Annotated in this window: 43 protein-coding genes; 17 read left to right on the forward strand and 26 right to left on the reverse strand. The window is 35.8% G+C overall.

All coding sequences use genetic code 11. The features are described from left to right. Positions 1-750, reverse strand: a 750-nt coding sequence (locus tag ABYK33_RS02345) for a protein adenylyltransferase SelO family protein (protein ID WP_373031308.1), incomplete at its 3' end; no start/stop codon positions are given. A gap of 86 nt (positions 751-836) precedes the next feature. On the opposite strand from ABYK33_RS02345, the gene ABYK33_RS02350 reads away from it, so the two are divergent. Then, positions 837-1,574: a YebC/PmpR family DNA-binding transcriptional regulator gene (locus tag ABYK33_RS02350; RefSeq protein WP_373031310.1), complete on the forward strand. Its 738-nt coding sequence runs from the start codon at positions 837-839 to the stop codon at positions 1,572-1,574. Positions 1,575-1,577: 3 nt separating this feature from the next. On the opposite strand, the gene ABYK33_RS02355 is transcribed toward ABYK33_RS02350, so the two are convergent. The 6 genes from ABYK33_RS02355 to lolA all read right to left on the reverse strand — a co-directional run bounded on the left by ABYK33_RS02355 (position 1,578) and on the right by lolA (position 7,145). After that, the gene (locus ABYK33_RS02355) at positions 1,578-2,168 is read right to left on the reverse strand and encodes a flavin reductase family protein (RefSeq protein WP_373031311.1); all 591 of its coding nucleotides are present in this window, start codon (positions 2,166-2,168) and stop codon (positions 1,578-1,580) included. Between the two features lie 21 nt (positions 2,169-2,189). Then, positions 2,190-3,788 (reverse strand): ABC-F family ATP-binding cassette domain-containing protein, encoded by a 1,599-nt coding sequence (locus ABYK33_RS02360; RefSeq protein WP_373031312.1) that lies wholly within the window; start codon positions 3,786-3,788, stop codon positions 2,190-2,192. 116 nt (positions 3,789-3,904) lie between these two features. Beyond that, positions 3,905-4,255 carry an arsenate reductase (glutaredoxin) gene (arsC, locus tag ABYK33_RS02365; RefSeq protein ID WP_373031313.1) on the reverse strand — a complete coding sequence of 117 codons (351 nt, stop codon included), beginning with the start codon at positions 4,253-4,255 and terminating at the stop codon, positions 3,905-3,907. Then, positions 4,230-5,078, reverse strand: coding sequence for a polyphosphate kinase 2 (gene ppk2 / locus ABYK33_RS02370; RefSeq protein WP_373031314.1), 849 nt, complete (start codon positions 5,076-5,078; stop codon positions 4,230-4,232). The genes arsC and ppk2 overlap by 26 nt, the downstream gene beginning before the upstream one ends. Then, on the reverse strand, positions 5,071-6,621 hold the full coding sequence (rmuC, locus tag ABYK33_RS02375; protein WP_373031315.1) for a DNA recombination protein RmuC: 1,551 nt from the start codon (positions 6,619-6,621) through the stop codon (positions 5,071-5,073). Before rmuC ends, ppk2 begins: the two co-directional genes overlap by 8 nt. Before the next feature lie 2 nt (positions 6,622-6,623). Then, positions 6,624-7,145 (reverse strand): LolA-like outer membrane lipoprotein chaperone, encoded by a 522-nt coding sequence (gene lolA, locus ABYK33_RS02380; RefSeq protein WP_373031316.1) that lies wholly within the window; start codon positions 7,143-7,145, stop codon positions 6,624-6,626. A 174-nt stretch (positions 7,146-7,319) separates the two neighbouring features. On the opposite strand from lolA, the gene secA reads away from it, so the two are divergent. Beyond that, a complete protein-coding gene (gene secA / locus ABYK33_RS02385) occupies positions 7,320-9,941 on the forward strand; it encodes a preprotein translocase subunit SecA (protein ID WP_373031318.1) in 2,622 nt (873 codons plus the stop codon). After that, the gene (locus tag ABYK33_RS02390; RefSeq protein WP_373031319.1) at positions 9,941-11,167 is read left to right on the forward strand and encodes an ABC transporter permease; all 1,227 of its coding nucleotides are present in this window, start codon (positions 9,941-9,943) and stop codon (positions 11,165-11,167) included. Before secA ends, ABYK33_RS02390 begins: the two co-directional genes overlap by 1 nt. Before the next feature lie 13 nt (positions 11,168-11,180). On the opposite strand, the gene ABYK33_RS02395 is transcribed toward ABYK33_RS02390, so the two are convergent. Beyond that, the gene (locus tag ABYK33_RS02395; RefSeq protein WP_373031321.1) at positions 11,181-12,158 is read right to left on the reverse strand and encodes a hypothetical protein; all 978 of its coding nucleotides are present in this window, start codon (positions 12,156-12,158) and stop codon (positions 11,181-11,183) included. A gap of 44 nt (positions 12,159-12,202) precedes the next feature. Next, positions 12,203-14,770 carry an AsmA-like C-terminal domain-containing protein gene (locus ABYK33_RS02400; RefSeq protein WP_373031322.1) on the reverse strand — a complete coding sequence of 856 codons (2,568 nt, stop codon included), beginning with the start codon at positions 14,768-14,770 and terminating at the stop codon, positions 12,203-12,205. Here ABYK33_RS02400 and mltG point away from each other — a divergent pair. Continuing rightward, complete coding sequence (gene mltG, locus ABYK33_RS02405; protein WP_373031323.1) at positions 14,706-15,650, forward strand: endolytic transglycosylase MltG; 945 nt, start codon at positions 14,706-14,708, stop codon at positions 15,648-15,650. The two genes, ABYK33_RS02400 and mltG, sit on opposite strands and share 65 nt — an antisense overlap. A gap of 10 nt (positions 15,651-15,660) precedes the next feature. Here mltG and ABYK33_RS02410 read toward each other — a convergent pair whose 3' ends face one another. Then, the gene (locus tag ABYK33_RS02410; protein ID WP_373031324.1) at positions 15,661-16,512 is read right to left on the reverse strand and encodes a DUF234 domain-containing protein; all 852 of its coding nucleotides are present in this window, start codon (positions 16,510-16,512) and stop codon (positions 15,661-15,663) included. Positions 16,513-16,644: 132 nt separating this feature from the next. Between ABYK33_RS02410 and ABYK33_RS02415 the strand changes: the two genes are divergently transcribed. The 6 genes from ABYK33_RS02415 to ABYK33_RS02440 all read left to right on the forward strand — a co-directional run bounded on the left by ABYK33_RS02415 (position 16,645) and on the right by ABYK33_RS02440 (position 21,545). After that, entirely contained in the window at positions 16,645-17,379 is a 735-nt protein-coding gene (locus ABYK33_RS02415; RefSeq protein ID WP_373031325.1) for a helix-turn-helix domain-containing protein, read from the forward strand. Then, a complete protein-coding gene (locus ABYK33_RS02420) occupies positions 17,360-18,061 on the forward strand; it encodes a hypothetical protein (RefSeq protein WP_373031326.1) in 702 nt (233 codons plus the stop codon). Before ABYK33_RS02415 ends, ABYK33_RS02420 begins: the two co-directional genes overlap by 20 nt. A 98-nt stretch (positions 18,062-18,159) precedes the next feature. Beyond that, entirely contained in the window at positions 18,160-19,467 is a 1,308-nt protein-coding gene (locus ABYK33_RS02425; protein ID WP_373031327.1) for an ammonium transporter, read from the forward strand. Between the two features lie 35 nt (positions 19,468-19,502). Further along, positions 19,503-19,844 carry a P-II family nitrogen regulator gene (locus ABYK33_RS02430; protein ID WP_373031328.1) on the forward strand — a complete coding sequence of 114 codons (342 nt, stop codon included), beginning with the start codon at positions 19,503-19,505 and terminating at the stop codon, positions 19,842-19,844. A 175-nt stretch (positions 19,845-20,019) separates the two neighbouring features. Next, positions 20,020-21,192, forward strand: coding sequence for an ammonium transporter (locus ABYK33_RS02435; protein WP_373031329.1), 1,173 nt, complete (start codon positions 20,020-20,022; stop codon positions 21,190-21,192). An 11-nt stretch (positions 21,193-21,203) separates the two neighbouring features. Beyond that, the gene (locus ABYK33_RS02440; protein ID WP_373031331.1) at positions 21,204-21,545 is read left to right on the forward strand and encodes a P-II family nitrogen regulator; all 342 of its coding nucleotides are present in this window, start codon (positions 21,204-21,206) and stop codon (positions 21,543-21,545) included. A gap of 76 nt (positions 21,546-21,621) precedes the next feature. Here the strand turns inward: ABYK33_RS02440 and ABYK33_RS02445 are convergent, their stop codons facing one another. Continuing rightward, complete coding sequence (locus tag ABYK33_RS02445) at positions 21,622-22,182, reverse strand: YigZ family protein (RefSeq protein WP_373031357.1); 561 nt, start codon at positions 22,180-22,182, stop codon at positions 21,622-21,624. Between the two features lie 14 nt (positions 22,183-22,196). Then, positions 22,197-23,234, reverse strand: coding sequence for a ferrochelatase (hemH, locus tag ABYK33_RS02450; RefSeq protein WP_373031332.1), 1,038 nt, complete (start codon positions 23,232-23,234; stop codon positions 22,197-22,199). A gap of 78 nt (positions 23,235-23,312) precedes the next feature. On the opposite strand from hemH, the gene kdsB reads away from it, so the two are divergent. Continuing rightward, entirely contained in the window at positions 23,313-24,032 is a 720-nt protein-coding gene (gene kdsB / locus ABYK33_RS02455) for a 3-deoxy-manno-octulosonate cytidylyltransferase (RefSeq protein ID WP_373031333.1), read from the forward strand. Positions 24,033-24,079: 47 nt separating this feature from the next. On the opposite strand, the gene ABYK33_RS02460 is transcribed toward kdsB, so the two are convergent. The 12 genes from ABYK33_RS02460 to rplI form a co-directional block, all read right to left on the reverse strand. Beyond that, positions 24,080-25,327, reverse strand: a complete 1,248-nt coding sequence (locus tag ABYK33_RS02460; RefSeq protein ID WP_373031334.1) for a type II secretion system F family protein — start codon at positions 25,325-25,327, stop codon at positions 24,080-24,082. A 1-nt stretch (position 25,328) separates the two neighbouring features. Then, complete coding sequence (locus ABYK33_RS02465; RefSeq protein WP_373031335.1) at positions 25,329-27,068, reverse strand: GspE/PulE family protein; 1,740 nt, start codon at positions 27,066-27,068, stop codon at positions 25,329-25,331. A gap of 53 nt (positions 27,069-27,121) precedes the next feature. Further along, complete coding sequence (locus ABYK33_RS02470; RefSeq protein ID WP_373031336.1) at positions 27,122-27,835, reverse strand: tol-pal system YbgF family protein; 714 nt, start codon at positions 27,833-27,835, stop codon at positions 27,122-27,124. Then, positions 27,828-28,640: an AAA family ATPase gene (locus ABYK33_RS02475; protein ID WP_373031337.1), complete on the reverse strand. Its 813-nt coding sequence runs from the start codon at positions 28,638-28,640 to the stop codon at positions 27,828-27,830. The genes ABYK33_RS02470 and ABYK33_RS02475 overlap by 8 nt, the downstream gene beginning before the upstream one ends. Continuing rightward, entirely contained in the window at positions 28,630-30,228 is a 1,599-nt protein-coding gene (mshL, locus tag ABYK33_RS02480) for a pilus (MSHA type) biogenesis protein MshL (protein WP_373031338.1), read from the reverse strand. The genes ABYK33_RS02475 and mshL overlap by 11 nt, the downstream gene beginning before the upstream one ends. A 1-nt stretch (position 30,229) precedes the next feature. After that, on the reverse strand, positions 30,230-30,637 hold the full coding sequence (locus ABYK33_RS02485; protein ID WP_373031339.1) for a hypothetical protein: 408 nt from the start codon (positions 30,635-30,637) through the stop codon (positions 30,230-30,232). Continuing rightward, the gene (locus tag ABYK33_RS02490; RefSeq protein WP_373031340.1) at positions 30,637-31,290 is read right to left on the reverse strand and encodes a hypothetical protein; all 654 of its coding nucleotides are present in this window, start codon (positions 31,288-31,290) and stop codon (positions 30,637-30,639) included. Before ABYK33_RS02490 ends, ABYK33_RS02485 begins: the two co-directional genes overlap by 1 nt. Next, the gene (locus ABYK33_RS02495) at positions 31,287-32,819 is read right to left on the reverse strand and encodes a hypothetical protein (RefSeq protein ID WP_373031341.1); all 1,533 of its coding nucleotides are present in this window, start codon (positions 32,817-32,819) and stop codon (positions 31,287-31,289) included. The genes ABYK33_RS02490 and ABYK33_RS02495 overlap by 4 nt, the downstream gene beginning before the upstream one ends. A gap of 185 nt (positions 32,820-33,004) precedes the next feature. After that, a complete protein-coding gene (gene era / locus ABYK33_RS02500; RefSeq protein WP_373031342.1) occupies positions 33,005-33,913 on the reverse strand; it encodes a GTPase Era in 909 nt (302 codons plus the stop codon). Between the two features lie 69 nt (positions 33,914-33,982). Next, positions 33,983-35,311, reverse strand: a complete 1,329-nt coding sequence (gene hslU, locus ABYK33_RS02505; RefSeq protein ID WP_373031344.1) for an HslU--HslV peptidase ATPase subunit — start codon at positions 35,309-35,311, stop codon at positions 33,983-33,985. Between the two features lie 9 nt (positions 35,312-35,320). Then, complete coding sequence (hslV, locus tag ABYK33_RS02510) at positions 35,321-35,851, reverse strand: ATP-dependent protease subunit HslV (RefSeq protein ID WP_373031345.1); 531 nt, start codon at positions 35,849-35,851, stop codon at positions 35,321-35,323. Between the two features lie 2 nt (positions 35,852-35,853). Further along, positions 35,854-36,297 (reverse strand): 50S ribosomal protein L9, encoded by a 444-nt coding sequence (rplI, locus tag ABYK33_RS02515; protein WP_373031346.1) that lies wholly within the window; start codon positions 36,295-36,297, stop codon positions 35,854-35,856. A 156-nt stretch (positions 36,298-36,453) separates the two neighbouring features. Here rplI and ABYK33_RS02520 point away from each other — a divergent pair, with 156 nt between their 5' ends. From ABYK33_RS02520 to ABYK33_RS02540, 5 genes are all read left to right on the forward strand, one after another. Next, on the forward strand, positions 36,454-37,296 hold the full coding sequence (locus ABYK33_RS02520; protein ID WP_373031348.1) for a VacJ family lipoprotein: 843 nt from the start codon (positions 36,454-36,456) through the stop codon (positions 37,294-37,296). Positions 37,297-37,304: 8 nt separating this feature from the next. Next, complete coding sequence (locus ABYK33_RS02525) at positions 37,305-37,868, forward strand: ABC transporter substrate-binding protein (protein WP_373031349.1); 564 nt, start codon at positions 37,305-37,307, stop codon at positions 37,866-37,868. Positions 37,869-37,917: 49 nt separating this feature from the next. Then, positions 37,918-40,413, forward strand: a complete 2,496-nt coding sequence (locus ABYK33_RS02530) for an RND family transporter (RefSeq protein ID WP_373031350.1) — start codon at positions 37,918-37,920, stop codon at positions 40,411-40,413. A gap of 66 nt (positions 40,414-40,479) precedes the next feature. Further along, positions 40,480-42,429 (forward strand): M3 family metallopeptidase, encoded by a 1,950-nt coding sequence (locus ABYK33_RS02535; RefSeq protein ID WP_373031351.1) that lies wholly within the window; start codon positions 40,480-40,482, stop codon positions 42,427-42,429. 59 nt (positions 42,430-42,488) lie between these two features. Beyond that, positions 42,489-43,004 carry a hypothetical protein gene (locus tag ABYK33_RS02540; protein WP_373031353.1) on the forward strand — a complete coding sequence of 172 codons (516 nt, stop codon included), beginning with the start codon at positions 42,489-42,491 and terminating at the stop codon, positions 43,002-43,004. A 2-nt stretch (positions 43,005-43,006) separates the two neighbouring features. Here ABYK33_RS02540 and ABYK33_RS02545 read toward each other — a convergent pair whose 3' ends face one another. Together ABYK33_RS02545 and ABYK33_RS02550 are read right to left on the reverse strand one after the other, a co-directional pair. Further along, positions 43,007-44,380, reverse strand: a complete 1,374-nt coding sequence (locus ABYK33_RS02545; protein ID WP_373031354.1) for an argininosuccinate synthase — start codon at positions 44,378-44,380, stop codon at positions 43,007-43,009. A 77-nt stretch (positions 44,381-44,457) separates the two neighbouring features. Continuing rightward, a complete protein-coding gene (locus tag ABYK33_RS02550; protein ID WP_373031355.1) occupies positions 44,458-44,796 on the reverse strand; it encodes a thioredoxin family protein in 339 nt (112 codons plus the stop codon). A gap of 96 nt (positions 44,797-44,892) precedes the next feature. Here ABYK33_RS02550 and ABYK33_RS02555 point away from each other — a divergent pair. Beyond that, positions 44,893-45,339, forward strand: a 447-nt coding sequence (locus tag ABYK33_RS02555) for a pyridoxine 5'-phosphate synthase (RefSeq protein ID WP_373031356.1), incomplete at its 3' end; no start/stop codon positions are given.

Raw genomic sequence — 45,339 nt, forward strand, 5'->3', positions numbered from 1 at the left:
AATAGACATATTGTCAGTGTTCATCACACCATGGTTAAAACCTACAGACATCCACTGTGCCATAAGCCTTGCAGTGATGATCATCACATCATTAAATAGTAGGGTATAGCGATTTTCTTTACCCTTGATATGAGGGAAATTTTCATCAATAACATAATCTGCTAATGCTTCCAGTTCTTTAAACAACCCTTGATGAGCATAGTACTCAAACGTACCAAAACGTACCCAGGAGGTGCTGACACGACACACAATGGCACCTTTTTCTATCTTTTCACGTCGTATATTCTGGTCTGAACCTATGAGCCCTAAACATAGTGTACTTGGTATACTTAGTCCTTGCATCGCTTCACTCATAAGATACTCTCTAATACTTGAGCGAAGAACGGCACGTCCATCTCCACTGCGTGAGTACTCCGTAGGACCTGCACCTTTGAGTTGTAGATGATAATTATCTATAGTGCCTATGTTAATTGCTCTTCCATCACCTAGACGTGGTACATAGTGCCCAAACTGATGCCCAGCATAACACATCGCAAAAGTATCAGCTCCATCTAGATGATACTCTCCATTCAGTAGTTTTACAAAGTTGTCACTCTGAAGTTCACTCTCATCGATCTTAAGTGCCTTGGCCACATCCGGATTTACATGAATAGGGTGAGGGTTATGTAACGGTGTAGGTGTTACTTTGTCATAACACTCATCTGACAATTGTAAATATGGATTCGTTAATTTTATTTCATTTAATTTCATGCTTGCATTCTACACAGCAAGGCTTTGAGGCTACTTAAGGCAAATAGGAGTATAATCACACAATAAAATTTGTAAGGAATATCACTATGGGTAGAGCGTTTGAGTACCGTAAAGCATCAAAAATGAAAAGATGGGGAACCATGTCAAGAGTTTTCCCAAAATTAGGGAAGATCATTACTATGGCAGCTAAAGAAGGTGGTCAAGATCCTGATATGAACCCTAAACTTCGTACGGCTATCCTCAATGCAAAAGCGCAGAATATGCCTAAAGACAATATCGATGCAGCCATCAAGCGAGCTTCGGCAAAAGATAGTGCTGATATCAAAGAACTTACTTATGATGTCAAAGCAGGTCATGGGGTACAAATGATAATTGAATGTGCCACAGACAACAACACCAGAACCGTTGCAAATGTAAAAGCTATCTTAGTACGTAACGGTGCGGAAATGCTTACTTCAGGCTCTTTAAATTTCATGTTTACCCGTAAATGTGTCTTTGTATTTAACAAAACTGATGAGATGGACTTAGAAGAGTTAGAACTGGAACTTATTGATTTTGGTTTAGAAGAGATAGAAGAAGATGTAGAGCCTCAAGAAGATGGTGATGACATCAAGATCGTAAGAGTATATGGTGATTTTACTGCTTTTGGAGAATTAAGTAAGGCATTAGAAGATATGAATGTTGAAGTTAAAAAAGCAACATTAGAGTACATCGCCAATACACATGTAGATCTTAGTGATGAACATATGGAAGAACTAGATACTCTCATTGATAAACTTGAAGATGATGAAGATGTACAAACAGTCTTTACAAATATAAATTAATTCCTAAGGTATAGGAGGTGCCTGCATCTCCTCACCAATTTTAGCATATGACCTACCTACTCTGGCTATGGCATCAAGTTCCATAGTCATCTTTTCTTTATCAGATATGATCATCTCATCTACATAAAGATGTTTGATCTCTATGATGACAGGAATCGTTTTACTTCCTTTTAACTCCACTTCTTGAAGATACTCACAAAAGAATGCCACTTTGATCCCTTCAACTATAGGTGGAAAATCATCAAATATCTTTTGCGTTGGAATATCAAATACTTCAGATTCACTCTCTGTAGGCTCTAGTCCCTTAGAACTGAGATGCATCATATCAAGTTTACTCTCATCTGTGATACAAAGTACGCATTTTTGAGACGCTCGAAGATTTCGAAGGGTATCTTTTGGTGTTCCATCAGCCCTGTGTCCTATAGATACTATCATAGCAGCAGGGTCAGATGAGAGAGGTGTAAAGTAAGAAAAAGGAGCGATGTTCACCACTTCACCCTCTGTAACTATCCATGCGACAGGTCGAGGGATAACAAGTTGTGACATCAGTTTGTAGCGGTCTGTTGAAGCCTGATCTTTAAAATCTATTAACATCTTAACTCCTCAAAAGATATATTAGTGCGCTCCGTGCTGTTCTACGAATTCCTCATAACCACCTTCAAAGTCAATCACTGTACCATCTTCATTGATCTTGATAATACGGTTTGCAAAGGCATCGATAAGTTCTCTATCGTGAGAAACACAGATCACACCACCATTATAGTTATGGAGTGCTTCACCTAAAGCAACGATAGCCTCAAGGTCAAGGTGGTTGTTTGGCTCATCCATCACCAAGAAGTTTGAAGAGTCCATCATGATCTTAGAAAGCATGACACGGTGTTTTTCACCACCCGAACACGCATCGATCTTCTTTTTCTGTTCTTCTCCGGAGAAAAGCATACGCCCAAGTGTTTTTCTTATATCATCGATATGCCATTTAGGATCAAAACCCTGTATCCATTGTGGTAACTCTTCATCACCTACAACCAGGTCTGTTGTATTTTGTGGGAAGTAACTATGTGTGATGGTTTGTCCCCATTTAAAGGTTCCACTATCTGCCTCTGTCTCTCCCATAAGAATTTGAAGCAGTGTTGTTTTACCTACACCATTCGTACCTATAAGGGCTATTTTATCGCCTTTGTTTATCTTAAATGTAAGATTTTCAAAGACTTTTTCTCCATCATAGCTTTTGGAAAGACCTTCAACCTCAAGTACTTCATTACCAATATCTCTATGTGCCTTAAACATAATAGACGGATCACGACGTGATGAAAGTTGTATGGCTTGAACATCTAGTTTATCTAATTGTTTTTGTCTTGATGTTGCTTGTTTTGCTTTAGAAGCATTTGCAGAAAATCTTGTAATGAATTTTTCAAGTTCTTCTTTTTCCTTAAGCCCTTTGGCTCTGTCTGTTTCTGCTTGTTTAGCTATAAGGTTTGCAGCGATGTACCATTCATCATAATTCCCCGTGAACTCACGTATATTTTGAAAGTCAAGATCAAGTATATGTGTCACAACACCGTTTAGAAAGTGTCTATCGTGAGAGATCACAAGCAGTGTACCTTCATGACGTTTAAGTTCATTTTCCAACCAAGAGATAGTCTCCATGTCAAGGTTGTTCGTAGGTTCATCGAGTAGCAGTACATCTGGTTTCAAGAAAAGTACTTGTGCCAATAATATCTTGAACTTATCGCCACCCGTAAGTGAAGACATTAGATCATCATGTTGTGACACAGGAAAACCTAAAACTGCAAGAAGTTTTTCTATCTTTACATCAGATTCATAGGTAGGATCTTCGTCTGCACAGATCATTTCAAGTTCACCTAGACGGTTGTTGACAGCATCATCTTCAAAGTCACCCTCCATGTAGAGTTTCTCTTTCTCTTTTTGTGCATCATAAAGTTTTTTGTTTCCATAAAGTACGGCATCTTTAAGGGTAAAATCTTCAAAAGCATATTGGTTTTGGCTAAGCATACCCAGTTTTAGTCCTGGCTGAAGCTGTACTTCACCATCACTTTGTTCTATCTCTCCTGCAAGTATCTTCATAAATGTAGACTTTCCTGCACCATTTGCTCCTATGAGCCCGTAGCGTTTACCTGCATCTAAAGTGATATTGATCTTGTCGAAAAGAACTCTCTTTCCGTATCTTTGTGTTAAATTTACTGTACTAAGCAAGTGTGATCCTTGTATATATATTATTGCGATTTTATCATAATGTTCTGAAAGTGGAAGAAAGTGGTGAGGAAAGAGTTTTCATAACATATATGAAAACTCTTTACATGAGTTAAAATTTAATTCAGTAGCTCAATAATATTTTCAATAGGACGTCCAATAGCAGCTTTACCATTTTTTATCACAATAGGTCTCTCAATCAGTTTAGGATTATTTACCATAGCTTCTATAAGTTGGTCTTCATCAGTAACTTCTTTGAGATTTAATTCTTTATAGACAGCCTCTTTGGTTCTCATTAGTTCTCTGGCTGTGATCCCTAGCATCTTAAGTAGTGCTACAAGTTCCTCTTTAGTTGGAGGAGTTTCTAAGTATTTGACGACTTCTGCATCAATGCCTTTCTCTTCTAAAAGTTTTACTCCGTCTCTTGATTTTCCGCATCTTGGGTTATGCCAGATGGTTACATTTGCCATTGTATTCTCCTTTATTATGTAATTTAACTATTTTTTTATCTACGCCGGTAATGACACTTTTATCTTTACCTTCATAGTCTATATTTGAGAGTAGATACCGTACGGCGTTGATACGTGCTCTTTTTTTATCATTTGCATCCAGCTCACACCAAGGTGCATGATCGGTACCAGAGACTTCAAACATCTTATCACGCAAGATTTCGTAGGTACCATAAGCATTCATCGACTTATAGTCCAACTCAGAGAGTTTCCAGCTTTTAAGCGGATCTCTTTCTCTGTCTTTGATACGGTTTTTTTGTGTTTCGTGTGAAATATTCAGGTAAAACTTGAAAAAGAGTACACCATCATCTCCCAGCATCTCCTCTACACCATTGACCTGTCGGTAAAAATGATCATGCTGTTCCTGTGTACAAAATCCAAATACTTGTTCTATCCCTGCCCTGTTGTACCAGCTTCTATCAAAAAAAACTATCTCACCTGCATTGGGTATCTGCTTTAAATGACGTTGGAAATACCATTGTCCCAACTCTTTTGAATTGGGTTTTGGTAAAGCTACAGAACGGGCTTCTCTTGGATTTAAATAATTGTTAAACTCTTTAATACTTGAGCTTTTCCCTGCCGTATCCATACCTTCAAAGATCACTAACAGTCTTTTATTATTATCGATCACCCATTTTTGAAGTTTGACCAGTTCATGCTGAAGTTTCATCGACTCTTTTTCATAAAACTTTTTTTCAATTTTTCCAGATTTCTTGAAGACTTTAGAAGACTTCTCTTTATACTCTGCCAATTTTTCAGTATAGATTATCTCTTGTTTAGTCATCTTTGTCTGCTCTTAATTCTTTAGGTATCTTTTTATTGGTTTGGGCTCCTAGTTCTTTAAGTTGCTGTACTTGTCTTACAAGGTTTCCTTTACCGTCACTCAATTTACTTCGTGCAGCAGAAAAGCTTCCCTGAATACCGTCTATCTGTTTAGAGATCTTCATCAAGTCTTCAGAGAAGCCGACGAACTTGTCATACATTGCCCCTGCTCTTCTGGCTATCTCTTGGGCATTTTGATTTTGACGTTCATACTTCCATACATTTTCTACGGCTCTCATAGCAACAAGTAATGTGGTTGGTCCTACAAGTAGTATCTTGTTTTTAAAAGCGTTGTCATAAATACCGCTGTCATGTTCCAGTGCCACAGCCAATGCACCTTCTATAGGCATGAACATAAAGATAAAGTCTAAGGTATTCACCTCTTTGAGACGCTCATAGTTCTTATTAGAAAGTCCCTCTACATGTGTCCTTATAGAAGTTAAGTGAGAAGTGAGATGTATTGCTTTACTCTCCTCATCTCCTGCATTAACAAAACGTTCATACGCCACAAGTGATGTCTTCGCATCGATGATCAGATCTCTGTTGTCAGGTAAATGCACAACTACATCCGGACGTAAGATCACATTTTCATCTGTGCGCAGACTGACTTCACGTTCAAATTCGAAGCCTTTACGCAGTCCTGAAGCTTTCAGTACATTTTCAAGTACCATCTCACCCCAAACCCCTTGTTGCTTACTGTCACCTTTCAGTGCATTGGTAAGGTTAATGGCATCTTTACTTATCTTTTCATTCAGTTCTTTGAGTGAATTGATCTCATTTTTCAACACCGCCCTGTCTTGACTCTCAGAGTTATACGTATCCGCTACCTGTTTTTTAAATTCTGAGATCTGTGTTTGAAGTGGTTTAATCATATTATCCAGGTTTTCTTGTGAAAAATCTGCAAATTTCTGAGAATTTCCTTCAAAAACTTTTCTAGCCAACGATTCCAGTTCATCTTTTATCTCTTTTTTATGGGAGTTCATCATCTCTTTTTGAGACATTGCATGTCTCTCTTCACTTTCGAGTTTCATCAATAAACGAGCATTATTTGTACGATATCTGCTGTTGTCCTCGAGTATACTGTCTTGACGCTCCTTCAACGTATTATGTTCCGCTAAAAGTGTTGCATGTATCTCATGTGCATTCTCAAGATTCGCTTTTAACTGACTAAGCTCTTTTTCTAATTCATTATAGTTTCCCTGCAAAGTCAACAAGGTTTCGTTGGTCGCTTTAAGTGTTTCTTTGGTCTCACTGAACTGTTGTAACTCCTGCTCATTACTTGCTTTTGTGATCTGGGAGGCTTGAAGCTCATGCTCCAGAGCAGAAATATATTCTGTTTTCTCTTCGTTATCAACTTTTGTATTCCAATACCTGTCTTTATAAGTTTTGACTTTCATTGCTGAGACTACGATCACAAGTACAATGACCAAAAGTACTGCTAATGCCATCCCTGCCATCAGCATTAAAGTAGAATCATTCTGTATTTTTAACAACAGTTCCTGCATAGTTATCCTTGTATCATGTCATAATTTTTAGGATAGTTACATTTCATACTTTGAGTAGGTAAATTTCCTTTTCCGTACTTCATATGCTTAAATACGATCTGCACCTTGTTATCCAGATCATCATAATACGCGATACTGTGAAGGTGTTGCTTTTTATCTACTTGTATCGTATATTGTTTGTTTTCATATTCTGCGACATAGATATTTGCACTATGGAGTGTTGCTTTTTCTAAGATCTTAGCGATATCAATACCTTGTGTTATAAGATAAGCAGAAACCTGCTCCAGGTCATGGTCTACCACAAGTAGTTCTAGACCATTGGTACATACTTCTTTTTTTGTTGGTTCTTCATAACTCCATTTAAAAAGTGTCTCATTTGAAAAACGTACTTTTCCACTGTAAGTAATTATTTTTTCTTTTGTATTTGTTATTTTCTGTGTAAAATCTGCCTGAAAATTTTCCGGTAATTCTATGTTGGCAAAGAGCACAGATGATGCCAATAATAGTAACGATAATAGTCTCATTCTTTTTCCTTTTATAACTTGAAATATACCAAAATAGCACTTGTATCGTGGTAATGTATGTCATATTGTCATAAAATTGTGAGGCAAGCGTGTGAAGTGTTCACCCTTTCATAACGGAATATTAATCACTATTTAGATAAAATAATCCCAATTTATGCAAAGGCAACACCTACAATGATAAAAAGCGTACTCAAACTCTTTGGCACACAAAATGACAAGATCGTAAAAAACTATCTCAAAAAAGCAAAAAATATAAATCAACTTGAAGCTCAATATGAAGCAATGGATGATGAAGCTCTCAAAGCTGCATTTGAAGCACTCAAAAGTGACGTGCAAAATGGTACTAAAACTTTAGATGCTGTACTTTATGACTCTTTTGCGATTACAAGAGAGGCATCAAAACGTACATTGGGTCTGAGACATTATGATGTACAGATGGTTGGAGGTATGGTACTTAATGACGGTAACATCGCAGAGATGAAGACAGGAGAAGGTAAAACACTTGTAGCAACCCTTGCTGTTGTACTCAACGCTATGACAGGTAAAGGTGTACATGTTGTCACTGTCAATGACTACCTTGCGAAAAGAGATTCCGAAGAGATGGGTAAACTGTATGAGTTCTTGGGTTACAGCGTAGGATGTCTTACCGCTGAGATACATGATGAGATGAGTAGAAAAGCTCAATATAACGCAGATATCACTTATGGTACAAATAACGAATACGGTTTTGATTACCTTCGTGACAACATGAAAGTAAGAGCCGAAGAGAAAGTACAACGTGAACATAACTATGCTATCGTGGATGAAGTAGACTCCATCCTCATCGATGAAGCCAGAACGCCACTTATTATCTCCGGACCTACACAACGTGACCACAACCATTATGCCAGAGCTGATACTATAGCTAAGCAGATGGAACGTGGAGAAAAGATAGAGACTAAAGCCGGTGAGCCTGAACAGACTACAGGTGACTTCATCGTTGATGAAAAGAACAGAACTATCGTGATGACAGAAGATGGACTCCAAAAGGCACAAGACCTATTTGAAGTAGAAAACCTGTACAACCTTGAAAATGCCGTACTCTCTCATCACCTTGACCAGGCACTTAAAGCACACTATATCTTTGAAAAAGATGTTGACTATGTAGTACAAAATAATGAGATCATTATCGTTGATGAATTTACAGGAAGACTCTCTGAAGGTCGTAGATACTCAGAAGGATTGCACCAGGCACTTGAAGCCAAAGAAGCGGTAGAAATACAGGAAGAGTCACAAACACTTGCAGAGATCACTTACCAGAACTACTTTAGACTTTATGAAAAACTTGCTGGTATGACAGGTACGGCGCAAACTGAAGCTACAGAATTTTCTCAGATCTATAGCTTGGATGTTATCTCTATTCCTACCAATGTACCAATTGCCAGAATAGACAAAAATGACCTTATTTACAATACCGAACGTGAAAAACTTGACGCTGTTGTAAAACGTGTCAAAGAACTTCATGCCAAAGGTCAGCCGGTACTCATTGGTACTGCTTCTATCGAAAAGTCTGAAATGATAGATGCCAGACTCAAAAAAGAGAAGATACCACATAATATGCTCAATGCCAAAAACCACGCTCAAGAAGCAGAGATCATTATGAATGCTGGACACAAAGCTGCTGTCACTGTTGCAACGAATATGGCAGGACGTGGGGTCGACATTAAGATAGATGATGAAGTAAGAAGTCTGGGTGGGTTGATGATCCTTGGTACAGAACGTCATGAGAGTAGACGTATAGACAATCAGCTCAGAGGACGTTCAGGACGTCAAGGTGACCCGGGAGAGACTCAATTTTTCCTTAGTCTTGATGACAACCTTCTTCGTATCTTTGGGGGAGAGAAGATCAGAAACATCATGAACAGACTTGGAGTTGAAGATGGTGAATATATCGACTCTAAGATCGTTACACGTTCTGTAGAGAAAGCACAGAAAAAAGTAGAGAATCAACACTACGAATCAAGAAAACACATCTTAGAGTATGATGATGTAGCCAATCACCAAAGAAAAGCGATCTATGCATTTAGAAATCAACTCCTCGATACTGAGTTTGATATAGACAGCAAGATCAAAGAGAACCGTGCTGAGTATATAGAGTTCCTTTTGACAGAATCTGAAATATTTGCAGGTATGCCAACAGAAGATTTTAATATCGAGAAACTTGCTGCACTAATCAAAGAAGAACTTCGTATCGACATACAAAGTGAGCAGTTTAAAGACAAAGAAGTAGACGAGATCACTGAAATGATCACAAGAATGATGGAAGAACTATACGAAAATAAAATGTCTCAGATCGAACCAGAACAGAGACAAGAGATAGAACGTATCTTGTATCTTCAAGTGCTTGATCCTCAATGGAGAGATCATCTGTATGAAATGGATGTACTTAAAACAGGTATCGGGCTTAGAGGATATAACCAAAAAGACCCTCTTACTGAATATAAACAAGACAGTTACAAACTCTTTACAGACCTGGTTAGCCGCATCAAACTTGAAGCAGTAAAAGTGCTTCAGCTTGTACAGTTTGACTTTACTTCTCCAGAAGAGGAAGAGGCTGCGATTGAGAACATTAGAGAAGAATTAGAGAGTGATGTTGCAAATGCTAAACTCAGTACAGATGAAGAAGAAGCACCTAAGAACAAACCTGTAACAGGTACGAAAAAGCCTAAAAGAAATGATCCTTGTCCATGTGGTTCAGGTAAAAAATACAAAAGCTGTTGTGGACAAAGTGGGCCTAAAAAAGGATTGTTGGCATAATGTCCACTCCTGCCAGAATCTCCTCGCCTAATAAAAAATTTGTTAGGCACATCATCAAACACTACCTCAAATACGATAAAGAAAATCCCTTTATCTTTATCTCTGCAGTTTTAGCCTTTTTAGGTATTGCTGCGGGCGTGATGGTGCTGATGATCGCTATGGGGATCATGAATGGTACACAAAAAGAGTTTACTAAAAAACTTTTTGTCATGAACTACCCACTTACCGTACTTCCATTGGAGGAAGATGCAGTCAATGATGACCTCATCACTTCACTAGGTGAAAAGTTCCCCCATCTTCAATTTAGTCCTTATTACACTACGCAGGTCATCACGAAAAATGACGGTGCAGTACAGGGATCATTGGTCTATGGAGTTAATTTTGATAAAGAGAGTAAGATAAACAGTATTTTTAAAGAGGCTAGAGGCAACGAAACAAGTAAGTTCAGAGTTGTCCTGGGAGAAGGTCTCTCTTTTGAGATGAATGCCATTAAAGGTGATAAGGTCACACTTTACTTTTCAGAACAACAGGCTGTCGGTTTTGGAACCATGCCGCTTCAAAAACGTTTTATCATAGATGGTATTTTCAAGTCTGGTCTAAAAGCCTATGATAAAGCCATTATGTATACCTCTTTGGAAGCATTTGAAAAATTGCTTGACCGTAAACACGGAAGCTATGATGGCCTACATATCTATACAGAAAATCCTCTTGATGAAATAGCCGAGATCAAAAGTGCTTTACCAGATATGGTACTTATAGAAGGTTGGTGGCAACAAAATGGGAACTTCTTTGCCGCTATGGAAATGGAGAAAAAAGCACTTTTTCTGGTCTTACTGCTTATTATCCTTGTAGCATCACTCAACATTATCTCCTCTTTACTTATGACGGTGATGAGCCGAAGATCAGAGATAGCACTTATGCGTACCTTAGGTGCCACAAAAAAAGAGATAAGTTCTATCTTCTTTAAGTTAGGGCTCATTATAGGAAGTGCAGGTATTGTGGCCGGCACACTCCTTGGTGGACTTGGTATTTGGATACTCTCTACTTTTGATATTATCTCTATGCCAGCTGATGTTTACGGTACTTCAAAACTACCTGTTGACCTTACCTTAAATGATTTTGGATTGATCATTTTAGGTACGAGTATCATTATACTACTTTCAGCCCTCTATCCAGCGAAGAAAGCATCTCAAACAGATCCTTTAACTGTACTTAGAAATGAGTAGAGTACGATCCTCTCTAATTAAACATATCCATCACTGAGTTTCCGTGTTCAAACACATCGAAAAGAGAAGCTTCCTCCTCCTCTTCAAAAATGTTAAAAGGTGAGTCATCAAATACACCGAACATTGTATTATACATTTTAGAAGAGTTATACATCATACCTGACATCATTTCTGCAGATTGTCCAGAATACTTGGCCCCCTGATAAAATTGAGTACCTGTATCCATAATACCCCCAAGTGGTGTTGATGCAAAGAAGCCATCATCTTCTTCTTTCTTAGTAGCTCCAAAGAGACTAGGCAGTTCCAAATCCATACCTATGGTATCTCCAAAAGTACTTAAACTGTTCGAGAAAGAAAAACCTTCATCTTTTTTTGGTTTCTCTTCCAAACGTAATGTTTGCTTGATACTTGACAATGTGCTATCCATATCTAAACCATCTTCTAAACCAAGTTTTTCCTTTACATCATTCACTCTCTTATCAAATGAACTTTCATATTTGGGAACCCGATAATCGATATTTAAATCATTTCTTATTTTGTCTAATTTTTTAACTTCCGCACTTGGTTCTTTGATATTTAACTCTTCCTTCACTTTTTTTAATTTCATCTCTCTTGGACTAAGTTTAGGTGCATGTATATTTAATTCTCTTCGTATTCTTTCTATTTCAGTCTCTTTATTAATCGCTTGATTTTGTTTAGGGGGCTGTTTCTTCTTTTTTACAGGTTTTAGCTCTAAACTCTTAGCTTCATGCAGCGGTTTATCTTCTATACGGTATTGATTCTTTATTTCTTGAAAAGCGTCTTCTTCAGGAGGGATCAATGCCTGTTCCATGGGTAAGAGTTCACTATCTATACCGGAAGAGATTTCTGAACTTTCATCTTGTATCGTGTAGGGGGTCTTTATATCATGCAAAGACCTCTCTTCATTATTATTTAAATCAGCCCAAATAAAAACACTCAGTCCCAGCGTGATTAAAAGAATTTTATTCATTGTTTTATTCTGCCTTATTACATAACTTATATATTTATTATACACTATTCTGATGTATTTATAATTTGTGCTGGTGATTCGAGCGCTCTTTTGAGTATTTGTAGAGGCAGTGTAAGTATTTCCTTTCCTGCAGATGTGTTTACCTGTGGATCATCCAATGTTCCTGTAATTTGTAGTCCAATGGTCATACTCTTATCTTTACCCATTAAGATATATCCTACCAGAGGTAAATTGCTCACAACCTTACCTAGCTCTCTTGCCGTTTGTATAGCAAGATTTAGATTAATCGTTTTTTTATTCAAGTCAATTTCTCCGGTTCCTGCGATCGTTGCTGAAGTACCTTTTATATAGATTGAGTCAAATATGATCTTATCTTGTTTGATCATTCTGTATTCGACAACCCCCTCTTCAATAGTAAAACCTTTTACAGAATACCCTGGATTTCGTAAAGATGCCAAAGCGGGTATCGTATTGATGAGGGCCAAAGTGTTATTGTATGCTTTAAAATCTTTCATCACTCCACCTTCTACAATAACCTCACCTTTCATTGTTGCCTCAAGATTTCCTGATAGTTTAAGCGTGTAACGTCCCTCATGTAAACCCTCAAAATTAATTAAAGGATGTAGTACTTTATCTTTAATGCGAAATGCCTGTACAGAGAAAATATCTTTATCCTTAGAATACTTTATAATATCTCCACCCGAACTACCTATAGCTTTTATATTTCCATTTGATTTTATATCCATATCATAACTGTCCATAAGTAGACTGTAGTCTTTATATCTTAGATTACTCTTTTTACCTAAAATCAGCAAATCTTTATCTTGACCCGTTTGCGTTTTATCTTTTATTTTTAAAAGTTTATCAAAGTCAATATTTAGATTATGCAGTTTAATAAGTGACTTTGCATTGCTGTAATACAAGCGTTTATTAAACGCATAAAAATCCATACCTTTTACACTTGCTTTACCATAGAAAGGAACTCTGGTTTTACATTGGTCCTCTTTTTCATAAAAAACACATGATGTTCTTTTTAGCATGCCTTTAAACGTATATGTTTCAAAATCTTTAGTTTTTATATCTACATGACCCCCTTGCTCAATGGGTCCAGGATCAGGAAGATATGGTTTAATTTTATTGAGATCCGTTAATAAAATAACTGTCTCATTTGTATCATGCGTAAGCCTTGCATAGAGTTTAGGTATAACAACTTCTATATGTTCTCCATACGCTAAATCAAAAGGCAAGGTTTGATTTTCCAAAATAAAAAATTTCTTTTTTTCATCTCCAAGTTTTATCGTTTTCGCATCAAAGATCAAATTAGCTTTTTCTTCTTTCAAATCTATCTTACCATGAAGTACACCTTCATATAGTATATCTTTGAGATAAACATTTTTTAAAGTAATCAATCCCATTTTATACTGCAGATTACCTTTTTCAATAGAAAGTTTGATTTTTTCCAACCATATATCACCTTTATCAAAGTCAACATTTACAAAGAAATCTTGATACTGATTTTTTAAACTTAGATCTGCCATAAAGAGAGCAGTTACTGTGCCACTAGTTTGATTCAATGGCAGTATGAGGTCATAGGCTTTTAATAAATTCTGTATTTTACTATCAAAACGGGTATTAGTTCTAATTTTAAGTTTTAGATTAGTATCAGGGTTGAGTAAATTGAGTATAGAAACTTCACTTCCTTTTAAACTTATCTTTTCATATGTCGGTGCTTTTAAATCAAAATAAAGTCCACCATTTTTATAAGTCAATATAAAACTTGGTGCCAACACTGGTTCAAGATTTTCTTTAAAATGTATTTTAGTCTCACTAAAAAGAGCCTCTCCCTTTAATGCATCAAGATCCATTTGGAATTGCTCATTTTTAAGAGACCCTTTACCGCTTAAAGAAAGTAATTTATAGCTCTTAGCTTCTACTTTATCCAATACCCAACTTCTAACAGCCTCTTCTAACTCGAAGTTAGAGATGATGGGTCTCAAATCTGTAAATGTATTACTGTTCAATGCAAAGTTAATTTCATCTTTCTCTTTCTGTACGTTAAAAATTCCTGTGATGTCGTTAAAAAGGAATTGACCTTCCGTTGTGAGTATATCTTCATCTAGATCATAGGTGATTTTTCCACTCATTGTGAGGTTGTGTTCTTTAATAGTAAATATAGGAACAGTTGATTTCAGTATCGTGCCATCACGACTGATATTCCCCGAAATCCTATAATCCTGGCTATCTATCCATAGAATATCATGACTAAATATGATACTAAGTGTGTTATTGTCAAATTCGAGTTTTTTAAGTTCTATATAGTCAAAAAAAGTAAGTACATATTTGATACGCTCAAATGTATCATGAACACTATTTAAAGAAGGTTCTGCTTTACTTTTAGGGATAATGACATTATCTACTTTCAAAGTAAGCTTTTTATCGAGTTTAATGTATAATCCACCTACATTAAAATCAGCTACTTTAAACGTATCTAATTTGATACCTGCCAAAAGCCATAGGAAAAGAGCAAGAAAAAGGACAACGAAAAAAATGAGTGTATTACGTAAAAGCACATGGATAGCATGGGCAGAAAACATTACACTGGTTTTGATCATCTCTTTTGCCTTTTATACTACACTACCCATTAAAACAACCCGAACACTTCTGGTTCCGCAGGGTTCTATTACACATATTATATCACAGCTGACACAAAAAGGCTATGCGTTAAGCCCCATAGACAAATATATTTTAGTCTTTCTTGGTCAACCTCAAAGTGGGTGGGTAGATATAGGAGAGACAGACTTAAATCGTATCGATTTTTTATATAAACTTACCACTGCAAAAGCTAGAATGGAAGAGATAACGCTCATCCCTGGTGAAACTACAGAACTCTTTTTAACTTCAGTAGCCACCGATCTGGAACTTGATCAAACAAAATTAGAAACCTATTATAAAAAGTTTTCTAATTATCCTGAGGCGGGTATCTATGCCGATACCTATTATGTACCTTATGGGATCACTGAACAACACCTCATGCATTTTCTTCTTACTGAATCTGAAAAAAAATATAAAGAGATCTCTGAAAAGATCTATGGGAACTATAGCAAAAAACAGTGGCTTAATATACTCATCATCGCTTCTATCATACAAAAAGAAGCAGCCAATACAAAAGAGATGCCTATCGTCTCATCGGTTATTTACAACCGTCTTAAAAAAGGTATGCGTTTACAAATGGATGGAACGTTGAATTATGGTAAATACTCACACATCAAAGTCACCCCGGAACGTATCAAAAATGACACAAGCAGATTTAACACATACAAATATAAAGGCTTACCTCATTCACCTATAGGTGCCGTCTCATTTGATGCCATTATCGCTGCTATCAAGCCATCCAAAACAAACTATCTCTACTTTATGAAAAATGCACAAGGCGTGCATGACTTTACCGACAGTTATAAAAAACATCGCAAAAATATTCAAAAAGCACGTTGATTTTAAAGCACTAAACAGTAAGTGCTTTAAAATCATTCAGATCAAACAAAAGCAGATCCTTATCTTGTATCTGTAAAAGCTCATTTGAAAATCCACTCTTGGAAAAAAGTGCATAGACATCTACATCTATACCTGACTCCAATGCTTTTGCTTTGAGTTTTGTAAGTTCATTTTTACATACTTTACGGTCTTTATATTTGCATTCTCCCAAGATGACCTTTTTATCTTTAGTCACCGCTAAAATATCAAATTCACTGTGAATATTCCAGAAGCTCCCGCTATATTCGATGCCATTTTTCCCCGCATAATGCTGTACTAAAAGTGCATCACTGAGTTGTTCGTAGACTAAAGAACGCAAACGATCATAGTGTTTTTCGAAGTTATCTAAAAAGGCATCACCCTTCCCTAATGCCAGATCTTTTCTATAATAGGTTACAAATCCAAACCAAAAACGCATAAAAGGCTGTACAAAACGAAGTTTGTCCTGCACACGGTAAGAGCGCTGCTCTTTTTTCAGTTTATGTTTGGGATGGGTACGTAATGGAGATTCCCTTGAAAATTCTATTTTTAAGACATCCAAAGAAACCAACTCTTGAACTATCTGTTCTCCCAGCGTTTCACTTACTTTTGCTTTTCTAAGTACAGAGTATAGTTTTCCATCTCCTCTGGCTACTGCTATGAGTATCTCCCGGTAAGGACTCTCTAAAAGATATGAAGGAGACACAAGTGTCTGAAATTTTGAGAAATTTTGTACGAAATTAGACTCTACCATAGAAAAAACATCATCAAAGTAGTCTAACTCTATATTTTTACCGATCCCACCCAAAATAGAGAAATACTCAACAGCCTGTTCTAGTTCCAAATAAGAGAAATGCTCGTAAAATCTTTGAAATGATGCTTTGATGAAGTCCCTTTATCCATAAATTGAATTATTTTAACATACTTTTATTTGAATTTTTGTATGATTAATTATTAATCAACACTAAAGAGCATTATGGAAACATTTTTCACCACATCGGATAAAATACAAAATATCATCAAAAGTTTTAATCTTACTAAAACACTCTTTGTCTCATCTATCATTATAGGTGAAGCACATACAGGTAAAAAATCACTTGCACGCTACCTTTTTCCCAATGCTACGTTGGTATCTGGTGAAGATCAAGAAGAAGTCAAAGCTGCACTTTCAGATCATGATGAACTTATCATCACTGATTTTGAAAAACTGAGTAATCAAAGTGTTCTAGATTTTTCCAATAAACGCATCATTGCTACAGCAAATTATATGGGTAATCCGGCACTGATCGATGACCTGTTTGCTTTTATCTATACGATGCCTTCACTTCAGGAACGTCCTGAAGACATCAACTATATCAAAGACCTTTTCATCAAAGAAGCGCTTTCAACTTTAATGATAGAACCTGATACATTTAATGCGGATGAGATACCTCTGAACTTAACAATGAACACTAAAAGCCTTAAAAAGTCTATCTTTACATACCTTATTCAGCACTCAATGGATGACAAAGATATCAAAGAGGTACTCTATCACTATTTACTCAAACATCTCGATGGGAATGACGAATACAGAGAACATCTCGGATTATATGAAATACCTCTTATAGAGGCCGGTCTTAAAAAATTTGGTTCACAACTGCAGCTCTCACAAATTTTAGGCATCAATAGAAATACACTTAGGAAAAAGATACATGAACACAACATCGATTGATTTTCAAGCTTTTGTAGAGTGGGACAACAACCCTTTCATACTTTTTAATGATCAAGCTAAAATACTCTACCTTAATAATGCTGCTGAGATTTTATTTGGATATGTATCGAAAAAAGAGCTCTATGATATCGCTTTGTCTTATGCACCTAAAAGCTTCGGTTACAAAACGACATCTCTGACACTTAATTATGATACATTCATGTTTCATGCTGTCACGGTAGGATATGAAAATGAAGAACAGATTTCTCTACGTTTATACAATACACCTCGCATTAAACCAGTACGTAAATTAGAGACAGACAAACTTATTGTCACAGATATCAATATCTTACTCGAGGCAAACATCGCCCTTTTCAGAACAAAAAACAGCAATCCACTTAAACTCTTAACCGATCAAGATCTACCACCATTTAAAATAGACCAAAATAATTTTTCAAAACTTCTAAGAAAAGTACTTGATGCATTTAGATCTTCAGATTCTATTGATATTTCTCTGAAACTTCTTTTTGCTCAACATGTTATCATAGAAGATAAAAGAATCTCTCTCGTCCAACTCTCTATATCTGCTAATGGACGCTATGCGGATACAGATGATGAGATACAATCCCTTGCCGTGGAAAGCCAAATCAAATCTATTCTCAAAGAACACTCCATTAAACTTGAAATACCTCTTATCCAATAAATCCATTTTATTGATTAAAAATTAATCAATCATTGCTAATAAAAATTAATCAATCATGTTACTATTGTCTTGTAAAATTTAATTTAAAAGGAAATAGTATGAAATTAAAACTTTCAGCTCTAATGGCAATGTTCTTGCCTATCTTTGCTTTTGCAGAAGATAAACTGGATTCGGGAGACACAGCGTGGATGATGGTCTCAACAGCATTTGTACTACTTATGACACCTGCAGGTTTAGCACTTTTTTATGGTGGTATGACAAGAAGTAAAAACGTACTTAACACGTATGCCATGGTTATGGGTGCATTCGTAGTTGCCTTTGTAGTATGGATCATCGCAGGTTACTCTATTGCATTTGGTACAAACGAAAGTGCAATGCTTCAAAATGTATTTGGTGGATTTAATCATGTAATGCTTGATGGTATTAAATGGACTGACCTTTCTGGTACATACCCTACATTTGTATTTATCGCATTCCAAGGTACATTTGCTGCTATTACAGTAGCAATCGCTGCTGGTTCTGTGATCGGACGTATGAAGTTTTCAACTTGGATGGTGATCGTAGTACTTTGGGGTCTTCTTGTTTATGCTCCTATTACTCACATGGTATGGGGTGGTGACGGTGCACTTCTTTTTGATGCTGGTGCTCTTGACTTTGCCGGTGGTACAGTTGTACATATGAATGGTGGTTTAGCTGGTCTTGTACTTGCTATCTTGATTGGTAAAAGAACTGGTTACCCTAAAATAGCTATGAAACCATATAGTATCCTTCTTACTGCTGTTGGTGCAGCTTTATTATGGTTCGGTTGGTATGGATTTAATGGTGGTTCTGCATTTGGTGCAAATGCTATCGCTGGTCTTGCTGTAATGACTACAACTGTTGCTACTGCTGCGGCTGCTATCACTTGGATGTTACTTGAGTGGTTTGTCTTTAAAAAGCCTACACTTCTTGGAATCGCTTCAGGTATCATTGCTGGTCTGGTTGCTATTACTCCTGCTGCTGGTTTCGTAAGTGTTGGTGGAGCATTTATCCTTGGAATTGGTGGTTCAGTTATCGCATTCTTCGGTGTTGTTGCACTTAAGAAAAAGCTTGGTTATGATGATTCTCTTGATGCATTTGGTATTCACTTCCTAGCAGGTCTATGGGGTGCACTTATGACTGGTGTACTTGCACTTAATGACAAAGATCTACTCTGGGATGGCCCACTTAAAGAGAGTGGTGACAGAATGGGACAATTCATGGTACAAGTTGAGTCAGTAGTTGTTGTTGGACTCTTTACACTTATCGGTACAGTCATTGTTTACTATATTGCTTCTGCTATCACAGGTGGTGCAAGAGTAGATGAAGAAACAGAATCAGCTGGTCTTGATGAAACAATTCACGGTGAAGTTGTAGTAAATTCGTAAGAATTTGCTACTATTAATTTATAAAGGATTAAATAATGAAAAAAATTGAAGCAATTATCAAACCATTTAAACTAGAAGATGTAAAAGATGCACTTGTAGAAGCTGGTATAGAAGGGATGACTGTATCTGAAGTAAAAGGTTACGGAAGACAACAAGGACACTCAGAACTCTACAGAGGGGCTGAGTATGTAGTTGAGTTTATCCCTAAAATTAAAATTGAGATCGTTGTAAGTACAGATGCCTATGCAGAAACTGCAATCAAAATTATCAATGAAGCTGCTAAAACAGGTAAGATCGGTGACGGTAAAATATTTGTTAGCACGATTGATCATGTTGTTCGTATCAGGACAGATGAAACTGACTCTGACGCACTCTAATCTTTCATAGAGACAAGGTATTACCTTGTCTCTAGCCATATGATTAATTTTTAATCACCTTTATCATAACTTCCCCTCTACAATTTCACAAACTGCCTTATTTTCGATCAAAAACTTCTTTAATTCCTTTCAAATAACAGATACAATAATAGCACTAAAATTTTAGGGATTACATATGGAAATAAATTACGTAATAGATACTTTCTTTGCTATCTTTACCATGACTCTCATCATTTTTATGGTGCCAGGGTTTGCCATGCTGGAAGCAGGTTTGGTTCGGACTAAAAATGTTACTTCTGTACTCACTGTTAATGTGATGATCTATGCAGTAGCCTCCATGGCATTTTTACTTATAGGGTATGAGTATGCATTTGGAAACTGGGATCATCAAGATGGAATGAGTAAATGGGCATTTTTCATGTTCCAAATGGCATTTGTTGGTAAAGTAGTCAACATCATGAGTGGTGGGGTCAGTGAACGTTCTCGTATCTTACCTTTAGCTGTATTTACTGTTCTCGTTGGAGCATTAATCTATCCGACTATTGTGAATCTCACATGGGGTGCAAACTTTTTATCTGGAACCGCTTTAGATATTTCTGGTCTTTCTGATCTTGCCGGTTCAACAGTTATCCACTCTACTGGTGGCTGGGCACTTCTCGCAGCTATCCTGATCATGGGACCTAGACGTGGTAGATATAAAGATGGCAAAGTCCGTGTTATCCCTGCATCCAATATTCCGTTAGTCACATTAGGGGCTTTATTGCTCTGGATAGGTTGGTTTGGATTTAATGGAGGATCTGTCGGAGCTATCTCATCAAAAGAGAATGCGGATGCCGTTGCACTCACCATCATGAATACGAATACGGCAGGGCTTTCAGGAGCAATTGTAGGTTGGTTACTTACCTACTTTAGATATAAAAAATTCGATATCACCATGATACTCAATGGTGCTTTGGGTGGACTCGTTGCTGTTACTGCAGGACCTGACCAGTATGATATTCACACACCTATTCTAATTGGTGCTATTGGTGGGTCTTTAGTTGTCTTATTTGTACCTATTTTTGATAAACTGAGAATGGATGACCCGGTGGGTGCTCTTTCTGTTCACTTAGTAAATGGTATCTGGGGAACGCTTGCAGTAGGTATTTTTGTAGCAGATGTAAGCATCTGGACTCAATTAAAAGGTATACTTATTGTAGGTATGATTGTTTTTCCACTTTCATGGATTACAATATACAGTATTAACAAAATCTTTGTACTTCGTGCAGAGGATGAAGAACAATTAGAGGGTATTGATGCTACAGAATGTGGTATAGAATCATACCCTGAATTTAAACGTAGTATCTAAGGAGAATAAGTATGAAAAAAATTGAAGCGATAATCAAACCATTTAAACTGGAAGAGGTAAAAGATGCCCTTGTAGAAGTAGGCATAGAAGGTATGACCGTATCTGAAGTAAAAGGATATGGAAGACAACAGGGACACTCTGAATTATACAGAGGGGCTGAGTATATTGTCGAGTTCATTCCTAAGGTAAAAATTGAGATCGTTGTAAGTAATGATGACTATGCAAATAAAGCAATAGAAGCCATTAGAGAATCAGCTAAAACTGGAAAAATAGGTGATGGTAAGATCTTTGTATCAGACATCTCTAAAACTATTCGTATCAGAACAGACGAAGAGGATGAGGAAGCTTTATAAATACTAAATGTATTTATAAAGCTGACTAAAAAGCATTCTAAGTACTAGATGTACTTAAAATAACGACGAAAAGGCGCTATAAGCCCTCTTCTCTTTTCAAAACCTCAATCTTCTCTTCACTACCCATTACCTTCCAAAGCACTTTTTCAACACCAAAATCACGTTCATAGTTTGTAAGATCTAATTTTTTGAGTTTATAAAGTATTTTATCTATCTCATTATAATTGGTCGAAAACATCATAATAACCTCTTTCTCATAGGGTACAAGTGTTGTCTCATTCAATACATTTTTCACAGCTAATGCATATGCTCTTGCCATACCACCTGTTCCTAACTTAATCCCTCCAAAATAACGCACAATAAGCACTGCACAATTAATAAGTGCTCCACCACGTAGCACATTAAGAGCCGGTGTGCCTGCGCATCCTTTCGGTTCACCATCATCTGAAGCATTTTCGACTATTTGGTCAAATTCATTGAGATATCTTAGCGCATACACAACATGGTTGGCTTTAGGGTGTTCTGATTTAAGTTTGGCTTGCAGTCCTTCATACTCTGATATTGGTACAAGGTGTGTGATGAACTTGGAACGATTTACTTCTGTTGTATAAACAGTTTTTGCACACACTGTTAGCATCATTGGATCAAAATTTAGGATTTTACTATTTCAGAGTCATAGGTACTTGCCGCTCCACAGCAAAGACAAACACTGCAATCAGCACAAGGAAATGTACTATTTTTCTTTTGAGAACTATTCATATTCACATATTTAACAATTAAATTAACAAAAGCCTCACTGTTATTCATACATTCAGCCACAATATAATCATCATATTTAATTTTTTCAGCAATTTCACGATGCTCTATATCTAGTTCAAAGAGTGTTTCAGAATTATCAATAGTAAATGCTAATGGATAAATAAGAACTTTTCTATTGGTTGGATTACGCAAAACATCCACAAGATTTGGTTCTAGCCATGTGGCATTACCCACTTTGGATTGATACACTAATTTTACATCTTTAAAATTTATATCTTTTATTTTGAGTAATGTTCGTATTGCACTCACATTAGATTCAACTTGTCGTTGATAAGGATCCCCTGCTTTGATGATACTCACAGGTAACCCATGTGCTGATAAAAGTAAATCATACTCCGATATATCTTGTCCATTTATTGCTTTTTCTATTTGTGCCACATTAGCATTGATATAATCTATATCATCATAGTATTGACATGCCAACATGGTGATCTTAGGATGATAATCCAAAGCTTTACACCTTGATACTATATCTTCATAAGAGGAAAGCGTTGTTGTGGTTGAATACTGTGGATAAAGCGGAAAAAGCAAGAGTTCTTCGACACCTTCATCTTTACATTTTTTCAGTGATTCTTGCGCAAAAGGAGGGACATAGCGCATTGCAGGATAAATAGGTATATCCAAGATATTTTTGAGTTTTTCTATTAGCTCTTGTGTCAAATCTGATAAAGGAGATTTACCCCCTAAATGTGCATAACTCTCTTTGGCTTCTTCTAAACGTTTTGCAATGATAATTGTACGGACAAGTGCACGTGTAACAGGATTAGTTGGCAAAATATTTTTATCTGAAAACATATTATATAAGAATAGTTCTACTTCATCAAGACTGTTAGGACCACCCATATTCAATAAAAATAATGCTTGCTTCATCCTATACCTTTTTCTTTAATTGTTGTATCTTAGCATAGAAAGTGTAAAATTAGTTTAATATAAAATAAAGGTTATACCATGATTATTATTCCTGCACGTATAGGGTCAAGTCGCTTTCCAAATAAAGTCTTAGCAGACATTGGAGGGATGCCAATGGTTGTAAGAACTGCCAAAGCTGTTGAAAATATAGATGATGTCGTTATTGCTACAGACTCACAGGAAGTTATAGATATAGCAAGTACACATGGCATACAGGCGGTACTTACATCATCAACACATCAAAGTGGTACAGACCGTATCTATGAAGCAGCACAAAAATTAAATTTAGATGAAAATGAGATCATTATCAATGTACAGGGAGATGAGCCTTTTATCGAAACAGAGGTCGTACAGGCTATCTATGATCTCACAAAAAAGAATCAAGATGATGAACGTGTCATGATGAATTCATGTTACAAAACAATCTCTAATCCTGAGGCTGATGATCCAAATATCGTAAAAGTAGTTACAGATACCGATGACATTGCCCTATACTTTTCAAGAGCAAAAGTACCTTACCCAAGAGACCATCATTTTGATGCATACAAAGGACATTTAGGTATCTATGGCTTTACGGTAAGATCATTACGTAAATTTTGTATGCTTGAACCTGCACCACTAGAAGACATAGAAAAATTGGAACAACTCAGAGCACTCTACCATGGATATGAAGTTGCTATGACAGAAGTAAATACAGAAAGTTTTGGTATAGACACCATGGAAGATTTAGAAAAAGCGATTAAACACCATAGACTTTAATCCAATAAAAAATAAAATAGAGAGAATTATTTCTCTCTATTGAGTTACTAACTTTTTACCGCTTTTCCAAGATCCCACATCGGCATAAAGATACCTAAAGCCATCAATAATACCAGCCCTGCAATAAAGAACATCATAATAGGTTCAATATAGGCTGAAAGGTTATCTATCAAATCCTGGAACTGCATATCATAATACCCAGTTACTTTATCTAACATAGCATCCAGTTGCCCACCAGCTTCACCGGCTTTGATCATTTGAAGTAACATATTTTCATAAAGACCTGTGAGTTGGAACGCTTCTGCCAAGTTCATACCACGTCCAATATTTGCATTGACTGTTAACAACTGCTCTTTAATCGCAGCATTATCAACCATTCCAACCGCTGTATCTAAGGCCTCTGAGACAGGAATTCCTGACTTAACCAACTCGCCAAATACTAAATTGTACTTATGCATAGTAGAGAGGAAGATCGCTTTATTGATCAAATAGAACTTTGGATGGATCAACATTTTGTCCGTTCTATATTTAAACTCTTTATTATTTTTATACAAGAACTTAACACCAAAGATAAAAGCAAACAACAGTGCAAGAATAAGTAAACCATAATTGCTGAATGCCCATTCGAGTTTAAGTAATATTTGTGTTGGCATAGGAAGCTCTGTTTTAAACTTCGAAAAGATATCTTTAAACTTAGGAACAACCACCATGATCAAGATAGTAAATGCAATCCCCATTGCCGCCAATGTAATTAAAGGCGTACGTATCGCTTTTTTAAATTTAGCTGTATTATCTCTAATATTCTCAAGTATATCTGCAAGCTTATGATAAGACTCCGAAATATTACCTGTCCGCTCCCCCAAATTTGTCATAGCTAAAGCAACATGCCCAAACTCTTCAATATAAGGTTCCATAGCATCTGAAATACTATTACCAGCATTAATATCAGTGTTTATCTTCGTATAGATCTCTTTAAGTTGTGTATTTTCAGTATTCTCTGCAACCTCTAACAAGGTATCATTTATTGGAATACCAGCATCTGTCATGACTGCTATCTGGCGTATCGTTGATATTTTATCATTCAATGGTATCTTAGATTTCATTGATTTTTTCAATCCAGAAAAAAGATCAGATATACTATCTTCAAGAGGAGCAGATGTTTCTACAGCTTTCATCACCATCGTTCTAGGAAATTTTTGCTTAGCAAGGTTAACGGCAGCCATTCTATTGGCAGCCTTCACTGTCTCTTGACGCTTTTTACCTTTTTCCATTACTGTTACATTAAAATATTTCATATTATAACCTCGCTACTCTATAAATTTCTGCAATAGTCGTTTTACCTTCTAATGCTTTATGCACACCATCTTCAAACATTGTGATAAACCCTTCTTCTTCTGCTTGCTTTGTCATTTCCTCTTTCGATGCTCCACTTGCGATCATACGGGAAAAAGTCTCACTGATCGTTAAAACTTCCGATATCATCTCTCTTCCTGAATATCCACTGAGCCCACACTCTTTACATCCTGCCCCTACATAAAAAGTGGGATTTTCAGGAAGGTATTGTTCTACTGATTTTCGTAGTGATGTATCAAGCACTGTCTCTTTTTTACAATGTGGACATATCTTTCGTACCAGTCTTTGTGCCTGAATAGCGACTAAAGCACCACTGACTAAATACTCTTCAATACCCATATCCAAAATTCTGGTGACTGCAGATATAGCATCATTTGTGTGCAACGTAGAAAGAACTAAGTGACCTGTAAGTGCTGCTTGAATAGCGATACGCAATGTTTCCTTATCTCTAATTTCACCGATCATTATTTTATCTGGATCCTGTCTTAATATGGACCTCAGTGCATCAGAAAAACTTAATCCGATACTTGCCTTTACCTGTACCTGTTGTAACCCACCCATCTGGTATTCCACCGGGTCTTCAACGGTAATAATTTTATCTTTTACATCTTTTATCGCATTAAGCGCACCATATAGTGTGGTTGTTTTACCAGAACCTGTTGGACCTGTAACCAAAACAATGCCGTAAGGCACTTTAATAGACTCAGAAAACCTATCATAACAAAATTTACTCATTCCGGCATCTTCAAGCCTTATCATCGCTTTAGATTTATCCAAAATACGAAGAACAATTGACTCACCAAATATTGTAGGTAGTGTTGAAACCCTGAAATCAAAATCTTTTTTTGATACAGTTGCAGAAAATCTACCATCCTGCGGTTTTCTTTTTTCTGCTATGTCCAAATTTGAAAGTAGTTTCATTCTTGAAGCCAATGGATTAAAAATATCTCTATCAAAAGTAAAACTTTGGCGCAATATGCCATCCACCCTTACTCTTACGATACAACTTTTTTCCATTGCTTCTATGTGTATATCACTTGCACCTGCAAATATGGCTGATTTTAAAACCACATCAATTAATTTTAAAACTGCTGGAGACTCATCAGGATTTTCACTAACACTACTTTCTTGTGCTAAATCTTTACGTATCTCAGCAACCAATCCTTTAATACTCTCATTGATTTCCAAACGTTGCAAGTGCTGATTGATTTGTGATGGCTTAGAGATAGCGATTCTGATAGGTTTTTTCGGGAAAAGTCTTTGTATGGCATCTTGTGCTGCCATATCAAGAGGATCATCAAATACAATCAGGACATTTAAATCATTCTCTTCTATTGGAATAATATTATATTTAAGCAATTGACTATATGAAACTTTTGAAAACAACTTCATGTCAATTTCAATATCATCTAAATCGACATACTCTACATGCAGTGATTTTGCTACCTCTTCAATAATAGGAACAATATTTATTCCTTCAATTTTTTCAAGATGAGATAAAGTAATTACACCTTGTCGTATTTTCTTGGCTAAAAATATTTCAACTGTATGTAAATCGATCATTTTTTCAGCTAAAAGGTTTGCAAAATAGATCTTTTTGGGAGGTCTACTTTTTACCAATGCAGATATTGCATCTTTCGTGATAAGATTTTCTTTAAGCATGATTTCAATGAGTTTTACCATTTAACACTCCCTGTATAACTAATAAAGTATATCATTAAATACTAAATATAGTTTTATAATTTGTCGTTTTCAATCTGATATAATAATTTTTTCGCTTCAAGCGAATCAGATTTTTTCACATAGTTCTTTAAAATAGAAATTGCTTCATTTTCATTACCCATTTTTACTTTAGACTTCACAAATATAAGTAATCCATCCTCTATATCTTCATCAAGTTTATTTATTTCTAATGCCCAATATTCTGCTTTTTCATAATCACCTTTAGTATAATAACTTCTGGCCAAAAATAAAGCATCATCTATGTCATGAGATTCTAAAAAACGCTTTTCTACATCTTTATATGCAGTCACACTTGTTGATTCAATGATCTCTAAATGCATTTTCTTGCTCCCTGTGTGTAGATCTTCCTGAACGGGTTCATTTGTATCATCAAGCACCGGTATATCAAAAAGTATCGCAGGAGGCTTTTGAATGACTTTATCAATGGCATTTATCATACTCTCTTTGACTTCTAATGTATCCAAAGCATTATCAACCAATACACTCTGCTTTACAATCATATCTATGGGTTTATTTTCATTGCCAGGTATCTCTTTTGAAGCTTCAAAATAGCTTTTCCATACACTAAGATCTATTTTTTCATTCATTGAAAAAATAGTGACAGAGGCTATAAGAATAAGTAAAGTTAAACTACCTATGTACCAAGGTCTTAACTTTTTTTGTCTATATTGTTTCCATTCTTGTTCTAATCGTTTAATATCATACATTAATGTATCCCAGTTTTAATGCTGACATTTCAATGATCTTGTCTGATATCTTTGCATAACTCACGTTAGATGGTTCATTTTTATCATAATATTCACATATCTCAAAAATGGTAAATAAAAGTTTATTACATTCTCTATAATTTCCTTTAGTATATTTATGAATACGTTTCATATTTTTTTCTTTAATACTATTTGCTATTTCAAAAAGATTCTTTTTTAAAAGTTTTTTATGTATGTATGCTGTTTGATCTTCTTTTGTAGCATTTTTAAGTTCGATCACTTCCCATATACGAGACTGAAAATGTTCTTTTGCAATAAGATCTTCATCATCCGTTTTGTGCAATGAGACAACGAATTTGACTGCACGACTATCCGAAAGAAGTCGTATTTTTTCCATCATTTCTGGACCATACATTTGTGCTTCATCAAGTAAAATAATGATTTCTCTTTTACCTCTGAGATTTTTACAAAAATCAACTAAAGATGAGAAATTCACCTCCGTGTTACTCGGTAGATCTTTTTGTGTAAGGACTTTGAAGAGTTTATGAAAAAATTCTTTTTCATTTATAGCAGGCGTATCAAAATAATGTATCTCTTTTTGATGCTTCAATTTTTCCTGAATCCGGTTAAGTAAGATACTTTTTCCCGTACCAGGTCTACCAAAAAGTAGAATCATCTTCAATGGCTTATCCATACTGTGTCGCAGTTGCTGATAAGCCGTTACTGAGGAATCTAAGTCAATGTAGTCATCAATATCTATGGAATCAACAAATACATTTTTAGCAATTTCATATCTACTTTTCATTAAGCTTTGAATATCCTAAATCTTTTAATGAAACAGACTTAGAGTTTTTAATGATATGCGGTGTAATAATAAATACCAATTCTTCAACTTTATTAATTTTTTCTTCACGTTTAAATAATTGACCTAACCCTGGTATATTTCCTAAAAGGGGTAGCTGATTGGCTTCAGTACCACTTTGGCTTGAGATTAAGCCCCCAAGTACTGCATGTTGTCCATCTTTTACTTTAATCACAGATGCTATTTGTCTTCTTCTCAAGTCTGGTGGAACTTCTCTAACAACACCAGCAGGTAATGTAGTATCCTCAACTGTATCAGAAACTGACGGATTAATTTTTAAAGTAATCATACCATTATCATCAATTTCCGGTGTGATGTCAAGTAATATACCTGCGAAAACAGAATCAACTGATTGTCCCTCAGATGTTCCTGCACTGGCTCCAGCAGTACCTAAAGCAGAAGTAGTTGTTGTTCTATAAAACAATTCTTGACCTACACTGATGAGTGCCGGTTGATTATTTAAGGTCATTACACGAGGACTAGAAACAGTTTTAACATCACCCTGTGTTGACAAGAACTTGACTACATCACTTACTTCAACACTTCCAGCAAGAGTTAAAGCATGTGCATCAATACTACCTACATTAGCTGTAGTTCCACTAAATAATCCACCAGAAGCAAATGTAAAGCCTTCAACATTTCTTTGTGTCGCGATCAATGTATTAACCGTTAATTCTTGTAAATTATAGAGTTGACTCCAATCAACACCCGTTGTCGTACTGTCATCGAATGAAACGTTCAGAATACGTATATCAATTAACACCTGTGATTTAATTTGTTTTGTGAGTGCATGTATATATCTACCGACTCTACCAATCTGTCTATCTGTACCCGTCACTGTAACCATACCCGCTTCTGGGTTAACAATAGGTGCTAGGGGATTATATTCCCATACTTTACCATCAGGTCCAGTCCACGTATCACCTGATCTTGTATAATGTGTACTACCATCTGCTGCACCGATAAGAATACGCTGAACTTCTTTTTCAACCGTCGACCAAAATAGGAATTCATCATTCGTTTCTATACTTATACCTGTTTTAGAGAGATCATTATTACTACCTGTACTACCTGTACTACCTGTACTACCTGTACTACCTGTCTCAGAATTAGAGTTACTTGCTATAGTAACATTTGCCGTACTTTGGGCTGATCTCTGACCGGAAATATAATGGATACGGAATGTACGTGTAATCAAGTATGATATGGTAAGTTTATTCCCACTCAATGAATAATTTAAATCATTGTCTTTAAGAATCGTATTTAAAAAACCTTTTAATGTGCTATTTTTCAATTTTACATAATAGAGTTTTTTATTCATCCTTAATTTTGCAGCATCATCTTTAACAATAACGCTTAATCCACAAGTATCTGCAAGATTATCTATTACATCCCCAATCGATAATTTACTGTCAATAGTCACACTAAATAACTTCGTGGAACAACTTCCTGCTACGAGATTGTGGGTAAACCCTAATAGCATAGCAAATACTATAAGAAATTTAACCCCTGATGTTTGTACTTTTTTCATTCTATAACCTTTCCTCTAACTTGATAAAATTATCTCTTTTTTCATGAAGAAATAATTTCTTAACGTGATTGCCATTTCGAAGTACCACACCTCTTTGACCAATATATTTTACAGTGTACCCCATAATAGTGTCATCAAGACTACTCCATGAATCATTAATATAGGCTTTACCATTCACAATAGCATGCAATATCAATTTTGCTTCTTGATTTCCAGCTATAGGCAACATCGTAATATTATTCTCTTCTTCCAGTTGTATAAATGGATCTTTTGTATTCTCTAATGTTTCTAATTTTACACCTTCTCGTTTTTCATGTATTTGTATAACCATTTTCTGTATTTTTTCAACAGATAAATCTGCATTTACTAGCACTGTTAATGGTAATAATAATAAAAATATCTTTTTCATTAGTGATTTATCCCCCATACTGAAATATTAATATCTGCTACAATATATGATGAATTGGCATCTGAAACCAATTCAGCTTGAAAAATATCTGTAACCAAGACATTTTGTTCAAGTTCATTCATAAACTTAACAATATTTTTATAATCTCCGCTACATCCAACACCAATTTCAAGTACATGGCCAAAACTTCCATTATTATCAACATAGTGGTTTGTAATGTATTGTAAATCAACATTCTGTATTTCTGCTTTATTTGTAATAGAATTTAGGAATTTAGACCAACTTTTTTGATTAAATAACATATCAGATAGTTTTTCTAAATTTGAGTCTATAAATTTAATTTTATCTGTTATATCGACAATCTCTTGCTTTTTAGTAACAATATCATTATCAAATTTCTTCACATAATATTCACGATCACCGCGAATAGTAATAGAATTTAGATAAGTATTATTATCAGTGATACTTTTTTGTATACTTTCTTTACTTCGTTCACTTTTTTTATACAAATTTTCTGTATAAGGTAATAGGTATGCATACCCTAAATAGGCTATAACTCCTGCAATACCTAGAATAACTAACCATTTTTCACTCTCTTTTTTGGGAGCAAAGTAAATATCTAATGCTTCTAATTTATCTTCTAAAAATTTCATTTTAATTCAACCTTTAACAGACCTTTATAGTAGTTAGTACCTGGGTCTTTTTGGATTCTTTCAATATCAATTTCAATGATTTCATCAAAATGAGTATCAGACATATATTTAATTACTTCTGTAAATTTTCTATCATCTGTACTAACCAAGGACAGCCACAATGTATCATCCTCACTTTTTAACATATCTACTTGAACTTCAAACTGATTAAGTTCTTCAGCAATTGTATGAAATGTTCCTGATTTAAGACGATAGTTTACTTTTTTATCATAGATGGAAGTGAGTGTTTTTGCTTTTCCACTATATCTATCTGATAATACTTTTATCTTTTTATCTAAAACTTGTATCTGACCTTTTTTCTCACTGAGAATTTTTTTATACTTATTCGCTTCCGTTGTGATTTTATTATTTTCTATAGTTAATGCATAGATTTTTGCATCATTGACATATGAGCCGACCAAATAAACCAAAGGATATGCCAAACTGAGTGATACAGCTGCAAATGTTGAAATAATAAACTGCCCACTAGCCCTATTTACAAATGATGGTGCTCGTGGATACATGGTTAAATTAACTAAAGATGACTCATCTTCCATATAATCAAATGAACTTAAAAGCATCAAATACTGTAATTGATCTGTATACCATTCTTCATTTGTAACATGATAATTAAAATTAAAATCTGATGAGTGTAGACCTAAATAGTTCTGGCTATAATCATCTAAGCCAATGATAGGACCTTTTTCACTTCCTATAAACATTTGATCGATCGTATCTAAATTAAAGGCTCTCTTAGCATAAATAATAATATCATTGATCGTTATAAACACTTCAGCAAAAATCTTCATAAAGTTTTGTTGATAGTCATTATTAGTTGTTTTAAGTCCTTCAGATTCTAATATTGAATAGAATTCTTTTTCATCAACTTTTTCACCGATTGATTCACAATATTTATCATAGATCTGCTCTAAAGAATACTCTATTGATTTAGAATAAAGATATTGGCCATTGGTATAGATTGTAACAAATGCATCATTTTGTGTAAAATAAACAAAACAATGCGTATTATTATCTTGCAGTATCTCTTTAGTATAGAGTGTCCTGAAAAGAAGAGGTGCAGGAACAATAAGATCTACGTATTTAGTTTGTTCTTTTATAGGCAGATAAAGTGCATCAAGTGAGTCAGGTTCAGCAACAAAGATATGAAATTTTCTCTCTTCTCCTGCACTTTCAACTTCAATAAAAGAGATAACATACACATTAGCCTGATCCAATCCTAACTCTTCATAAGCCTTGATATCAAGGATATCTGCAATATCTTCTTCGGGAATACTTCTACTTAAATGTACCGTTGTAGTGATAATATCTTTATTATTTACATATGACGTAATAAAGTTTGAAGTGTTGTATGTGAGCTTATCTAAAGGTTTAAATAGATCATTTTTAAACCCGTAGCTTTTCTCTGTGTATGCATTAAGTGTAACAACATTTTTCACAGTTGATTCTGACGAACTTTTTTTCAAAAACATTTTAAACTTCCTTGTTTGTTGAACAATTATATATGTTATAATATTAAAACTTTCTTACAAAATGTAAAACTTTCTTAATAATATAACTTTTTTTTATTATTCATCTTTAATTAAGCCTAAAGTGCCTGTATTGGGCTATTACTAGTGCTTATGAGAATTATTCTTTCTCAAGTTTACACAAGATTTTAAATAATATAACCAAATTCTTCCAAGCCATCTTTATTCTTACTCCAACCCTTTTTCACAGATACATGAAGATCTAAAAATATTTTTTTACCTGAAAACACTTCCATCTGTTCACGAGCAAGTTTTCCTACACGCTTGATTCCTGCACCTTTTTGTCCAACAATCATACCTTTTTGAGTCTCTTTTTCCACTACTATAGTTGCATAGACTTTATCTAAAGTATCACCCTCTTCTATTTTTTCTATGGTGACATCACTCTCATATGGTATTTCATCACTTAAATTTTCAAAGATAGACTCACGTATCAGCTCTTTATAGATAGTTCGTATATGCTCTGTAGTAAGGATCTCAGGATCATATAAAAAAGGTGACTTTGGTAAATGCTTACTTATCTCATCAAGCAGTTGTTTTTTGCCTACCCTTTTATTGACAGAAAATGGAATGATCGCTTCAAAATGTTCTTGGTATTTTTGATATTCGGCCAGCTTGGCCAAAATGTCACCCTGCTTTACATGGTCTATTTTAGTCAGGATAACGATATGCTTTACACCTTTTGCTTGAGCCAATTTCAAAAATTTTTCATATTCTGTAAGCTTGTCTGTCACAGGTGCAAGGAAAACAATAAGATCACTGTCTCCCATAGCCTTAAGTGCTTCATCTAACATAAACTGGTTAAGTAATCTCTCTTTTTCATGTATACCAGGAGTATCTACAAAAATAATCTGTGCATCTCCATGCATCACTATGATATTCATACGTTTACGTGTTGCCTGTGCTTTTTTTGAAACCATAGCAAGTTTTTCGCCTACTATATGATTGAGTAATGTGCTTTTCCCTGCATTAGGTCGTCCAACGACTGCAACAAAACCTGCTTTTGTGTCTATCTCTTCATTTTCATGATCAAACATTTAACTTTCCTTTTAAGTGACTGGTCACTTTCGTCTACTGTTTAAGTAGACATAGTATCAACGTACTAATTACAGTATATAACGGGTTGCATCTTCATCTTCAACCACTTTACTTATCTTCTCTTCTACCAATGATGTATCTACTTGCACTTTTTCACCCGTGCGTTCATCTGCAGAAAAACTTATCTCTTCTAAGATCTTTTCCATCACGGTATGCAAACGTCTGGCACCAATATCTTCAGTCTTTTCATTGGCAAGCAGAGAATAATGGGCGATTGCTCTGAGTGCATCTTCATCAAAAACCAGTTCAACACCTTCAACATCCATAAGTGCTTGATACTGTTTGATGAGTGAATTGTTTGGTTCGGTCAAGATACGATATAAAGTCTCTTCATCCAGACTGTCAAGCTCTACCCTTAAAGGAAAGCGCCCTTGAAGCTCCGGCATAAGGTCACTGGGTTTACTTACATGAAATGCACCTGCTGCGATGAAAAGTATATGGTCTGTCTTTACCATACCCAACTTTGTATGTACCGCAGAACCTTCCACAATAGGGAGCAAGTCTCTTTGTACACCCTCTTTACTTGGGTCTTGTCTACTCTGCGAATTAGCAGCTACAGCCACCTTGTCTATCTCATCAAGAAATACGATACCACCCTTTTCTACTTTTTCAAGTGCAAGGGATTTAAGATCTTCTTCATCAAGAAGTTTTTCACTTGCTTCAGATTCCAGTATCTTCTTAGCATCTTTAACACTGACTTCTTTTTCAGGGCCTTTTTTACCCATACCGCCTAACACTTTTACAATAGACTCTTGTACCTGTATCATTTGCGGAGGAAGTCCCTCTTCCGGCATGGTTGGATTGTTTGGCATTTCTACTTTTATTTTGAGATGGTCAAGTTCACCTTTGGCAAATTTTTCTTGCATACGGGCAAAAGAAGCTTCATATTCTGCTTTCTTTTGCTCACTCGCACCAGCAGGAAGTGGCGGAAGGAGTTTTTCTATAATTTTATTTTCTATATAGTTTTCTATCTTCTCTTTGTTTTTCTCATTTTCACTTTCACGCACAATGCCCATAGAAACTGCAGCCAGGTCACGTATCATAGACTCTACATCTCGTCCGACAAAACCTACTTCAGTATACTTGCTCGCTTCCACTTTTATAAATGGGAGGTCCATCATTTTTGCTAAACGTCTGGCTATCTCTGTTTTACCAACTCCGGTACTACCTATCATCAATATGTTTTTAGGTGTTACATCCTGCTGCATCTCAGGAGCAAGCTGCATACGTCGGTAACGATTTCTAAGTGCCACAGCAATGGTCTTTTTTGCATCATTTTGACCTATGACATATTGATCCAGGTACGTGACAATTTCTTTAGGTGTTAAATTATCCAAGACACTTCCTTACAGTTCTAATATTTTAATATTTTTATTTGTATAAATACAAAGGTCGCCTGCAACTTCAAGTGACTCCTGTACCAATGCTCTTGGGTCAAGATCTGTATGTTTATCCAAAGCACGTGCTGCAGAAATAGCGTAATTACCACCAGACCCTATCGCCGCTATCTTACCATCTTCTGGTTCCACTACATCACCTGTACCTGAAAGAATAAAGATATGTTCTTGATTGAGTACGATCATCATCGCTTCAAGCTGACGTAAATGCTTGTCTTTTCTCCACATTTTGGAAAAACCGATAACAGACTTAAAAAGGTCACCTCTTTTTTCTGCCAGTATCCCTTCAAACATGTCAAAGAGATTAAATGCATCTGCAGTACTTCCCGCAAAACCTGCCAATACTTTACCTTCATGAAGTGTACGTATCTTTGTAGCATTCCCTTTGAGTATAGTATCGCCAAAAGTAACTTGACCATCACCACCGATGACTGCTTTACCGTCACCTTTATAGCCCAGTATCGTAGTAGCGTCAAACATTATTAGACACCTACAACTTCTATTTTAAGCATTGCATGTATACCATGTCCCAGTTTAGCATCTACTTCATGTATACCTGTAGACTTGAGTGCTTTTTTAAGGTTGATGTGTTTTTTATCAAGTTCGATATTTAGTTGCTCTTCTATCGCTTTAGATATATCTGCATTACCTACTGAACCTTTTATACCTACTGGTGCCGAAGTTTTCTCTATCTTCACTGTTGCAGCTTCAAGTGTTATCTTTTCAGATTCAAGTCTAGCCAGTTCATCTCTAAGATTTCTTGCCGTCTTTTCTTGTTCAGCCTTCCAATTTTCAACTACATCAGGTGTAGCCAGCTTTGCCAAACCTTTCCCTATAAGAAAATTTTGTCCATATCCATCTTTAACTTCTTTGATCTCACCTGCTTTTCCAAGTGCTTTAACATCTTTTATCAATAAAACTTTCATTTATTTATTCCTTCTTGTGCTATATATTCTCATAATTTTAACAAACTTTTACTAGACATCTGTTAAAAGTCCTATACATCACATCTTTAAAGTATAGCTTTAGTGTGATAATAGTATTATACTATTCTAGTAAATATATTAAAAAGAGGGTTTTGTATGAAATATTTTTATATTTTATTTACTATTGTTCTGTTTATTCTTCAAGGATGTGCGACAAAAGATGCTACACCAGAATTAAACCAACCACAAGTCAAAACGGAAATGACTACTTCAGCTACGGTCTCAAACGACACCCCTGATACACAAGTATCAGAAGAGCAAATGGATGGATTTGAAGAGGAGTTTTCAGCACAGGAAACAAATACTACAAGTGATCCATTAAGCGGATACAATAGAGTCATGACCTCTTTCAATGATACATTCTTCACGTATCTTTTAAATCCTGTTGCAGAAGGTTATGCATATATCATACCTGAACCTTTACGTATAGGTATATCCAATGCTTTTCACAACATACAATTCCCTATTCGTTTTGCCAATAACCTCTTACAAGGTAAATTCCAAAACTCTTCAGATGAACTGGAAAGATTTATTATTAACTCTACTGTGGGTGTAGCAGGACTAATGGATGTCGCAGCAAATCATATGACAACGCCGATACCGATACATAAAGAAGACTTTGGGCAAACTCTGGGGTATTATGGCGTAGGTTCCGGTTTCCATATTGTTCTGCCTTTCTTTGGACCATCAAACGTACGAGATCTCGTAGGACTCACGGCAGATGCTTATCTTTCTCCACTTGTAAATATAAAAGGCCGAGAAAATTATAGTATTCCTGATAATCTTGATCAATCTATAGACATTGTTGCTGTTCAGTTTATCAACAAAACATCTCTACACTTAGGAGAATATGAAAATCTTAAAGAAGATGCCATAGATTTATATCCATTCTTTAGAGACATATACGAACAAAAACGAGATGCTGACATAGCAGAATAGGAGAAAACATGTTAAAAAAAGTCATTATACTAGTGCTTATATCTGTCGTATCGATCTACGCGCTAGAAGAGCAAAATATCCAAAAAGTGATGGATACCAAAGTGAGACAAGTTCTGAATATTTTAAAAGACAAAACATTATCAAACCATCAGAAAGATCAAAAGACTATTCGAATAGTAGACGAAGTCTTTGACTACAATATTATGGCACAAATAAGTCTTGGAACAAGATGGAAATCTCTTACCAAAAATGAAAAAACACAATTTTCTAAAGCTTTTGAGACAAAAATAAAACATTCTTATCTGGATAAGCTAAAACTTTACAACAACGAAAAAGTGATCATTAAAAACCTGAAAAAAGTCAAATCTAACCGAATCACTTTGGAAACCCAGGTTATCGGTCTTGACGACACGTATAAAGTGGTTTACTTATTCTATAAGAAAAAGCAGAGTGAACAATGGTATATTTATGATGTTGAGTTAGTGGGTGTGAGTATTATTCAAACCTATAGAAAGCAGTTTTCAGAGTTCTTAAAAACAAAGTCGGTCAATCAGCTTATAAAATCACTTTAAGTGATTCTATAAACAAAGACCCTCAAACTCAACCATAAAAAGATAAGCTATGTTACATAATTTTTATCAAAAACTGATACTGAAATATCCTTTATCTGTTTTTATTATACTTATCACTAGTATACTCATCTTTGGTACGAATGTTTCAAAGCTTGAAATAGACGCTTCTGCAGAAACACTTTTACTAAACGATGATAAAGACCTGGCATTTTCCAGAACTGTAGCAAAACGATTTCACTCAAACGATGTTCTTATTCTTGCGTATAAACCAAAACATGATCTACTCTCTCCAGAAAGCCTGCAAACATTAACACACCTCAGTGAAGATCTAGAAAAATTACCTAGTGTTAAATCGGTAGATTCACTTATCAATGTACCTTTGTTTTTTTCACCTATAAGAGAGATGGATGATCTTCTCAATAAAACGAGAACAGTTAAAAGCCCTAATATCGATCTATCCCTAGTTAAACAAGAATTATTAACCAGTCCTTTATATAAAGACAGACTTGTCAATAAAGATTTTACGATATCTTCTATTTTTATCAATTTATATCAGGACCCGGAATACTTCACACTTTTAGAGAAGAGAAACTTTTTACTTGATAAACAGAAGATCACTTCTCTTACAAAAGAAGAAAAACAGACCCTTCGCGATGTAACAATAGTATTTAAAAAACATAGGGATGAACAACGTATTCTTGAGAATACAAATATTAAAGAGATTCGTTCGCTGATCACAAAATATCAAAATGATGCTACATTTTTTTTAGGTGGTGTACAAATGATCTCCAACGATATTGTTGGATTTGTTAAAAGTGATCTACTCATCTATGGAAGTATACTTATCCTCCTTCTTATTCTTGTTTTAGGTATTGTTTTCAAAAAACCAAGATGGGTTATCATCCCAATTCTTATCTGTGCACTATCCGTCATCGCGATTACAAGTAGTTTAGGATTTTTTGGATGGGAGATCACTGTTATCTCTTCAAACTTTATTGCCTTACAGCTTATCATCACGATTTCCATTGTTTTACACCTTATTGTAAGATATGAAGAGCTTTTAACACTCTATCCACGTGCTTCATCCAAAAGACTTATTTTACTCACAATGCTTACGAAAGCGACACCCACTTTCTTTGCCATACTTACAACTATTGCAGGATTTTCTTCACTTCTCTTTTCCAAGATACATCCTGTCATTAACCTGGGTTGGATGATGAGTGTGGGGATCACGATGTCCCTTATTATTTCATTTATTGTTTTTCCTTCTGTACTCATGTTACTCAAAAAAACAGCTCCGGTAAAACGAAAGAAATCTAGCTTTTCTTTACCTTCGCTAACGTCTAAAATTGTATTACATGATAAAAAGGGAATTTTTACTATCACCTTTTTTGTTATTGTATTTAGTGTTACAGGAGCTGCACAGCTTATTGTAGAGAACAGTTTTATCAACTATTTTAAAAAAGATACAGACATTTATAAAGGTATGAAGATCATAGACCAAGAACTGGGAGGTACAACACCTTTAGATATAATAGTCACCCTCTCAGATGAAAATAATACCGTATCACCTATATCTATAGCAGAAGAAGCTACAGAGGCCGAGGGAGATTCATTTGAAGATGAGTTTAATAGTGTGGAAGACCCAGACCTCTATTGGTTTACGGATGAAAAGATTGCGATCATAAATAATGTCCATGACTATTTGACATATATGTCACAAATTGGTGAAGTACAATCTTTTGCTACTTTGCTTAACACAGGAAAGATACTTAACCACAATAAAGATCTAGACAGTATTGATCTCGCTCTTATCTATAAAAAACTACCTCAAAAATATAGAGAGATAATACTTTTACCTTATGTTAATATTGAACATAATCAACTCAGATTTTCTACACGTATCGTAGACTCTAATGAAGCGTTGCGAAGGGATGCACTACTGAAAAGGATCAAAGGTGACCTAACACATATTATAGATCCTGATGTTGGCACCGTACAGCTGACAAACCTCATGGTACTTTACAACAACATGCTGCAGTCCTTATTTCATTCACAGATCACAATGATCGGTCTTGTCCTGCTCATCGTTTTCTTCATGTTCTTTGTACTATTTAGATCACTCAAGCTCACACTTATTGCTTTAACTGTCAATATTATTCCTATTGCTATGGTCTTTGGCTTTATGGGTTGGCTGAACATACCTCTAGACATTATGACTATCACCATTGCCGCCATTGCTTTAGGGATAGGTGTAGATGATACCATTCACTATATTCACCGATTTAAAGTTGAATTTGCAAAAGATAACTTTTACTACTTTACCATGCATAGAACAAACACCAGTATAGGTAATGCAATGTACTATACTTCCCTCACTGTGATCATAGGTTTTTCTATCTTGACTCTTTCCAATCTTATTCCAACCATCTACTTTGGTATACTCACTATGTTGGTCATGGCAGCTGCCCTTATTTCAAATCTTATACTGTTACCTAAACTTTTACTCTTGTTCAAGCCATTGACAAAAACGATTATCCGATAAGAATTAATAGCTACTTTTAGAAAATATGCTACAATCAAAAAAAATAAAATAATGGACCCATAAACTATGTTTCAAGAATTCAAAATAGATAATTTAGAGCAATTCCCCAAAGACTTAGATGCACTTCTAAACAAACAAAGAGTGACCATTGATCAGATCACTACAAATGACGAGAGCAGTTACGAAACAGTACTCAAACCTCTGCAAGACTTAGATGAAGAGTTAGGGCTTTTCTTCACACCGCTTTCTCATCTTAACTCTGTCATGAACTCCGAAGAGACACAAAAAGCGTATGAAGAGTCTATCCCGTTACTTTCCAAGTTTAGCTCTGAAATGGCTCAAAACACTGCACTTTTCAACAAAATAGAGCAGATCAAAGCAGCAGATGATGAAGCTAAAACGGTTGTATCTCATGAAGTAAGAGATTTTGTACTCTCAGGTGTAAAACTGCCTGAAGAGAAGAAAAAAAGAATGGAAGAGATATCACTCAAACTTTCTGAACTCAGTAATCAATTTTCTCAAAATCTTCTAGATGCAACCAATGCCTATGAACTCATTATAGAAGATCCGAAAGATGTAGAAGGCATACCTCAGTCTGATATAGATGCAGCCAAAGAAGAACTAGACGGGAAAACCGTTTATAAATTTACACTTCAGATCCCTAGCTACTTGGCATATATGACTTACGGACCTAACCGTGAGTATAGAAAAGAGATCTCCAAAGCGTACGCTACACGTGCACCTGAAAATGCTGATGTGATAGACCAGATCCTTGCACTCAAACAAGAGAAAGCAAAACTGCTTAATTTTGAAAGTTATGCACACTATGCACTGGAAACAAGAGATGCGAGTAAACAGGAAGATGTTCTCAGCTTTTTAAATGACCTAGCGGATGCTGCTCTGCCACAAGCTAAAAATGAATTAGAAGAGATCAAGACGTTTGCTCAGAAAACAGACGGTATCACTGACTTGGCTGGTTATGATGTAGGCTATTACAGTGAAAAGCTCAAAAAAGAGAAATTTGACTTCGATGATACCATGACCAAGCCTTATTTTGAACAAAGTAAAGTACTCGGGGGGCTTCTTGATATCGTATCAGAACTCTTCGGTGTGACTTTTAAAGCTGTAGATGTTCCTACGTGGCATGAGTGTGTCAAGCCATTTGATATCTTTGATGATGGAGAACTCTCTGGACGTATCTACTTTGACCTGGAAGCACGAAAAGAGAAGCGTGGCGGCGCATGGATGAACGACTGGGAAACACACTATGTAGATAGCAAAGGTCAAAAACACCTTGCCTCTGCATTTATCGTATGTAATTTCTCTCCCACTACGGACGAGAATCCTTCTTTACTTAGACATGATGACGTAGTCACGCTCTTCCATGAGATGGGACATGCTATTCACCACCTCTTTGGTAAATGTCATGAACGTTCTGTCTCCGGTATTAATGGTGTGGCATGGGATGTTGTCGAGTTCCCTTCACAATTTCTAGAAAACTTTGCCTATGAAGCTGCTATCTTAAAACGCTTTGGTTTCCATCATCAAACAAAAGAACCTATCTCAGATACTCTCTTAGCTAAGATTAAAGAGACAAAAAATTTTCAGGCAGCCTTAGGTATCCTCAGACAAGTAGAGTTTTCCCTCTTTGACTTTAAACTTCACCAGGAGCTTTACCAGGGTGAAGAAGTACAGGATCTTATTGACAGTATCAGAGAAAAAACGTCTTTGCTAAAGGCACCAAGCTATAACAAGTTCCAACACGGTTTTGCCCATATCTTTGCTGGTGGTTATGCCGCAGGGTATTACAGTTATAAATGGGCTGAAGTACTCTCTGCAGATGCATTCTTTTCATGTTTGGATGATAAAACCGGTTTAGATAAAGAGAGTGCCAAAGGCTACAAGGAATTTATACTTGCCAATGGTGGAGCAAAAGAGATGAGTGATCTTTACCAGGAGTGGCTAGGTCGTAAGCCTGATGTAAAGAGTCTTATCAAGCTTTATGAGATAGCATAATCATTATCTTGAGTCATTCTTCGGAATGACCCGGATAAACAGGAATTTAAGGAGTAACCATGAGTGAATATCGTTCTCTAACCCTAACGGTTATTGCCATTTTTATTATTACTTTAATGGCTGCCTTTTTTAGTCCCTCATTTGCAGAGCAAAAAAGCTACCTGGAACTTTTTATACTCTTTGGAAGCCTTCTTTTCATCTTTTCAGTGGTCGTTGTCTTTGCTACATTAGGGTTTCACTCGTTTGCTCTCTTCCTAAGTATCTTTCTTGCCGCAGTCATAGCACTGTACGGTGTAGTGGGTGCATTGTTGGTCACTATTATGACTTATTTCCTATGGGGTTCTATCTTTGCGATGGAAGTACTTCTTTTTTATAATGGCAGTGAAAGTGCCAAAGAGTGGTTTGTATCTCGTTATGATTTTAAAACGTTTAAAATGGAATACATTGCTTTTTATCCGATGATGGGGATGTTGTATATTTTACTGGAGTTTATACCCTACATATTTTCTAAAGAGAAGTTATTGAAGTTTACTCCTTCAAAAGTCTTGAAGGAGATGGAGGAGTTATTAGACTAGTTTTATTTATTTTTCTTGATATACTCTTCTTTTTCTTCCTCTGTTTTACCAAATCCGAAAAATCTTTTAATACGTTGACAAATAGTAAATGAACCTGTCTCTATCCGACACTCTTCTACTACCTCTTCTTCTTCATCATTTGCCATCATCGCTGCGATACGTTCAGGCTGTTTTTTACCCTCAATGATAAATCTAAGTGCATTCAGACGGATAAATCCTTCTGCATCTTTTTGGTTATATACTTCATCTTCTTCAAAAGTAGAATGCTCTTCAGAGTAAAGAGAAATATCAGATCTTCTACCGACTACAGTAATATTTCCTTTGTAAAGTTTCAACTTTACATCACCTTGTACATGATCTTGTGTTGCATCGATAGCAGCTTGAAGCATCCTACGCTCTGCTGACCACCAGAAACCTTGGTAGATAAGTTTTGCATACTTAGGCATAAGCTCATCTTTCATATGTGCTTCTTCTCTGTCAAGTGTGATCGATTCAATGGCTCTGTGTGCTTTAAGCATAATAGTTCCACCTGGTGTCTCATAACAACCACGTGCTTTCATACCTACATAACGGTTTTCAACGATATCGATACGCCCGATACCATGCTTGTTACCATAAGCATTCAATGTTTCAAGGATAGTCGCCGGACTCATCTCTTCACGATTGATCGCTACAGGGTCACCATTTTTATAACTGATAGTGATATATTCCGCTTCATCTGGCGCATTTTCCGGACTTACTGACCATAACCACATGTCTTCTTCTGGTTCATTAAAAGGGTTCTCCAAATGCTCACCCTCATAAGAGATATGTAAGAGATTCGCATCCATAGAATATGGTTTAGCCTGACCTTTTCCATCAATATCAATACCATGATCTTCTGCATACTTTAAAAGCTTCGTACGTGAATTTAAGTCCCATTCTCTCCAAGGAGCGATAACAGCAATATCCGGATCAAGTGCAAGGTAACCAAGTTCAAAACGTACCTGGTCATTTCCTTTTCCTGTAGCACCGTGACTTACTGCATCAGCACCTGTCTTATGTGCAATTTCTATCTGTTTTTTAGAGATAAGTGGTCGTGCAATAGACGTTCCTAAAAGATACTCACCCTCATAAATAGCATTGGCTCTGAACATAGGAAAAACATAGTCTTTAACAAATTCTTCTCTAAGATCTAAGATAAAAACATTCTCAGGTTTGATACCCATATCAAGTGCTTTCTGACGTGCAGGTTCTACCTCTTCACCCTGACCAAGGTCAGCAGTGAAAGTAACCACTTCACACTCATACTCATCTTGAAGCCATTTTAAAATAATACTCGTATCAAGCCCACCAGAGTAAGCCAATACCGCTTTTTTAATTTTTCTTTTTGCCATGCTATAAGCCTTATAGTTAATATTAACGCGATTTTACCATAATGTTGGTAATAGTTGAATGTATGGATGATTTAATTTTAATCAAACCCATACTTCTTCAAAATAATATCCAAAACTGCTTTCTTATACGCACCGGTATGACGGAATACTTCTTCACCTGAAGCATTAAAAAAGAGTTGTGTAGGCATCTCTTTGAGCTTATAAATATCACGACTGACCAAACGTTCTTTTTGAGAGTCTATAGAGTAGATCTGAAACTCAGGATGCACTTTTAATACTTCGGCAAACACTTTGGACATAGCCAAACAACTGTAACAGTGTGACATACCAAAAGAGAGTATGAGGGGCTTCCCATTACCTATATTCTCTTTAACATCGGCATACTTCATCACTGGTAGTACATTTTTAGTAGGCATCTTCTCTCCATATATTCTAAATATAATCGATTATACAAATTCTATCTTAAGAACTTTTGCTATAATCAAATTAATATTATTCAAGGGAGCTCATAGATGTTATTAGGTGTAAACATTGACCACATCGCTGTACTGCGAGAAGCAAGAAAGGTAGCAGACCCTGATCCGCTCGATGCACTAAGCATCTGTAAACGTGCAGGAGCAGATCAGATCACTATTCACCTTCGTGAAGACCGACGACATATGCAGGATATGGATGCTAAAAATATTATAGAGCTCTCTTCACTGCCTGTGAATCTAGAGTGTGCCATCTCTACTGAAATGATAGACATTGCTTGTGAGCTCAAACCTCATCGTGTGACCCTTGTTCCGGAAAAACGTGAAGAAGTTACGACTGAAGGTGGACTTGCAGTTATGGGAGAGCAACCTAAACTCAAAGAAGCAATCAAAAGACTACAAAAAGAAGAGATAGAAGTTTCACTTTTCATAGACCCTACTTTAGATGCTGTAAATGCATCACTTGACTTAGGGGTTGAATGGATC

The organism is Sulfurovum sp., from assembly GCF_041562805.1.
In the GTDB taxonomy this organism is placed as follows: Bacteria; Campylobacterota; Campylobacteria; order Campylobacterales; family Sulfurovaceae; genus Sulfurovum.

Excerpts from the sequence above, each read along its gene's own strand:
- ABYK33_RS02350 (WP_373031310.1), top strand. The coding sequence starts at position 837 with ATGGGTAGAGCGTTTGAGTACCGTAAAGCATCAAAAATGAAAAGATGG.
- ABYK33_RS02355 (WP_373031311.1), bottom strand. The coding sequence starts at position 2,168 with ATGTTAATAGATTTTAAAGATCAGGCTTCAACAGACCGCTACAAACTG.
- arsC (WP_373031313.1), bottom strand. The coding sequence starts at position 4,255 with ATGGCAAATGTAACCATCTGGCATAACCCAAGATGCGGAAAATCAAGA.
- ppk2 (WP_373031314.1), bottom strand. The coding sequence starts at position 5,078 with ATGACTAAACAAGAGATAATCTATACTGAAAAATTGGCAGAGTATAAA.
- rmuC (WP_373031315.1), bottom strand. The coding sequence starts at position 6,621 with ATGCAGGAACTGTTGTTAAAAATACAGAATGATTCTACTTTAATGCTG.
- lolA (WP_373031316.1), bottom strand. The coding sequence starts at position 7,145 with ATGAGACTATTATCGTTACTATTATTGGCATCATCTGTGCTCTTTGCC.
- secA (WP_373031318.1), top strand. The coding sequence starts at position 7,320 with ATGATAAAAAGCGTACTCAAACTCTTTGGCACACAAAATGACAAGATC.
- ABYK33_RS02390 (WP_373031319.1), top strand. The coding sequence starts at position 9,941 with ATGTCCACTCCTGCCAGAATCTCCTCGCCTAATAAAAAATTTGTTAGG.
- ABYK33_RS02395 (WP_373031321.1), bottom strand. The coding sequence starts at position 12,158 with ATGAATAAAATTCTTTTAATCACGCTGGGACTGAGTGTTTTTATTTGG.
- mltG (WP_373031323.1), top strand. The coding sequence starts at position 14,706 with ATGAGTGTATTACGTAAAAGCACATGGATAGCATGGGCAGAAAACATT.
- ABYK33_RS02400 (WP_373031322.1), bottom strand. The coding sequence starts at position 14,770 with ATGATCAAAACCAGTGTAATGTTTTCTGCCCATGCTATCCATGTGCTT.
- ABYK33_RS02415 (WP_373031325.1), top strand. The coding sequence starts at position 16,645 with ATGGAAACATTTTTCACCACATCGGATAAAATACAAAATATCATCAAA.
- ABYK33_RS02420 (WP_373031326.1), top strand. The coding sequence starts at position 17,360 with ATGAACACAACATCGATTGATTTTCAAGCTTTTGTAGAGTGGGACAAC.
- ABYK33_RS02425 (WP_373031327.1), top strand. The coding sequence starts at position 18,160 with ATGAAATTAAAACTTTCAGCTCTAATGGCAATGTTCTTGCCTATCTTT.
- ABYK33_RS02430 (WP_373031328.1), top strand. The coding sequence starts at position 19,503 with ATGAAAAAAATTGAAGCAATTATCAAACCATTTAAACTAGAAGATGTA.
- ABYK33_RS02435 (WP_373031329.1), top strand. The coding sequence starts at position 20,020 with ATGGAAATAAATTACGTAATAGATACTTTCTTTGCTATCTTTACCATG.
- ABYK33_RS02440 (WP_373031331.1), top strand. The coding sequence starts at position 21,204 with ATGAAAAAAATTGAAGCGATAATCAAACCATTTAAACTGGAAGAGGTA.
- ABYK33_RS02445 (WP_373031357.1), bottom strand. The coding sequence starts at position 22,182 with ATGCTAACAGTGTGTGCAAAAACTGTTTATACAACAGAAGTAAATCGT.
- hemH (WP_373031332.1), bottom strand. The coding sequence starts at position 23,234 with ATGAAGCAAGCATTATTTTTATTGAATATGGGTGGTCCTAACAGTCTT.
- kdsB (WP_373031333.1), top strand. The coding sequence starts at position 23,313 with ATGATTATTATTCCTGCACGTATAGGGTCAAGTCGCTTTCCAAATAAA.
- ABYK33_RS02460 (WP_373031334.1), bottom strand. The coding sequence starts at position 25,327 with ATGAAATATTTTAATGTAACAGTAATGGAAAAAGGTAAAAAGCGTCAA.
- ABYK33_RS02465 (WP_373031335.1), bottom strand. The coding sequence starts at position 27,068 with ATGGTAAAACTCATTGAAATCATGCTTAAAGAAAATCTTATCACGAAA.
- ABYK33_RS02470 (WP_373031336.1), bottom strand. The coding sequence starts at position 27,835 with ATGTATGATATTAAACGATTAGAACAAGAATGGAAACAATATAGACAA.
- ABYK33_RS02475 (WP_373031337.1), bottom strand. The coding sequence starts at position 28,640 with ATGAAAAGTAGATATGAAATTGCTAAAAATGTATTTGTTGATTCCATA.
- mshL (WP_373031338.1), bottom strand. The coding sequence starts at position 30,228 with ATGAAAAAAGTACAAACATCAGGGGTTAAATTTCTTATAGTATTTGCT.
- ABYK33_RS02485 (WP_373031339.1), bottom strand. The coding sequence starts at position 30,637 with ATGAAAAAGATATTTTTATTATTATTACCATTAACAGTGCTAGTAAAT.
- ABYK33_RS02490 (WP_373031340.1), bottom strand. The coding sequence starts at position 31,290 with ATGAAATTTTTAGAAGATAAATTAGAAGCATTAGATATTTACTTTGCT.
- ABYK33_RS02495 (WP_373031341.1), bottom strand. The coding sequence starts at position 32,819 with ATGTTTTTGAAAAAAAGTTCGTCAGAATCAACTGTGAAAAATGTTGTT.
- era (WP_373031342.1), bottom strand. The coding sequence starts at position 33,913 with ATGTTTGATCATGAAAATGAAGAGATAGACACAAAAGCAGGTTTTGTT.
- hslV (WP_373031345.1), bottom strand. The coding sequence starts at position 35,851 with ATGTTTGACGCTACTACGATACTGGGCTATAAAGGTGACGGTAAAGCA.
- rplI (WP_373031346.1), bottom strand. The coding sequence starts at position 36,297 with ATGAAAGTTTTATTGATAAAAGATGTTAAAGCACTTGGAAAAGCAGGT.
- ABYK33_RS02520 (WP_373031348.1), top strand. The coding sequence starts at position 36,454 with ATGAAATATTTTTATATTTTATTTACTATTGTTCTGTTTATTCTTCAA.
- ABYK33_RS02525 (WP_373031349.1), top strand. The coding sequence starts at position 37,305 with ATGTTAAAAAAAGTCATTATACTAGTGCTTATATCTGTCGTATCGATC.
- ABYK33_RS02530 (WP_373031350.1), top strand. The coding sequence starts at position 37,918 with ATGTTACATAATTTTTATCAAAAACTGATACTGAAATATCCTTTATCT.
- ABYK33_RS02535 (WP_373031351.1), top strand. The coding sequence starts at position 40,480 with ATGTTTCAAGAATTCAAAATAGATAATTTAGAGCAATTCCCCAAAGAC.
- ABYK33_RS02540 (WP_373031353.1), top strand. The coding sequence starts at position 42,489 with ATGAGTGAATATCGTTCTCTAACCCTAACGGTTATTGCCATTTTTATT.
- ABYK33_RS02545 (WP_373031354.1), bottom strand. The coding sequence starts at position 44,380 with ATGGCAAAAAGAAAAATTAAAAAAGCGGTATTGGCTTACTCTGGTGGG.
- ABYK33_RS02550 (WP_373031355.1), bottom strand. The coding sequence starts at position 44,796 with ATGCCTACTAAAAATGTACTACCAGTGATGAAGTATGCCGATGTTAAA.